Consider the following 55960-nt stretch of genomic DNA (forward strand, 5'->3'; position numbering starts at 1 on the left):
CGCTTCTCCGCCCGCACGGCGCAGAGGTGCGGCTTTCGCTTTCGACTGCGGCCCGGCTGCCGTGCGCGCGTCGCTCACTGTGACTCCTTGTTCGCTTCTCCGCCCGCACGGCGCAGAGGTGCGGCTTTCGCTTTCGACTGCGGCCCGGCTGCCGTGCGCGCGTCGCTCACTGTGACTCCTTGTTCGCCCCGGCGTGGGGACCCGTCGGGTGATGTGCGGCGCTCATGGCGCGATTCCGGTGACGGGGAGCCCCAGCTCCTCCGGGAGGCCGAGCGCGACGTTCATGCTCTGGACCGCGCCGCCGGCGGTGCCCTTGGTGAGGTTGTCGATGGCGCTGATGGCGATGACCCGGCCCGCCGCCGCGTCGTGGGCGACCTGGATCAGCGCGGCGTTCGACCCGTATACGGCGGCGGTGGACGGCCACTGTCCCTCGGGGAGGAGGTGGACGAACGGCTCGTCCTGGAGCGCCTTCTCGTACGCGGCGCGGACGGACTCGGCCGTCACCCCGGGCCGGGCCTTGGCGCTGCAGGTGGCGAGGATGCCGCGGGACATGGGGGCGAGGGTGGGGGTGAAGGAGACCGAGACCGGCTCGCCCGCCGCCGCCGAGAGGTTCTGGATCATCTCGGGGGTGTGCCGGTGGCCGCCGCCGACGCCGTACGGGCTCATGGCGCCCATGACCTCGCTGCCCAGCAGATGCGGTTTGGGCGCCTTGCCGGCGCCGGAGGTGCCGGAGGCGGCGACGATCACGGCCTCGGGCTCGACCAGCCCCGCCGCGTACGCCGGGAAGAGCGCGAGCGAGACGGCGGTCGGGTAGCAGCCTGGGACCGCGACGCGCTTGGACCCCTCCAGCGCATCGCGGGCCCCGGGCAGTTCGGGGAGGCCGTAGGGCCAGGTGCCCGCGTGCGGCGAGCCGTAGAACCTCTCCCAGTCCCCCGCGTCCTCGAGCCGGAAGTCGGCTCCGCAGTCGATGATCAGGACCTCGTCGCCGAGCTGCTGCGCGACGGCGGCGGACTGGCCGTGCGGCAGCGCGAGGAACACCACGTCGTGCCCGGTCAGGGCGTCGGCGTCGGTGGGCGCGAGGATCCGGTCGGCCAGCGGGAGGAGGTGTGGCTGCAGGGCTCCGAGGCGCTGGCCGGCGTTGGAGTTTCCGGTCAGGGTGCCTATCTCGACCTGGGGGTGGGCGAGCAGCAGGCGCAGCACCTCGCCGCCCGCGTATCCACTCGCTCCGGCCACCGCCGCACGTACCGCCATCGATACCTCCCTCTTGATGGCATGACTATACGGGCGGCCGAAGCTTTATGCAATGACGCTTTCGAGGGCCCATTCGAAGGGCCCACGAGTGGAGGGGGCCGATGACGAGATATCTTGATGTCGAGCAATGTTGCAGACGTGGAGCGGAGCACCCGGTGACTGACTCGACCATCATCTATACGCACACCGACGAGGCCCCGGCCCTGGCGACGTATTCGTTCCTGCCGGTGGTCCAGGCCTACGCGTCGACGGCCGGTGTCACTGTGGAAACCCGTGACATCTCGCTGGCCGGGCGTATCATCGCCGTCTTCCCCGAGTACCTGGAGGAGGGCCTGCGGATCCCCGACGCCCTCACCGAGCTCGGCGAGCTGGCCAGGACGCCCGAGGCCAACATCATCAAGCTGCCGAACATCTCGGCCTCGATCCCGCAGCTGAAGGCCGCGGTCGCCGAGCTGCAGCAGCAGGGCTACGCGCTGCCGGACTACCCGGACGACCCCAAGACCGACGAGGAGCGCGAGATCCGCGCCCGCTACGACAAGGTCAAGGGCTCCGCCGTCAACCCGGTGCTGCGCGAGGGCAACTCCGACCGCCGCGCCCCCGCGTCGGTCAAGAACTACGCCAAGACGCATCCGCACCGCATGGGCGCCTGGTCCTCCGACTCGAAGACCAACGTGGCCACCATGGGCGTCGACGACTTCCGCTCCACCGAGAAGTCCGCGGTGATCTCCGATGCCGGTTCGCTGCGCATCGAGCTGGCGGGCGACGACGGCTCGACCACCGTGCTGCGCGAGTCGGTACCCGTGCTGGCGGGCGAGGTCGTGGACGCGTCCGTGATGCGGGTGGCGGCGCTGCGTGAGTTCCTCACCGCGCAGGTGGCCCGCGCCAAGGCCGAGGACGTGCTGTTCTCGCTGCACCTGAAGGCCACGATGATGAAGGTCTCCGACCCGATCGTCTTCGGCCACGGGGTGCGGGCCTTCTTCCCGAAGACCTTCGCCGCGTACGGCGAGGTGTTCGCCGCGGCCGGGCTGACCCCCAACGACGGGCTCGGCGGCATCCTCAAGGGCGTGGAGTCGCTGCCCGAGGGCGCCAAGATCAAGGAGTCCTTCGAGGCCGAGCTGGCCGAGGGCCCCCGCCTGGCGATGGTCGACTCCGACCGCGGCATCACCAATCTGCACGTCCCCTCCGACGTCATCGTCGACGCCTCCATGCCGGCCATGATCCGCACCTCCGGCCACATGTGGGGCCCCGACGGCCAGGAGGCCGACACCCTCGCCGTCCTCCCCGACAGCAGCTACGCCGGTGTCTACCAGGCCGTCATCGACGACTGCCGGGCCAACGGCGCCCTGGACCCCGCCACCATCGGATCGGTCCCCAACGTCGGTCTGATGGCGCAGAAGGCCGAGGAGTACGGCAGCCACGACAAGACCTTCGAGATCCCCACCACGGGCACCGTCCGCGTCCTCGACGAGGCCGGCAACGTGGTCCTGGAGCAGGTCGTCGGCGCCGGTGACATCTTCCGGATGTGCCAGTCCAAGGACGCGCCGATCCGCGACTGGGTCAAGCTCGCCGTCACCCGCGCCCGCGCCACCGGCGACCCGGCGGTCTTCTGGCTCGACGAGAACCGCGCCCACGACGCCCAGCTGATCGAGAAGGTCAAGGCGTACCTGCCGGAGCACGACACCGAGGGCCTGCGGATCGAGATCATGGCCCCGGTCGAGGCGACCAAGTTCTCCCTGGAGCGGATCCGCCGCGGCGAGAACACCATCTCGGTCACCGGCAATGTGCTGCGCGACTACCTGACCGACCTGTTCCCGATCCTGGAGCTGGGCACCAGCGCCAAGATGCTGTCGGTCGTCCCGCTGATGGCGGGCGGCGGTCTGTTCGAGACGGGCGCCGGCGGCTCCGCGCCCAAGCACGTCCAGCAGCTGGTCAAGGAGAACTACCTGCGCTGGGACTCGCTGGGCGAGTTCTTCGCGCTGGTGCCGTCCCTCGAGCAGTACGCGAAGACCACCGGCAACGCGCGGGCCCAGGTGCTCGCCGACACCCTCGACCGGGCCACCGCCACCTTCCTCAACGAGGACAAGTCGCCCAGCCGCCGGGTCGGTGGCATCGACAACCGCGGCAGCCACTTCTATCTGTCGCTGTACTGGGCGCAGGAGCTGGCCAAGCAGACCGACGACGCGGACCTGGCCAAGGCATTCGCCCCGCTCGCCGAGACGCTGACCGCCCAGGAGCAGACGATCGTCGACGAGCTGATCGCGGTCCAGGGTGAGCCCGCCGACATCGGCGGCTACTACCAGCCCGACCCGGCCAAGGCCGCCGCCGTGATGCGTCCGTCGGCGACCTTCAACCAGGCCATCGCCACCCTCGGCTGATCCGGCGGCCCGCCGCCTCCGGCCCTATACCGCCCCGGTTGGACACCCGTCCGGCCGGGGCGGTCCCTTTTTCACGCTCCGTGCTTCTCCGGTCACCGAATTGGTCTTCAATAGCCGATCCCTCCAAAATCCCGATGCCGGGCTGCTGGGATCACAACATCTATCCGGGTGGAATCACCCTGACAGAGTGGCCGACAAGTCGATCTCCTCCCGCACTGTATGCGGGAGTTGTGTGTCCACTACACGGGGGTAGTTTCGATGCGCGCTGACACCGACCAGGTGGTGGTCACCGGTCTCGGGGCCACCACACCGCTCGGCGGGGATGTGGCCTCCACATGGTCCGGGATGCTGACGGGGAAATCCGGGATCAGCAGGATCGAGGAGGACTGGGCTCTCGACGCGCCCGTACGGATCGCGGGCCGGCTGGCGGTCGACCCGTCCGAGGTCCTGGACCGGGTGCAGGCCCGGAAGATGGACCGCTGCCAGCAGATCGCGCTGATCGCCGCCCGCGAGGCATGGGCCGACGCGGGCGCCCCCGAGGTAGAGCCGGAGCGGCTGGCCGTGGCCATCGGCACGGGCACCGGGGGCACGCTGACCATGCTCCGCCAGAACGACATCATGGACTCCTCCGGGATGCGGCGGATGTCCCCGCACTCCGTCCCCATGCTGATGGCGAACGGCCCCGCCGCCTTGATCAGCATCGAACTCGGCGCGCGCGGCGGCGCCCACGCCCCGGTCAGCGCCTGCGCCTCGGGAGCCGAGGCCATCGCGCTGGGCTTGGACCTGATCCGCCTCGGCCGGGCCGACGTGGTCGTCGCCGGCGGCACCGAGGCCTGCGTCAACCCCCTGGTGCTTGCCGGGTTCGCCCAGGCCAGGGCGCACTCTACGCGCAATGACGAACCCGAGCAGGCGTCCCGGCCCTTCGACGTCGACCGCGACGGCTTCGTCATCGGCGAGGGGGCGGCCATGGTCGTCCTGGAGCGCGCCGAGTTCGCCGCCGCCCGGGCGGCCCGCGCCCATGCGGCGCTCGCCGGGGCCGGGGTCACCTCGGACGCCCACCACATCACCGCAGCGAGCCCCGAGGGTCAAGTCCGCGCCATGCGTATGGCCTTGGCCGCCGCGGGGCTGACCCCGCTGGCGATCGAGCACATCCACGCCCATGCGACCTCCACGCCCATGGGCGATCTCGCCGAGGCCGAGTCGATCGCCGAGGCCATCGGCGTCCATCCGTCCGTGACCGCGACCAAGTCCATGACCGGCCACCTCTTCGGCGCGGCGGGGGCGGTGGGCGCGCTCGCCGCGATCCTCGCGGTGCGCGACGGGGTGATCCCCGCGACCCAGAACGTCGACGCCCTCGACCCACGGGTCAAGCTCGACGTGGTCACGGGGCAGCCCCGACGAGGCGCGGCGCCGGCCGCGGCGCTCACCAACTCCTTCGGCTTCGGCGGCCACAACACCTCGCTCGTGTTCACCACCGCACCCTGAACGGCCGTGTCCTTACGGGTTCTCGCGCAGCGTCAGCCCGTAGAAGTCCACCTGGTAGTCGTCCACGGTCTGGGCGTGGTCCGAAAGGCTCAGGTCCTTCGGCGACGGCACGCCCAGGCCGCGGAGGGTGTCGACGAGCAACCGGGCCAGCCGGGGGCCGTCGGTGTCATCCGGGCCGAAGACACCGGAGTGGTGCGTCCAGTCGATCCAGTGGGAGAGCCGCGCGGGCGTGGTGGCCTCCGGGATCCAGCCCAGGGAGGCCGGGTCGGTGCCGGAGCCCGCGCCGTCCAGCTCCTCCGTGCTGTAGACGATCTCCAACTGGTCGCCGCAGACGATATGGAAGACGACCGGCCCGTAGGTGCCCGGCACCAGCGCGTGGATGCCGAGGTCAAGACCGATGCCCAGAGCGCTGGTCTCGGCCGGGAGCGAGCCCAGGAACTCGCTCAGCGCGGTCGTGTACACGTCCCAGTCGTCCGTCTGCCAGTAACCGGGGAAGCCCAGACCCCCGTTGGCCGAGACCCGGCGGGAGCCGAAGAAGCCGCCGAGCGCGTGGGCCTCGCCGTGGCCCTGCCGCCAGAACCAGTTCTCCGCCGGGTCGGTCGGCTGGAGCAGCAGCTCCGGCCCCCGCTCCCCCGCGCGCAGCTCCAGAGTGTCGGGCTTTCCGCGCCACCGCAGAAACGGGCTCCCCCACACCGGCGTGGACTCGTAGAACGGCCCGAGGTCCCCGTACGCCCCCATGATGGACGCGCGCCCGAACGCCGCCGTCAGCGTCTCCGCCGCCCTGCGGAAGCTGTCCGCCCTGGCTGCGGCCCCGCCCGCCACCAGCTCGACCGGCACATGGAGCCCGACGAACTCCTCGCCGTCATGCACGAAGTCCGACTCGTGCCGCCCCGTCGGCCGCAGCCACGCCTCGCCCGCGTCCCCCGCGGCCTCGCGCCACTCCCATCCGAGCGACGAGACCAGCGCCCGCAGCGCGGGCTGCCGCCACCCTCCGGTGTCCGCGTCCCTGAGCCGCCGCGCCACCTCGGCCAGCCGCTCGCCCTCCAGCGTCACCGTCACGTCCGAACCCCCTGTTACGCAGTGCACTTGACGCCTTCGACGATGCCATACGGCACCGACAACGCGCCCGGCCCCCCTGGGTAGGGTCGGTGCCCATGACCTCGGAGCACCCCAACGCCTGGGCGGCGGACGCGGTCCGGCGCCTCCACGCGGAAGGCCGCGCGCACGGCCCGACCCCCCTCCGTCCGCTCCCGCTGCCCGCGCTGCGTGACATCAAGGTCTATCTCAAGGACGAGTCCGCGCACCCCACCGGCAGCGTGAAACACCGCCTGGTACGGGCCATGTTCTGCCGGGCGATCGCGAGCGGCCGGATCACGGCGGAGACCACGGTGGTCGCCGCCACCGGCGGCGCGGTCGCCGTCGCGGGGGCCCACTTCGCGCGGCTGCTCGGCCTTTCGTTCCGCGCCGTCGTACCCGCGAAGACCCCGGCGGACACCCTGGTCCGTATCGAGCGGGAGGGCGGCCGGTGGCAGCCGGCCGAACAGCCGCCGGCCGCGGCGCAGCAGGAGGCCCGCGCGCTGGCCGAGCGGCTGGGCGGACACTTCCTGGACCACTTCACCGACGCCGGACCGGCCCTGGCCGAATGCGGCGAGCCGACGATCGCCGACGAGATCTTCGAGCAGCTGCGCGCGGAGCCGCACCCGGTGCCCGCATGGATCGTGACGGGCGCCGGAACCGGCGCCACCTCGGCCTCGATCGGCCGCCATCTGCGGCACCATGGCCACCCCACCCGGCTGGCCGTGGTGGATCCGGAGAACTCCGCCTACTTCCCCGCATGGGCGAGCGACTGCCGCGACTACGCCACCGGCATGCCCTCCCGGATCCCCGGCATCGGCCGCCCCCGCACCGAGCCCGGCTTTCTGCCGAGCGTGATCGACCTGGTGATCCCGGTCCCGGACGGCGCGTCCATCGCGGCCCTGCGGTGGCTCCACGACACGGCCGGTGTCCCGGCCGGTCCGGCGGCCGGCACCGGTCTGTGGGGCGTATGCCACCTCGTGTCGCGGATGCGCGCGGCGGGGGCGCGGGGCAGCGTGGTCAGCCTCGTCGGCGACCACGCCGAGCCGTACCGGAACACCCATCTGGACCCGGAGTGGGTACGCGCGCGGGGGTTCGACCCCGGGCCGTACGCGGACGCCGTCGAGCGGTTCGCCACCACGGGGGAATTCGCTGCCAGGGGGGAACGGGACGCCGGTTAGGACGCGGCGGCGCGGTCCATGAGCGCATGAGCGACCTCGGCGATGGCCTCGCGCACCTCGGGGTCCGTGACGGTACCGGTCGCGGCGTCGACGGCGGTCCGGGGCACCGGCACCCGCGTACACGCCTCCTCGACCAGGCGCGCTCCCGTGTACCCGAGGACCGTGCGCAGGGCGCGGTGGGCGCCCTCGGCCCCGGTGGCGGACGAGGAGGCGTTGATCCAGCCCACCGGCTTGTCGACGATCTCCGTCCCGCCGACCGTCCAGTCCAGCAGGTTCTTGAACGAGCCGGGCAGATCCCCCGCGTATTCGGGTGTGCAGAACAACACCGCGTCGGCCTCGGCGACCACCTGGCGCAGCCGGGCCACCTCCGCGGGCAGCGGCTCGATGTCGTCGTCCGGGTTGAAGTGCGGCAGGGCCGCCATGCCGCGGTACTCCAGCGGGCGGGCCCGGTCGCCGAGCAGCCCGGACAGGGTGCGCACCACCGCCGTGTTGGTGGAGCCTTCGCGCAGGCTGCCGCTGATGAGTACGAGATTCGCCGTCCGGTTCATGGTCGAGATGCTACGAGCGGGACCCGGCGAGGTGCCGGGCGCGGTGCAGGCCGGCGATGACGTCGGCGAGTGTCGCGCAGGGGGCACCGCCCAGCGCTAGCTGGGGGACGGTGAGCGACGCCCCGGCGGGCAGCGGCAGGTCGGCGGGCGGGCGGCGGGCGGCGACCGCGTCGGCCAGGTCCGACAGGACGGCCCGCAGCCGGTCCGCCAGGTTCGCGTCCGGGGGCGGCGCACCGTGGTCCAGCCGGACCCCGCACGCCGTCGCCGCGTCCACGATCTCCTCGAGCGCCGCGACCACCGGGGCCCACGCCGCCAGGTCGCGCCCGAACGGCGGATGTTCGGCCCCGGCCACCTCCACCGCGCGGCGGGCATCGGCCAGGGCTCGGTACGCCTCGCGGCGCAGCCGCAGCCGTACCTCGTAGGGCGCGTCGGCCGCCAGCACCCGGTCCAGGTGGTCGCGGGTGGCGCGGACCGCGAGCGAGAGCCGTACGGACACCTGGGCGCGCGGGCCGCCGAGCCCCGGCAGCACCCCGGCCGCCAGCACCACCGCGCAGGCCAGCAGCGTGTCCGCGAGCCGTGCGTACTCCGCGCCACGGTCGCCGCCGAGGTACACCAGGGACAGCAGCAGGGGGGTGAGCACCGCCGTCTGCAGCGCGAAGTGGCGTACGGACACCGGGATCAGCGCCGAGCACACCGCGGCGACGGCCACCGGCCACACCTCGTCGTCCGCCTCCGCGAGCGGGCCGAGCAGCGCGGCGAGCCCGGCGAACACGGCCACGCCGACGGCGGTGCCGAACGCCCGGGAGACGGCCCGTGACACCAGGGGGCCCATGTCGGGCTTGACCAGGAAGGCGGCGGTGGCGGGGAGCCAGTACCAGTGCTCGCCCGGCAGCGACTTGGCCAGCGCGGTGGCGGCCCCCACGCACAGCGCCACCCGGGCCGCGTACTCCCGGCCCGCCGGGCCGAGCGCCCGGCGCAGCCGTTGCCGGGGGCCGGGCCCGACCGCGCCGACCGCGGGGGCGGGTTCGCCGTCGAAGACGCGGGCGGCGAGCAGCACCGCACGGTGTGCGGCCAGGCCGCCGGCGGTGTGCGGTGCGGGCGCGGGAAGCGGGCCGGGCGGGCGGCCGGTACGCGCCGAGCGGGCCAGCAGCGCGGGGGTCCGCGCCACTCGGGCGGGCAGTGGCTCGCCCTCCCACATCAGCGTCACCGCCGTTTCGCTCAGCGCCCCGGCCACCGCCAGCAGGTCGCGCAGCCGCCGCAGACCGGCGTCGGGGCGGAGGAGCGGGACCCGGTGTCCGTAGAGCGATTCGTAGGCGGCGTCGTACGCGGCGGTCAGCCGGCGCCGGGCCGCCTGGCCTCGCTCGGTGCCGACCGCCGCCATCAGGTCGGCGAGCGCGTCGTAGACGGCGGCCACCGCGCGCCGTTCGTCGGGCAGCCCTGCCCGGCGGCGAACCGAGCCGCAGAAACGGCCCATCAGCGGCAGCAGCCACGACATGACCAGCACCCACGCGGCGCCGGCGAGCAGTAGCCCGGCCCGGACCGGCGGGGGCTCAGGGGCGGGCATGCCCGCCCCGACCACGCACACCACCATCAACTGGACCCCGGCCGAGGAGCAGACCGGCCCGATCGCGCTGATCGCGCCGGACACCAGGCCGACCGCCGCCAGGGCGAGCGCGATCCAGGCGCCGAGTCCGAGGGTGCCCAGCCACGCCCCGGTGACCATGCCCACGGCCCCGGCCAGGGCGGGGAGGCCGATGCGCACCAGACGGGTTGCGCGGGTGGCGGGCCGGTCGTTGATGTGCGCGAACATCGCGCCGAGGCCCGCGGTCACCCCGGCGGAGGTCTGCCCCGCGGCTACCAGGGCCGCCAGCACCGGCCCCACACCGAGCGCGCCGCGCGCCACCGCCGCCCAGGGCACCGGTCCGCGCAGCCCCCGCGCACCGTGCAGGGGGTGGGTCAGCCAGTGGGGCGCCGGGGGTCGGGGATACGGTGCGCGCAACGGATGTCCTCCAGACGATCGGGTGGGGTGGATTCCCTCTTCGTCGAGGACGTGTACCTGGAACCTACGCGATCAATACCGACATTCCGTAACCGCGACGTTTCCGCTGTGTAGACCGCGCGGCGCGCCCTTGAAACGGCGCGTTTCTACAGCTGCGCTTCGCGGTCCACACACAGCCGCCACTTCCCGGCCCCGCCGGTCAGCGTGATGGTGGACAGCGGGAGTACGTCGACGTTCCAGTAGCAGTGCGGCGGCGCCTTCATCGCGTACGTCACGGCCGCCCGTATCACGCCGGGGTCGGCGACGGCGAGCATCCGGCCATCGCGCTCGACGGGCCGGGTGTCCATCCAGGCGCCCACACGGTTGATGAACGCGAACAGCGATTCGCCGCCGTGCGGTGCGCTGCCCGGGTCGGCGAGCCAGGCGTCGACCGCTCTGGGCTCGCGCATCATCACCTCCTCCAGGGTGCGGCCGCGCCAGCGGCCCATGTCGCAGTCGCGCAGGGCGGGCTGGGCGAGCGGCATGAAGCCGAGGATGTCGCCGGTCTCCCGGCTGCGCGCCGACGGCGAGCAGTAGCGCAGCTCCGCGGCGGCCAGCGGAAGCAGCGTGGGCGCCACGCGTTCGACCTCGCGCCAGCCCCCGGGGTCGAGCGGCCGGTCGTCGTCGAAGCGCTCGGCGAGCCGGGAGGTGCTGCGGGCGGAGGCGATCAGCGTGAGCCGGAAGTTCATCCGGGCATGCTAGATCGGCTGGAATTCGGTGGGCGGCCCCCGGTCGCCGTTCCGGGGTGTGGGATCTGTGGCGCGATGTGTGGGGTGTGTGTCGTTGCCGCCATCCGGGACAGACCGCAGGCTGGAGGGGTGACCCGACATGTCGTCTTCGTGATCTACGAGGGGTTCCAGTCGCTCGACCTGGCCGGTCCGCTCGAGGTGTTCCAGCACGCGGACCAGCTCGCGAACCAGCTCGCGGGCGGCTACTCCTGCCGGATCGTGGCTCCCCGCCCGGGCCCCGTACGGTCGTCCAGCGGGCTGCCGGTGCACGCCGCGCACGGGGTGGCCGATCTCGACCCCGGCGGGATCGACACCCTGGTGGTGGCGGGCGGCCGAGGGGTGGACCGGGCCCGTCACGATCCGGAGCTGATCGGCTGGATCGCGGCGGCCGCGGCCGGCGCCCGGCGGATCACCTCCGTGTGCAGCGGGGTGTTCCTGCTGGCCGCCGCCGGGCTCGTGGACGGGCTGCGGGTCACCACCCACTGGGGCCGCGAGGAGCAACTGGTCCGCGAACACCCGGAGGTGCGGGTCGACTGCGACCCCATCTTCGTCCGGGACGGCCGGGTGTGGACCTCGGCGGGCGTGACCGCCGGGATGGATCTCGCGCTCGCCCTGGTGGAGGCGGATCTGGGGCGGGAGGCGGCACACACCGTGGCCCGGGAGCTGGTGTTGTTCCTGCGCCGTCCCGGCAGCCAGTCCCAGTTCAGCGTGGGGCTGTGGGCGGCGCAGCCGGCCACCGACTCGATCCGCGCCGTGGTGTCGGCGATCCACGCCGACCCGGGCGCCCGGCACACGGTCGCGGATCTGGCCGGGTGTGCCGGGCTGAGCACACGCCATCTGCAGCGCAGGTTCACCGCCGAGCTCGGCACGCCGCCCGCGGTCTATGTGGAGCGGGTGCGGGTCGAGGCGGCGCAGCGCGCGCTCGTCGAGGGCGGGGACCCGGTCGAGGCCATCGCCCGGCGGTACGGCTTCGGCACCGCCGAGACCCTGCGCCGCGCCTTCCACCGCCATGCCGGGATCTCGCCGTCCGATTACCGGGAACGTTTCCGATCCACGAGGGAGTACGCATGACCACATACGGCCTGCTGGTGTTCGACGGGGCGGAGGAGCTCGACTTCGTCGGCCCCTGGGAGGTGTTCACCGTCTCGTCGATGCTGCGCGACCACGCCGACACCGCGGTGCTCATCGCCGAACGGCCCGACCCGGTCCGCTGCAACAAGGGCATGCGGGTGCTGCCGGACCACACGCTGGACGACCATCCGCCGCTGGACGTCCTGCTGGTGCCCGGGGGCATGGGCACCCGCCGCGAGGTGTCCAACCCCGCCGTCATCGACTGGATCCGCAAGACCTCGGCGCACGTCGGGTGGACCACCAGCGTGTGCACCGGGGCGCTGCTGCTGCACGAGGCCGGCCCGGCGCGCGGTCGCCGGGTGGCCACCCACCACGCTTTCGAGGACGCTCTGGAGTCCCGCGGCGAGGTCACGGTGGTGCGCGACGCGCGCTATGTGGTCGACGGCGATCTGGTCACCAGCCAGGGCGTTTCGGCCGGGATCGACATGGCGCTGTGGCTCGTCGGCCGCCTCCACGGCCGGGACCACGCGCGCACGGTCCGCCGCTATATCCAGTACGAACCGGCGCCGCCCTACCTCGCCGACGAGCCGCTTCCCGCGTAACGCACACCGCCTCAGGAGGGGGCGAGCGGCCGGGCCGCGTAGGTGATGCGTACGACGCCGTCGGCGTGGCGCTCCGCGGTGGCGGCCACGCCGAACACCTCACGGAGCAGATCGGGAGTGAGGGTGTCCGGCACCGGCCCCGCGGCGACCACCGCGCCACCGTGCAGCACCACCAGCCGGTCGCAGAGCCGTACGGCGAGGTCCAGATCGTGCAGGACGGCGAGGGTGGTCGTACCGGTGGCGCGGATCAGCTCCAGGAGTTCGAAGCGGGCCCGGATGTCGAGGTGGTTGGTGAGCTCGTCGAGCACCAGCAGCCCCGGGCGCTGGGCGAGGGCGCGGGCGAGCAGCACCCGCTGGCGTTCGCCGCCGGACAGGGAGGTGATGTCCCGGTCGGCCAGCGGCCGGGCCCCGCACCGGTCCAGTGCCTCGTCCACGGCCTGGTGGTCCTCGGGGCCGTCGCGGCCGAGCAGGCCGTGGTGCGGGGTGCGGCCCAGCGCCACCACCTCCCGTACGGACAGCCCGGCCGGGCCGCCGCCGGAGTCCTGGAGCACCGCGGCGGTGCGGCGGGCGGCGGTGCGGGCGGACAGGGCCCATACGTCGTCCCCGCCGACGTACACCGCGCCCCGGTCGGGGCGCAGTGAGCGGTAGACGGCGCGCAGCAGGGTGGACTTGCCGCTGCCGTTGGGCCCGACGAGGCCGACGACGTCGCCCGGGTGGGCCTTGAGGGTCACATCGCGCAGGATCGGTTGCCGGTCCAGGGCGATGTGCAGCCCGTCCACGGTGAGTTCCATATGCCGGTCCTGTCGTTCAGTCGAGGCTGGTGTTGCGGCGCAGCAGCCACAGGAAGAAGGGCGCGCCGAAGAGCGCGGTGAGGATGCCGAGGGGGAGTTCGTTGGGCCGGGTGAGGGTGCGCGAGAGCAGGTCGACCAGGACCATGTAGAGCGCGCCGGTCACCGCGGCCAGCGGCAGCAGCCTGCGGTGGTCGGCGCCGAAGGCGAGCCGTACGAGGTGGGGGATCATCAGGCCGACGAAGCCGATGCCCCCGGCGACGGCGATGACCGTACCGGTGAGCAGCGAGGCGAGGACCAGCAGCACGGCCCGCAGCCGGTGTACGTCGACGCCGAGCGCGGTGGCGGACTCGTCCCCGGCGAGCAGGGCGTTGAGCCGTCCGGCGAGCAGGGCGAGCGCGGCGGTGGTGGTGAGGACGACGGTGGCGACGACGGGCAGTTGGTCCCAGCGGGCACCGGCCACGCTGCCCAGCGTCCAGAACATCACGGCGCGCAACTCGGCGGGGGTGGCGCGCAGTTGCAGATAGCTGGTGGCGGCGAGCAGTACGTAGCCGACGGCGACGCCCGCCAGCACCAGCCGGGTGGGGGCCAGCCGCCCCGCGCGCCGACCGAGGACGAAGACCAGGGCCATCGCCGCGGCGGCGCCGAGGAAGGCCGCCGAGGACACGCCGAGCCCGCCGAGCGCGCCACCGGCCAGGGTGAAGGCGAGTACGGCGCCGAGCGAGGCGCCGGACGAGACGCCCAGGACGTACGGGTCGGCGAGCGGATTGGCGACCACGGCCTGGAGGACCACCCCGGACACGGCCAGGCCGGTGCCCACCAGGGCTGCCAGGACGACGCGCGGGGTGCGGAAGTTCCACACGATCTGGTCGAGGGCCAGGTCACCGGCCGCCACCTGGCCGTCCAGGAGCCGGCCGAGGACGATCCGCCAGACGTCGCCCAGCGGTACGTTGACGGCGCCGACGCTGATCGCGACCATCATGGCCAGGGCGAGCAGGGCGGTCATGGCGAGCAGGACCGCCGCGGTGCTCAGGCGGCGCTTCATCGGGCGGCCTGTCATCGGGTGGCCTGTCATCGGGCAGCCGGGAAGGCGTCGGGGTGGAGCATCCGGGCGATCCGGTCGACGGCGATGTCGTTGCTGGGCCCCAGGTACATGGAGTCCGACAGGACGATGAAGCGCCCTGCCTTGGCGGCCGGCCACTGCGGGAACTGCCGCAGCAGCTTGCGCGCGTATCCCTCCGGGTCATGGTCCTGGTAGCTGACGACGACGAGCGCGTCGACGGGCTCGGCGGCGACCTTCTCCTTACTGAGGTCCGCGAAGGTGTTCCGGGTGGCGGAGGAGAAGGCGTTGGAGCCGCCGGCCTTGGCCAGGATGTCGTTCCAGATGCCGTTGGCCGCGATGGCGCTGAAGTCGTTCGACCCCATGGACATGTTGGAGAACAGCACCATGACCCGGGGCCGTTTCCGGCCCTTCACCTTGGCCGCGACGGCGTCGATCTTCTGCCGGGAGGCCGCGATCAGCCGTCGCGCGCGGTCGTCCACGTGGAAGATCCGGCCCAGGTCGGTCAGCAGCCGGTAGCTGTCCGCGATCCGCATCCGGGAGGGGTCGTCGTCACAGCCCGCGGGGGAGATATAGGTGTTGGCGCCGGTCGAGGCGAGGTCGTCGCGGGTGGCGAAGCCGTTCTCCGCCCGGAAGCCGTACGAGGTGGTGGACAGCACGGCGTCGGGGCGCAGGCCGAGCATCGTCTCGCGCGGGATGTCGGTGGCACCCCCCTGGTCGATGCCGCGGGCCGGCAGCTGCGCGATCGCCCGCGCCCGGCCCTTGACCTCGGACATTCCGTAGGACTGTGCGTTGGCCACCACGCGGTCGCCGAGACCGAGGGCGAGCAGGGAGGACACCTCGGCCACCGAGGCGCCGTTCATCACGACCACCCGGCTGGGCGGCTCGCGGTAGGTGGTGGTCCGCCCGCAGTTCTCCAGGGTCACGGGGTAGCCGGCCCGGGCGCCGCCCGCCCCCGGGGAGGTGTCCGGGCCCTGGGCCGGGCCGCCGCAGGCCACGGCGGCCAGACAGAGGGCTCCCGCGAGTGCGGCGGCGGGCCGGGGCGTGCTGGGTCGTATCCGTGACATGCGGGTTCCTTGGGGTGGGGCGGGTGTCCGTCCCAGTAGTCGCGGCGGAGCCCGCCCGAGTTCCCCAAAGAAACACACGCCGGTGATGGCCGGCTCCAGCGCCGCGTAGTCGTACGGCAGGTCGGGAAGCGCGTACGTGCCCATCAGGCACAGCCCCTTTCGGGGTGTGGCCCGGATACGCGTCAAACAGTGCCTGGCCTTCGAGGGACTTCTCCCGGGTGTATCCGCGTTCGGACTCGGCCATGCCGGCGAAGAACGCGAACAGGGCGGCGCCGCGCCCGGATGACGTGCGGGCCGTCGGCGACGGTCAGGGGTTCGGCGCAGGTGCCTGCACCAGGTTGAGTGCTGCCTCGCTGAAGGCACGAACGCGGGCTGTCGCACCGTCGGCGGGCCATACCAGGCCCCAGTCCACTGGTGCGGCGTCCACGAAGGGCACGTAGACGACGTCGGGGCGGGCGAAGTAGCGCCTGGTGTGGGCGCCGACGGCGAAGACCCCCTCCCCGGCGCCCACGAGCGTCAGCGTCTCGTTGAACGTGATGGCCGACGGACCGAGTGCGATCGGTCTCCCAGCGGGGGTCCGGCACGGCGCGCGGTCCTCGCGCAGGGATTGCGGCAGCGTCTCGGGAATCTGCAGCACGGTCACGCGAGCCAGATCTTCGACGGAGACGGTTGCGCGGCGGGCGAACGGATGCCCTGTCGGCACGGCGAGCATGCGTGCCTCCCGCACCAGGACCGGCCCCATGACGATGCCCTCCTCGTGCATCGGATGGGAGGTCAGCGCGATGTCCACCTCGCCGCTGCGCAGCCACGGCAGGACTTCCGGCAGGTGCGCCTCTTTGATCTGGGCCTCGCAGTCGGGGTGCCGGGTGCGGAACGCCTGCGTGGCCCCGATCAGCAGCTGGCCCGCCGCCGGCCCGGTGAAAGCGACCCGCAGCAGCCCGGTCAGCCCCCGCCCCGCGTCGACGGCCCGCTCGAACGCGTCGGTGATCCGGGACCAGGCTGGGCGTGTCTCTTCATACAGTTGTCGTCCCACCAGGGACAGCTCCACCCGGCGGCTGGTGCGGTTGAACAACGGGACGCCGATTCGGCGCTCCAGTTTGGCGATGGTCTGGCTGACCCGGGCCGTTGAGACGTGCAGCCGCTCGGCGGTGCGGCCGAAGTGCAGCTCCTCGGCGAGCGTCAGGAACGCCTCCAGCTCGTGCCGCTCCAGCATCCCCGCACCCTCCCATCGTTAATCGAGGCTTCACGATCGTTGCGCAGGTGCGCATTGATGCCCTATCCGGACCGCAGCAGGATCAGAGGCGTTGAAAGGCCACCTCACCCGCACAGGAGAACATCATGTACGTCACCCGCGACCGCGCCCTGACCACCCCCGCGCACGACACCGCCGGGGCCGTCGCGGAACTCAGGGACCGGGCGGAGATCACCGATGCGCTCTACCGCTTCGGCCTGGGCCAGGACCTCAAGGACAAGGAGCTGTTCGCCTCGGCCTTCGCCGCCGACGCCGAGCTGGACTTCCGCCCCGCCGCCTCCAAGTGGGGAGCCAAGCCGCCGCTGATGTCCGGGCGCGACACCATCGTCACCACCATTCTCGCCATGTTCACCGGCCGGGTGGACACCACACACCAGATCACCAACACGCGGATCACGATCGATGGCGACACCGCCCGGTTCACCGCCCTGGTGGAAGCCCAGCACCTGCTCATCGCCGACCCCACCACACACGCGCTGCTGAAGAACCCCTACGACGTCGACCTGGTCCGCGACGGCGACCGCTGGGTCATCCGTCGGCTTCGCATCGACAACACCTGGTACACCGGCGAACCCACCGTGATCTTCGGTTGACACACACCCTGCACAACCGCACAAGGGCCTCCCTGATCCGGAGAGCTCAAGGCCCTCTCGACTTCCCACAGCTCCCCTACCCCCCGGAAAGGGCACGACATGAAGATCGCAGTGACCGGCGGGCGGCCGGTACTGACCCGTCACGCCGAGGCCGAGACCTGTGCCGACCCCAGCAGTGTGATGACGCTGCTCTCCGACTCGGACAGCACCACCGGCGGCTTCACCAGCTACCGGTCCACATTCGCCAAGGGAGCCGTGGGCGCGCCCGCCCACTTCCACACCAAGGCGACGGAACTGTTCTTCGTGATCAGCGGGTCCCTCCAGGTGCTGGTGGGTGAGGAGGTCACCGTCCTGGAGGCGGGCGACTTCCTGGCCGTGCCGCCCCACACCCCGCACGCCTTCGCCGCGGCGCCCGGCTGTGAGGCGGACGTGCTGTCCGTGTTCACGCCGGGCATGGGCCGGTTCGACTACCTGCGCCTGCTCGGCCGGGTGATGCGTGGCGAGGCCGACGCGAAGGAGATCGCCGCCTCCGCGGAGCGGTTCGACAACCACTACGTCGACAGCCCCGTCTGGCGGGCTGCCCTGGAGGTCTCAGCGTGATCGACTCCACCGTCCCAGTCCGGCTGGCCCGGCCCTCGCGGGACCTCGCCGCCGCCGAACGCTTCTACGTGGACGGCCTCGGCCTGGCCGTCCTGTGGCGCACCACCGAGCTCCTGCCGGGCGAGCACGACCTGCTGATGGTCGGCCCGCCCGGCGCCGCCTGGCATTTCGAGCTGACGCACGCCCCGGAGCGGCCGCTGGAGCCGACCCCGACGGTGGACGACCTGTTCGTCGTCTACCTCGGCAAGCCGGTGGACGAGTCCCTGATCGACCGCCTGGTCGCGGCCGGCGGTACCCGTGTTCCGGCACACAACCCGTACTGGGACGAGCACGGTGTGACGATCGCCGACCCGGACGGCTACCGCCTGGTGCTGTGCTCCCGCACCTGGGCCTGAGCCGCGTCAGGGCCCCGCTTGACCAGCCCTCTGACCCGGCCCATTACCAATTCTTTGCCATTCGATAGGGTGTGGGAGGACGTCACCGGCCGAACACCGGCCGCCGTACGTCCACCGGTAAGTGGCACATACGACGGAAGGATGGCCGTGGGCGCTCCGCGGATCAGCAGCACGCCGTTGCCCGGAATCGGTGTCCGTTACGACCTCACCACGCGAGAGCACCGCCGGCTGTCGGTGGTCGCGCATCGCGACGGCGGGCGGACCCTGAGCTCGTATCACGAGGACGATCCCGACGAGTGCGCCATGTCGGTGCGGCTGACGGCGAAGGAGGCAGAGGCGGTCATCGACGCGCTGATGCCCTCCCACCACAGCCCGGCGCTGCTGTCCACGACCGAGCTGGGGCTGGTGGCCGAGCGCGTCGAGCTGTCGTCGGTCTCGTACTGGAACGGGCGGGTGCTGGGCGAGACGCGGATGCGCACCGAGACCGGCGCCTCGATCGTGGCGGTGCTGCGCCGCGCGGAAGCGATCCCCTCCCCGACGCCGGACTTCCGGCTGGCCGGCGGCGACACCCTGATCGTGATCGGCACCCGCGAAGGCGTGGAGACGGCCGCGGCGATACTCGGGCGGGAGTGATCGATGCACTCCTCCGCTCTTTTCCTGATCGAGTTCGGTGCGGTCATCCTGGGCCTGGGGCTGCTGGGCCGGCTGGCCGGACGTTTTCAGTTCTCCCCGATCCCGCTGTATCTGCTGGCCGGTCTCGCCTTCGGCGAAGGCGGTCTGCTGCCGCTGGGGGCCAGTGAGGAGTTCGTGGCGATCGGCGCCGAGATCGGCGTGATCCTGCTGCTGCTCATGCTCGGGCTCGAGTACACCGCCAGCGATCTGGTCAGCAATCTCAAGACCCAGTACCCGGCCGGGCTGGTCGACGCCACGCTCAACGCCCTGCCCGGCGCCGCCATGGCGCTGCTGATGGGCTGGGGCCCGGTGGCCGCGGTGGTGCTGGCCGGGGTCACCTGGATCTCCTCGTCCGGCGTCATCGCCAAGGTCCTGGGCGACCTGGGCCGCCTCGGCAACCGCGAGACCCCGGTCATCCTGTCCATCCTGGTCCTCGAAGACCTGGCCATGGCCGTCTATCTGCCGATCATCACCGCCCTGCTGGCGGGGGTGAGCGTGGCGGCGGGCAGCCTCACGCTGGCCATCGCGCTCGGCGTGGCCGGTCTGGTCCTCTTCCTGGCCGTGCGCTACGGCCGGCTCATCTCGCGCTTCGTCTCCAGCGACGACCCGGAGAAGCTGCTGCTGGTGGTGCTGGGGCTGACCCTGCTGATCGCCGGGATCGCCCAGCAACTCCAGGTGTCGGCGGCCGTGGGCGCGTTCCTGGTCGGCATCGCGCTGTCCGGGGAGGCGGCCGAGGGCGCGCACAACCTGCTCAGCCCGCTACGGGATCTGTTCGCGGCCGTGTTCTTCGTCTTCTTCGGCCTGCACACCGACCCCGCGAGCATCCCGCCGGTCCTGCTGCCCGCCCTCGCGCTGGCCGCCGTCACCGCCTGTACGAAGGTCGCCACCGGCTACTGGGCGGCGAAGCGCGCCGGGATCTCCGTCAAGGGCCGCTGGCGCGCGGGCGGCACCCTGGTCGCCCGGGGCGAGTTCTCCATTGTCATCGCCGGACTCGCCGTCACGGCCGGTATCGAACCGGAGCTGGGGCCGCTGGCCACGGCGTACGTACTGATCCTGGTGATCCTCGGCCCGCTCACCGCCCGCTACACCCAGCCCCTCGCCATGCGGCTGACCGGCCGTCGCAAGCCCGCCGAGCCGCCCGCCCCAGCTGATGTCTCCGAGGGGCCGCGGGAGGCAGTGGAGGCAGTGGACCAGCGCAGCGGCCACTGACCGGCCCGCGGCCCGCCCGCGTCACCTTCCAGGCGCGTCCCCGCCGGGGAAGCGCAGGGCCATCCAGTGCTCCGGGTCGTCCAGGAGCGAGAAGCCGATCTTCTCGTAGACGCCGTGGGCGTCGAACGTGGCAAGCAGGATGCGCCGCAGCCCGAAGGGCTCCAGGTGATCGCGGACGGCCGTGACGAGCGTGGTGCCAAGGCCCGTCCCGCGCGCGGACCGGTCGACGTAGACATCGCACAGCCAGGCGAAGGTGGCGTGGTCGGTGACGACCCGGGCGTACGCGACCTGGGCGCCCGAGGCCGTGTCGTACGCGCCGAAGTTGAGCGAGCCGGCGATGGCGCGGTCCTGCTTCTCGCGGGTGCGGCCCAGCGCCCAGTAGGCGTCGGTGGACAGCCAGTGGTGGATACGGGCCGCGTCGAGGCGGGAGGGGTCGGTGGATATCTCGTAGCCGTCGGCGGCCGGTCGGCCGTTCGTATCACTCATGTCACTCATGTCGCTCATGGCGGGAGGCTCGCAGGTCAGAGGGGCGGCGTCGAGCGGTTTTCGGCACGTATCCGGCACGTGAGGGGTCCGGTGTGCCGTCAGCCGAGCACCTCGTCGCAGGCGGTACGGAGCCGGCGCAGCCCCTCCGCCAGCTCGCCCGCGCTCGCCGCCGAGGCGAAGCCCAGCCGCAGATGCGGGGCGGGCGGTTCGGCGCAGAAGTACGGGCGGCCGGGCGCGACGGCGACCCCGGCACGCTGGGCGGCGGCCGTCAGCGCGGCCTCGTCGGCGCCGTCGGGCAGTCGCAGCCACTGGTGGAAGCCGCCGGGCGGGACATGGCGCAGGGCGAGTTCGGGGAGGTCCCGCCGCACACCTGTGGCCAGGGCCTCGCGGCGGATGCGCAACTCGGCGGCGACGGTGCGCAGATGGCGGGTCCAGGCGGGCGAGCCGACGAGTTCGAGCGCCGCCTCCTGAAGCGGGCGCGGCACGAAGAAGCTGTCGACGACCTGGATGGCGCGCAGCCGCTCCAGCGCGGGGCCGCGGGCGGTGAGCGCGCCCACCCGCAGACTGGCCGAGGTGACCTTGGTGAGCGAGCAGACGTGGACGACGACTCCGTCGGGGTCGTCCGCGGCGAGGGTCGCGGGCAGCGGCCCCGCGTCCTCGTGGGCGAGGCGGCGCGCGAAGTCGTCCTCGATCACGAACGCGCCCGCCTCCCGGGCCACCCGCAGCACCTCCCGGCGCCGTTCGGCGGAGAGCACCGCGCCGGTCGGGTTCTGGAAGAGCGGCTGGCAGAGGAAGACCCGTGCCCCGCTCGTACGGAGGGCCTGTTCGAGCAGGTCGGTGCGGACCCCGTCGGCGTCCACGGGGACCGGGACCGGGCGCAGCCCGAAGGCGCGGGCGGCGGCGATCGCCCCGGGGTAGGTGGGGGACTCGACGAGCACGGGCGCACCGGGCGGCGCGAGGGCGCGCAGCGCGGTGGTCAGCGCGCTCTGGCCGCCCGCGGTGATCAGTACCTCGGAGGGGGCGAGGGCCCCGCCGCCGATCTCGGCCGCGAACCATGCGCGCAGCTCGGTCAGCCCCTCGATCGGCGGGCGGTCCCAGGCGCCGGGCCGCCGCCCGGCGCGGGCGAGGGCGGCGGCCAGCGCCCGCTCCGGCTGGAGCGAGGGGTGGAGATAGCCGCCGTGCAGTTCGAGGGCGCCGGGCGGCGGGACGGCCAGGGTCATCAGCACGCCGGAGGCGTCGACCGAGCGCGGGACCGACTCCCCGGACGTCTCGACGCTGAGGGCCACCTCCTGCCAGGAGGTGTCGCCCGGCCGCGGCGCCTCCTCGCCCGCCCGCGGCCGGGTGGCCCGGAAGGCCCCGGCGCCGGGGCGGGTGACCACAAGCCCCTCGGCGCGGAGTGCGGCGAGGGCGCGGGAGACGGTCACCGGGCTCACCCGGTAGCGGTCCACCAGGGACCGGCTGGACGGCAGCTTCTCACCTGGAGAGTAGCGGTTCAGCTCCGTACGGAGGATGCCCGCCAATTCCGCCACACTGCTACGCTCTTGCATGAGAGCCCAAGATAGCGCTACTGCGAGCGGAACGATAGCGGTGAGCGGTGGCGCCGAGCCGCGCCCCGCCGCCCGGCCCCCGCTCGTCCGCCCCCGCCCCGCACCGCCCCCTGTCCACCGCGGGGGCCTCCTCGGCACCGTCATGGCCGCGCTGGGTGTGGCCGCGTTCTCCCTGACGTTCCCCGCCACCGCCTGGGGTCTCGAGGGCCTGGGCCCCTGGTCGCTGGTCGGCTGCCGGCTCGCCCTGGCCGGGCTGGTCGCGGGCGGCGCGCTGGCCGCCCTGCGCGTCCCGCCGCCCGGCCGCCGCCACTGGCCCGGTCTGCTGGTGGTCGCCGGGGGCGTCGTCTTCGGCTTCCCGCTGCTGTCCACACTCGCGCTGCGGACCTCCACCACCTCGCACGCCGCCGTGGTCGTCGGCCTGCTGCCGCTGACCACGGCCGTCTACGCGGCGGTGCGCACCGGCTCCCGCCCCACCCCCCGGTTCTGGACCGCGGCCGTCGTCGGCGCGGCGGTGATCGTCGCCTTCGCGCTGCAGCAGAGCGGCGGCGCGCCGACCGCCGGGGATCTGTATCTGTTCGGCGCGCTGCTGGTGTGCGCGGCGGGCTACGGGGAGGGCGCCCGGCTGGCGGGCCATATGCCGGGCTGGCAGGTGATCGGCTGGGCGCTGGTGGCCTGTCTGCCGCTGTCGGTGGCGGGCGCGGTGGTCGCCATGACCACCGAGCCCGTACACCTCGGGGCGCACGCCGTCGCCGGGGCGCTGTGGCTGGCCCTGGGCTCCCAGTTCCTGGGTCTGGTGGTCTGGTACCGCGGGATGGCCGCCATCGGCGTGGCCAGGGCGAGCCAACTCCAGCTGGCCCAGCCCCTGCTCACCCTCGTGTGGTCCGTACTCCTCCTGGGCGAACACCTGACCTGGGCCGCGCCAGCCGCCGCCGTTGCCGTCCTGGTCTGCATCGGCGTCACGCAGCGGGCGTCGACCGGTGCGAAGCGGGTACCGGAAGGCGCGAAGCGGGTACCGGAAGGCGCGGACCCGGCAGGAGCAAACCCGGAGGAGCGGCCATAAACTGGCCTCAGGGACCGCAATACCCTCCGGGGCACCGGACAGGAGGTCACGCGTATGGAGGCGACCGTAGGCGACAAGCTGCTGGTACACGGCAGGGTTGTCGGAATTCACGACCGGACCGCGGAGATCATCGAGGTACTCGGGGATCACGGGACCCCCCCGTACCGCGTCCGCTACGAGGACGACGGCCACGAGTGCCTGGTCTCCCCCGGCCCGGATTCGGTCGTGCGTCACCTGCCCACCGGGCGCCCGCGGCCGTAGCACCGGCCAACGGGCGGCTCAGCGGGGCGGACGCACGCGATACGGGTAGTGGTCGGCGACCACGCGCGCCATGGCGCCGTTGCGGTCGGCGGCCACTTCCTTCGCGGAGAAGTACACATTGCCCCGCACCTGTGGATAGTCCCGGTCGAAGGTGAGGTGCCGGGACAGCTCCGCCGGGTCCTGCCAGGGCGCGGGCTGCGCCGGGTCCCCCGCCTTGTACAGCGCCTCGCCGATGTAGAGGTCCACGCCGGTGCCCCGCACCGTCTCCGCCCACCAGGGCACCAGCTTGGCGTAGTCGGCGGCGGCGAAGCCGATATGCCAATACACCTGCGGGACAATGTAATCAATCCATGCCTCGCGGACCCATTTCCGCGTGTCCGCGCACAGGTCGTCGTAGGTCTGCACCCCGGCCCGGGTGTCGGAGCCCTGCGGATCGGTGGCTTGGTTGCGCCAGACGGCGAAGGGGCTGATCCCGAACCGCACCCGCGGGTCGAGCCGCTTGATGCGCACGGCGGTCTCGTGCACCAGCCGGTCGATGTTGTCCCGCCGCCAGGCGGCCCGGTCCGGGAAGCCCGCGCCGTGGCGCTCGTACGCCGCGTCGTCGTCGAAGACCTGGCCCGCCACCGGATAGGGGTAGAAGTAGTCGTCCCAGTGGACGGCGTCGACGTCGTAGCGCGCCACCGCGTCCAGCATCGCGTCCTGGACGAAGCGGCGGACCTCGGGCAGACCCGGGTTGTAGTAGAGCTTGCCGCCGTACGGCACCACCCACTCCGGGTGCAGCCGCGCGGGGTGCGTGGGGGCCAGCCGGGTGGGGTCGGTGTGGTTGGCGACGCGGTACGGATTGAACCAGGCGTGCAGTTCGAGGCCGCGCCGGTGCGCCTCGCGCACGGCGGTGCCCAGCGGGTCCCAGCCCGGGTCGCGGCCCTGGACGCCGGTGAGGTATTCGGCCCACGGCTCGTACCGGGAGGGCCACAGCGCGTCGGCGGTGGGCCGGACCTGGAAGACCACCGCGTTCAGCCGGCGCTCGACCGCGGTGTCCAGGAAGGCGAGCAGTTCGGCGCGCTGCTCGGCGGCGGTCAGGCCGGGCTTGGAGGGCCAGTCCCGGTTGGCGACGCTGGCCAGCCACATCCCGCGGAACTGACGCCTGAGCTGCCCGCCACTCCCCCGCGCCTCCTCGCGCGCCTGCGCCGCCGTCGAACCGGTCGTGACGGTCGCGGCCAGCGCTCCGACGGCCGCGACCGTCAGTCCCCTGCGCGTGATCTGCCCCATCCTCGCTCCTCGCTCGCTCGCCTGTCGATCGTGGCTAACTCCCGCCGATGATGCGGGTCTTACAGCCACGCGGCAATCCTTCCCACTCTTCCGGACGACTTCTCGCCCAGTCATCCGGCCGCTAGCATCGGTGGTACGCACATATGGGAGCGCTCCCAAACCCGGACACGGACAGACCCGCACAGACCCGCCCCCGTACCGCCGCGGCCCGCGGCGGATGCCCGGAGAGGAAGTTCCCGTGCGTTTTCATGACATAACCGTCCGTTCGAACGGCAGAAGCAGACCACTCGGCGCGCTCATGGCCGCGCTGGCGCTCGTCGGCGGATTACTGACCGCGGCCGCCGCCCCGGCCGCCGCCCGCCCCGACGACGCCCCGAGCAAACCCTCCGCCGGCCTGGCCGCCGCCACCTGGAAGAACGTCCGCGTCGACGGCGGCGGCTTCGTCCCCGGCATCATCTTCAACCGCAAGGAGAAGAACCTCGCCTACGCCCGCACCGACATCGGCGGGGCGTACCGATGGGACCAGTCAGGTAAGCAGTGGGTGCCGCTGCTGGACTGGGTGGACTGGGACCGCTGGGGCTGGAGCGGGGTGGCGAGCCTGGCCAGCGACCCGGTCGAGCCGAACAAGGTGTACGCGGCCGTCGGCACGTACACCAACAGCTGGGACCCGACCAACGGCGCGATCCTGCGCTCCTCCGACCGCGGCGCCACCTGGCAGACCACCACCCTGCCCTTCAAGGTCGGCGGCAACATGCCCGGCCGCGGCATGGGCGAGCGGCTGGCGGTCGACCCGAACAAGAACAGCGTGCTGTACTTCGGCGCGCCGAGCGGCAACGGCCTGTGGCGCTCCACCGACTCCGGCGCCACCTGGTCGAAGGTGACGGCCTTCCCCAACGCGGGCAACTACGCCCAGGACCCCAGCGACTCCAGCGGCTATCTGAGCGACAACCAGGGCGTGGTGTGGGTGACCTTCGACGAGCGCACGGGCTCGTCGGGCAACGCGACCAAGACCATCTACGTCGGCGTGGCCGACAAGCAGAACACCGTCTACCGCTCGACCGACGCCGGCGCCACCTGGTCGCGGGTGGACGGACAGCCGACCGGCTACCTCTCCCACAAGGGCGTCCTGGACTCCAGATCCGGCTACCTCTACATCACCACGAGCGACAAGGGCGGCCCGTACGACGGGGAGAAGGGCCAGGTGTGGCGGTACGCCACGGCCACCGGTGAGTGGAAGAACATCAGCCCGATGACGGACGCCGACACCTACTTCGGCTACAGCGGGCTGACGGTGGACCGCCAGAAGCCCGGCACGCTGATGGTGACCGGCTACAGCTCCTGGTGGCCGGACACCCAGATCTTCCGCTCCACCGACTCCGGCGCCACCTGGACCCGCGCCTGGGACTTCACCAGCTACCCCAACCGCTCCTTCCGCTACACCCAGGACGTCTCGTCCGTCCCCTGGCTGACCTTCGGCACCAACCCGTCCCCGCCCGAGGTCACCCCGAAGCTGGGCTGGATGACCGAGGCCCTGGAGATCGACCCGTTCGACTCCAACCGGATGATGTACGGCACCGGCGCCACGGTCTACGGCACCGAAAACCTCTCCACCTGGGACTCCGGCGGCCAGATCAAGATCACGCCGATGGTCAGGGGCCTGGAGGAGACCGCGGTCAACGACCTGGCCAGCCCGCCCTCCGGCGCCCCGCTGCTCAGCGCCCTGGGCGACATCGGCGGCTTCCGCCACACCGACCTCGACGCGGTGCCTTCCAAGATGTTCAGCTCGCCCAGCTTCACCACGACCACCAGCCTGGACTACGCCGAGACCAACCCGAACACGGTGGTGCGGGTCGGCAACAACGACGCCGCGCCCCGGATCGCCTTCTCCACCGACAACGGTGCCAACTGGTGGCAGGGCAGCGAGCCCTCCGGCGTCACCGGCGGCGGCACGGTGGCCGCGGCGGCCGACGGCAGCGGCTTCGTCTGGAGCCCCGAGGGCACCTCCTCCGTCTACTACACCGTCGGCTTCGGCAACTCCTGGACCGCCTCCAGCTCCATCCCGGCCGGGGCGGTCGTCGAATCCGACCGCAAGAACCCGAAGAAGTTCTACGGCTTCAAGTCCGGCACGTTCTATGTGAGCACCGACGGCGGCGCCACCTTCACCGCCAAGGCCGCCACCGGTCTGCCCGCCGACGGCCCGGTGCGCTTCAAGGCCCTGCCGGGCACCGAGGGCGACATCTGGCTCGCCGGCGGCTCCACGAACGGGACGTACGGCCTGTGGCACTCCACCGACTCCGGCGCGACCTTCACCAAACTGTCGAACGTCCAGCAGGCCGACACCATCGGCTTCGGCAAGGCCGCCCCCGGCTCCTCGTACCAGACGCTGTACACCAGCGCCAAGATCGGCGGCACCCGCGGGATCTTCCGCTCCACGGACGCCGGGGCGAGCTGGGTGCGGATCAACGACAACGCACATCAATGGGCCTGGACCGGCGGCGCGATCACCGGCGACCCGCGGGTCTACGGGCGGGTGTACGTGAGCACGAACGGGCGCGGCATCCTGCGCGGCGACTCGGCCTGACCGCGGGCACCGTCCGCGCCACGCGAGCCCCCCGCCCGCCCACGTGAGATCCCGGGCGAGATCCCGAGCCGGGGCCGGGCCGCACGGGATGCTGTTGGCACATCCGGGGCCTGCCGGCACTCCGCCCCGCTGGATCCAGCGGGGCGGAATCACCCAACGGCTTCCACTAATAGGTTCCGGTGCAGTCGCCACTTCCGATCGTCGTGCAGGCGTAGGCGATCAGGCCGGCGTCGTTGACCATGCCGGTGTACGCGGAGGTGGAGCCATAGCGGACCCCCGCCCAGAACTGCGCTCCGGAGCTGCTGTGAATGGACACGTAGTCGCCGGGGACACCGTTGCTGATACGCCCCCACGCCGCTCGACAGGTTCGGCTGTAGCGCAGTTCGAGCGTCCTGCCTGAGACCTTCTTGCTCCTGGCGGTGATGGCATCGGCAGCACACCCGGTCTGCTGCGGATCTTCGCCCGTGCAGGAGGATGCGTAGCAGGTGGCCGCAAGCCTGCTGGGCAGTTGGCCGTCGTCCGCCGCAGACGCAGACGGAGTGACCGCCAATGCGGCCAAGGTCGCGCCGGCAAGCGTCAGAGCACCGAAGAGTCGACTCATCAGATTCCCCTTCACTCAGGTGGTGCGTCGGTGGTTGAGGTATATCGCTGCCGGTTCGGGACGGGTCCCGCCCCGCCCCGCTGGATCCAGCGGGGCGGAAGCAGCCAGCCGCATCCACACAGTTCCGGCCCCGGCCCACCCCCTGGAGCGGACCGGAGGGTAACGTCGGGGCGACCAGCGGATCAGCGGAAAGGCACGAGGTGACCGACATCGAACGCGTCGGAGTGGTGGGCTGCGGCCAGATGGGCGCGGGCATCGCGGAGGTATGCGCCCGTTCCGGCCTGGAGGTCAAGGTCGCGGAGACCACCGGCGAGGCCCTGGAGCTGGGCCGTACCCGGCTGACCAACTCCCTCGGCAAGGCCGCCGAGCGCGGCAAGATCACCGAGGCGGAGCGCGATGCCACGCTGGGCCGGCTCAGCTTCACCACCGACCTCGGCGAGTTCGCCGACCGCGATCTGGTCATCGAGGCGGTCGTGGAGAACGAGCAGGTCAAGACGGAGATCTTCCAGGTCCTCGACCAGGTCGTGACCCGCCCCGACGCCATCCTGGCCTCGAACACCTCCTCCATCCCCCTGGTCAAACTGGCCGTCGCCACCTCCCGCCCCGACCAGGTCATCGGCATCCACTTCTTCAACCCGGCCCCGGTCCAGCAGCTCGTCGAGCTGATCCCGGCCCTCACCACGGGCGACCAGACCATCAAGCGCGCCGAGGCCCTGGTCCACGACATCCTCGGCAAACACGCCATCCGCGCCCAGGACCGCTCCGGCTTCGTCGTCAACGCGCTGCTGATCCCGTATCTGCTCTCCGCCATCCGTATGTTCGAATCCGGCATCGCAAGCCGCGAGGACATCGACAACGGCATGGAACTCGGCTGCGCCCACCCCATGGGCCCGCTCAAGCTCTCCGACCTGATCGGCCTGGACACGATCGCGGCGATCGCCGACTCGATGTACGCCGAGTACAAGGAGCCCCTGTACGCCCCGCCGCCGCTGCTGCTGCGCATGGTCGACGCGGGGCGTCTCGGCCGCAAGACAGGGTCGGGCTTCTACGAGTACGCCTGACCCGCTACCGATCGCGCCAGCGGGCGCCGATGTGGCCGTCTGGGCGGATGAGCAGCGCTCCGTGTGGGCCGATCTCACAGAGGTCGGTGAGTTCACGGGGCAGGGGCTCGATGCGCAGCGGCCACGGTGCGGTGAGGTGTCCCTCCCAGTGGACGGGGTCCGGGGTGAGCAGGGTGAACCATTCGCCCACCGCGTCGAGCGTGGAGCGGTCAGGTGTGAGCCAGAAGTGTGGCATGCGATGGCCCGGCTGTGGGGTGGGGAGATAGTCCGGGCCCGGAGCGGACGGCTCGGGCGAGGTGTCGGTGTCGGTGTCGGTGTCGGTGTCGGAGTGGTACGTGGTGCCGAGTACGAGACCGAGTTGTCCGAAGTACCGCTCCGACCAGGGCAGTTCGACCTGGGCCGACACCCCCTCACCCGTTCGGAGCTGATCGCGGCGCCGGTTCTGCACGTCGAGCATGAGCTTGGTGTTGGCCACCGCTTGGCGGAGCGTCCGGTGGGCGACGGGTTGTCGTTCCGTCTCGTAGGTGTCCAACAGGCTTGGTTCGGCCCACCCGTGGAGCACACCCGCCAGTTTCCAGCAGAGGTTGTGCACATCGGCGATGCCGGTGTTCATGCCCAGGCCGCCAACGATGGGGATCGCGTGCGCCGCATCGCCGGTCAGCAGGGTCCGGCCGTGGCGGAAGCGTTCGGCGACGAACGCGTTCATCACCCAGTGCTGAACCCGTGACACGTCGGCTCGTACGTCGGCGCCGGGGCTGAGGGCGCGCGAGACGAGCTCGGGCCAGTCGGTGCGCGCGGCGTCCTCGGGGGTGGGGACGAACCAGGCCCACCCTCCTTCGGGGTAGAGCGGGGCGAACAGTCCATGCGCGGTGAAGTAGACCCCGGCGGGCTGGTGGGCGCACCAGCGGCTGAGGTCGGCGTCGAACACGACGGTGGTGAAACCCCCCATCGCTCCGGGGCCTGTGGTGTCGATTCCCAGCCGTTGCCGGACGGTGGAGTTCGCCCCGTCGGCGGCGAGTACATAACGGGCACGGACCCGAGTCTCCTCACCGCGTCGGTGGTCGACGAGCAGCGCCACGACGCACTCGGCTTCCTCGGACAGCTCGATGAGCTCGACCCCGAACCGCACGGGTGCGTCCGCCGCGGCGAGCAGGGTGGGTTCCAACCGGTCCTGCGAGGTGACCACGCCGATCACGGGGCTTTCGGGCACCGGCGCGTTGACCCCGATCATCGCCGCGGTGGCGAAGTCGCGGTCGTGGATGGTGTCACGGAAGCGGATACGGCCGAACTCCGGTGCGAACGCATCGGCCGTGATCTTGGCAGCGAGCCCGAGATGGCGGTAGATCTCCATCGAGCGCACATTGACCAGCCGGGCCCGGGGAAAGGGCGACAGCTCACCGTGGATCTCGACCAGCAGTGTCCGCACGCCCCAGCGCTCCAGTAGCGCCCGTGCGGTGAGCCCGACCGGCCCACTACCGACGATCAATACCGGCACCTCGGCGTGTGCTGCGGGCATGCCCACCTCCCGGACCGCGGATCGGTCGGACGGGCTGAGAACGCCGCAGGTATCCCGCGGTTACGTCACCGGCGCGCAGAGCACTCCAAGGAGGGAGACCATCTGACGGCGCGCGGTCACGAGTGGGCCGGTTCGGGGCTGCCTCGGTGGGCAGGTCTGGTGGGGCGGGTGGCGGTGGGACGGGGCGGGGTGGCCGTCTGGAGGCGGACGACGGCGTCGAGGCCGCCGTCGGGGGCGGGGCGCAGGGCGGTGTCGCCACCGCTGGCGTGGGTGAGCCGCTGCACCAGGGAGAGGCCCAGGCCGGTGCCGCCCTTGGGCGCGTCGGGGGCGCGCCAGAAGCGGTCGAAGGCGCGGTGGCGCTGTTCGGCGGTCATGCCGGGGCCTTGGTCGATGATGTGCAGTTCGACCCGGGCGGGGCGCGGGGTGCGGTGGTGGCGACGGTCAGCGGGGGCGGAGCGGAGTTCGAGGGTGACGGTGCCTGCCAGTGGCGATGCGCGCAGGGCGTTGGAGAGCAGGTTGTCCACGATCTGCTCGACGGCCCCGGGCACCGCGAGCACCTGGCCGACGAACTCGCCCCGCCGCACCAGCCGGACGCCGTGCTGTTCGAACAGCGGGGTCCAGGCGCGTTTCCGCTCGGCGCACACCCGGTCCAGGTCGACCGGTTCGCGGGTGCCGGCGCTCTCCTCCATCCGGGCCATCGCCAGCAGGCCCTCGACCATACGGGCCAGCCGGTCGGTCTCGGTCATGGCGGCGGTGAGGCCCGCGCGGGAGTGCCCGGCGACATCGGGCTCCAGGTTGTCCAGCCGCAGCCGCAGGGCGGCGAGAGGGGTCTTGAGCTGGTGCGATGCCTCTCCGGCGAAGGCGCGCTGCGAGGCCAGGAGGTGTTCGAGGCGGGCCGCGGTCTGGTTGAAGGTGGCGGCGAGGCTGCGTACTTCGGGTGGTCCTTCGGTGGTGGGGACGGGGGTGGCCAGGCTGCCCTCGGCCAGGCGGCGGGCGGCCCGCTCGAGGTGGAGGATGGGGCGGCTGATCCAGCGGGCGAGCGCGAAGGCCACCGCGGCGAGGGCGGTGAGGACCGCGAGCCCGGCGAGGGCCAGCAGCAGCCAGACGCGGTGGACACGCGCGGACACCGCCTCCGTGGGCACGATGATGCGCACAGCACCCTGCAGTTCGGCGCCGTGGGTGACGGGGGCGGCGACGGACAGGGACCGCACTCCGCCGATGGTGGAGGTGCGTACGTCGGCGGTGGACCGACCGCCCAGCGCGGCCGCGATCTCGGGGCGCGCCGCCAGGTCCCGGGACTCGCGGGCGGACAGCTCGTGGGAGGTGGCGAGGGGACGGCCACGGCCGTCGACGACCAGGACCTTCCCGCCGATGCGCTCCGCGCACATGAGGACGCGGGGGTGCAGTTCACGTTCCGCGCGCCCGGCCGAGATGGAGAGCGAGGCGTACGCGGACACCGAGTCGGCCTCCTCCTTGGCGGCGGTGACCACTCGTTCCCGTTCGCCCCGGCTGTAGACGAAGCCCAGCGGGATCTCCAGGCACAGCAGCACCAGCGCGGCGAGGCTCAGATAGCTGAGCAGCAGTCGGCGCCTCATGCGGTGTCGAAGGCGGGGGCGGCGAACCACGAGTCGGCGGCCGGTGCCGGTGCAGGTCGGGGCTCGGGGGTGCGTTCCGCGGTGCGTACGGCCAGCCGGAATCCCACCCCGCGCAGCGTCTGGATCCAGGCCGGGTCGCCCAGCTTGCGGCGCAGCGCCGCGATATGCACATCGAGCGTCTTGGTCGGGCCGTGGAAGTGCGGGTCCCACACCTGGTCGAGGATCTGCTGGCGGGAGTACACCGCCCCGGGGTCCTCGGTGAGCAGGGCGAGCAGTTCGAACTCCTTGGGGGTGAGGGAGATCAGTGCCTCCCCCACCCACACCTGCCGGGTGCGCCGGTCCACGACCAGGGGCGGGGTGGGCGGCGGCCCGTCCACGACGGGCTGGGGGGAGGCGGCGAAGGCCGCCGGCTCAGGGGCGGGGAAAGGGACAGGGGCGGGGAACGGGGCGGGGAAAGGGACGGCGGAGGGGGCGGGGCGGTCGGCCGGGGTCGGCTCCGCCCGCCCGGTGCGGCGGGTGACCGCGCGGATCCGGGCGATGAGCTCCCGGATGGAGAACGGCTTCGCCAGATAGTCGTCCGCGCCGAGCTCCAACCCCAGCACCCGGTCGGCCTCCTCGCCGCGCGCGGTGAGCATGATGATCGGTACGTCGGAGATCTGCCGGATACCGCGGCAGACGTCGATGCCGTCCATGTCCGGCAGCCCCAGGTCGAGCAGGACGATATCGTCGTAAGGCCCCGCCAGCCCGGCCGCGCCGGTGGTCACATGATGGATCGTCAGTCCATAGCGCGCCAACCCCTCGGCAAGTGGTTCGGCGATCGTCTCGTCGTCCTCGATGAGCAGCGCTCGTACGGTCATGGGTCCTGTCTCTTCCGTGAATACGGACAACATGAATCCCCCGGTCGGAGCCGACACGCTACAAGAGGGTCATTGGCCGGTCCCGAGTTTTGTGATGTTGCGAGCAAAAACCGGACTTGGACGAGTTCTGGTCGGGCGCTGGCCTTCGCTTAACCTTCCGCTGGCCCAGACCTGCTTACGGTGCATGACACCTGGTCCAGCCAGCTGTCAGGAGGCACGATGAAATCCTTGGTCGAGCACGCCCGCGCTTTTCGGTACCGAGCCGATTTCGCGAGCGACGAGTACCGGAAACTGGCCGAAGGACAATTCCCCGAAGCGCTGTTCATTACCTGTTCGGACTCCCGGGTCATACCGGCTCTCATCACCGGTGCCCGGCCCGGGGAGATTTTCGAGCTGCGCAACGCGGGCAACATAGTTCCACCGCACGGAATCCATCTGGTCTCCGGTGAGGCCGCCACCGTCGAATACGCCTTGGAAGTGCTCGGGGTGCGGGACGTCGTCGTCTGCGGCCATTCCCACTGCGGCGCCATGGGCGCGCTGGAGTCCGGCGCGGACCTGTCGACACTGCCCGGGGTGAGCGCCTGGCTGGAGCTCGCCCGGCCCGGGCTGGCCCCGGAGATCACCGGTGGCTGCGAGGACCCGTCGCTGAGGGGGCTGGCGCAGCTCAATGTGCGCAACCAGCTCTCGGCGCTGAGGGATTATCCAGCGGCCCGCCGGCGGCTGGACGAGGGCCGGCTGCGGCTGCACGGCTGGTACTACCAGGTCGACACCGGCGAGTTGTGGGAGCTCGATCAGGACGGCCGCTTCCGGGAGCATCCGTGCTGACCGGGCAGGGCTCGCCCCGGCGCGCCCGGGGCCGCCATGCGGCGGGGCCGCCGGTCACGTACGGGAGCGCCCCGTCGTACGGGGGCGCTGACGCGCCATATGAGCCCGCCGCCCCGCCATACGGGGCCGCCGACGCGCCGTACGAGCCCGCCGCCCCGGCATACGGGCCGGCCGACGCGGCATACGGAGCCGCGCCACCCCCGCCGCCCACGCCGCCCGCCGCTCCGCCCGGCCGCGGCCCCACGGGGCGCCGCGCCCGGGCGGCCCGCGGTGGCAAGCCCCGCGCGGGCGGTGCCGGCTCCGGTAGCGCCACCAGCGGTTTCGACCTGGGCACCGAGATCACCGCCTCGTTCGTCGTCTTCCTCGTCGCCCTGCCCCTGTGCATCGGCGTCGCCGTCGCCTCCGGCACACCGCCCGAGCTGGGCATCATCTCGGGCGTCGTCGGCGGTCTCGTGGTGGGCGTGGCCCGGGGCAGCTCCTTGCAGGTGAGCGGGCCCGCGGCGGGCCTGACCGCGCTGGTCCTGGAGACGGTGACGGAGCACGGCCTCGCCATGCTCGGGGTGATCGTGCTGGCCTCCGGGGTGCTCCAGATCGTGCTGGGGCTGATCCGCCTCGGCCGGCTGTTCCAGGCGATCTCGGTCGCCGTGGTCCAGGGCATGCTCGCGGGGATAGGCCTGCCGCTGATGTTCAGCCAGTCGTATCCGCTGGCCGACGCCCGGGCCCCGGGCTCGCCCCTGGAGAACATGGCGGGGTTCCCCGGGCTGGTCGCCGACACCCTGCGGGACCCGCAGACGATGATCGCGGCCGGGCTCGGCATCGCCACGGTCGCCCTCAGCTTCCTGTGGAAGAAGGTGCCGGGGCCGGTCGGCAAGGTCCCCGCGGCGCTGGTCGCGGTGGGGGTCGGCATCGCCGTCGCCGCGCTGCCCGGGGTCGAGGTGAAGACGCTGGAGGTGGGCGATCTGTTCGCCTCCGTGCAACTGCCGGGGGCGGCTGAGTTCGCGGGGCTGGCGGACGCCGCGATCCTGGGCGCCGTGCTCACCTTCACCATCATCGCGTCGGCGGAGAGCCTGTTCACCGCCGCCGCGGTCGACCGCATGCACGACGGCGCGCGCACCCGCTACAACTCCGAACTGGTCGCCCAGGGCGTCGGGAACACGGTGTGCGGGTTCCTCGGCGCGCTCCCGGTGACCGCGGTCGTGGCCCGCAGCTCGGCGAACGTCCAGGCGGGCGCCAGGACCCGGCTCTCCCGTACGCTGCACGGCCTGTGGCTGCTGGGCTTCGCGCTGCTGCTGCCGAACGTGCTCGCCCTCGTCCCGATCTCGGTCCTCGCGGGCGTCCTGGTCCACAGCGGCTGGAAGCTGCTCGCCCCGCAGGAGTTTCCGAAGATGTGGCGTCAGGACCGCGGCGAATTCGTCGTCATGGCCCTCACCACGGTCGCCATCGTCGCCACCGCGCTGCTCGAAGGCGTGCTGATCGGTCTCGCCGCCGGGGTGGTGCTGGCGGCGCTGCGCATGTCGCGCACCCACGTCAAGGAGCACACCGAGGGCGATACGGCCCATCTCACCATGGCCGGCAGCGCCACCTTCCTGCGCCTTCCCCAGGTGATCGAGGCACTGGAGGCCATCACCGCGTCCGGCAAGCCGCGGATCCGGCTGGACCTGACGGCAGTGACCCACCTGGACCACGCCTGCCGCAGCCAGATCGAGGAATTCGTCGCCCAGCAACGCGCGTCGGACGCCGTGGCGGTGGAGCTGCTGATGCCCGGGGACACGGCGCTCCGGGCCGCGGAACCCGCCCCGGACGCCGGGCCGGGTCCGGCTCCGTCCCCGGTTCCTGTCCCGGGTCCGACGGCGGAGTGGTTCTATCTGGACACCCGCCCGACGGAGGAGGCCCGGGCACCCGGCGCTGCATTTGCCCGGGGCATGCGGTATTGAGGGTAAATCGACCGCGCGATCTCACGCAGCGTGATCGCTCTCGGCTCCGGATATGGCCGACCACACAACTCGGTCACACGGTTTTCACACGGGGTGTGCGCCGGTGACCCGCGTCCGTCCTGCGCACACTCTCCCGCACCACCCTGCGACACGGTTGACTCAGACTGTCGAAAGTGCACGAAAGCACATTCCGGAAGGGGAACAGTCCGTGACCACCGAGCCCGAGCACGCCGCGTTAGCCGTGGAGCTCGCGGAAATCCGCCGCAGGGTCGATGTCAGTCTGGCCCGTGTCGACGGACAACTCGCCCTGCTCGACCACCGCGGGGAACAGTCCGAGGAGGATGTGGAACAACTGACGGTACGCGTACGCCATTTGGAGCACGGCCGCTGGCCGCTGCCGTCCATCGCCGCGCTCACGGGGGTATGCGCGCTGGTGCTGGCGCTGTGGCAGGCCGCCGTCCGCTGACGCCCGGCCGGGGGGGGACGCGGTCGGCAGGCCGCCGGCGGGGGCGACGCCGGCGGTCAGCCGAGGCGGATGTGGTGGAGCAGCAGCAGCGCGGCCGCCATGTTCGCGGCGGGCACCTCGCCGCGCGCCACCATGTCCGGGACGGACTTGAGCGGTACCCAGGCGCGCCGGTCGGATTCGAAGTCGTCCTCCGGCGGCCCGACGTACGCGGCTTCCTCCGCCCAGTAGATGTGGTGCCGGGCATCGGTGAGCCCGTTGGACGGCTCGACGGAGAGCAGATGGCGCAGCGGGCCGGGGCGCCACCCGGTCTCCTCCTCCATCTCGCGGGCCGCGGCGACCTCGATGTCCTCGCCGTCCTCGACGACGCCGGCCGCCAGCTCCCAGCCCCAGGCGTCGGTGATGAAGCGGTGCCGCCACAGCAGAAGTACCTCGTTGGCCGCGTTGACGACGGTGGCCACGGCCACGGGGCGCAGCCGGATCAGATAGTGGTCCAGGTGGCGGCCGTCGGGGAGTCTGACATCGGCGAGGTTCACCGAGAACCACCGGTTCTCGTACACGGTCCGCTCCCTGAGGTTCTTCCATCGCACTGTCAGCCACCTTCCGCCGCACAGTTGGCAAGGCTGTCGACGAGGGCGCGGACCGGACTCAGAGAGGCACGCGCAGCGCCCCGTCGATGAGTTCGGCGGCCTTGGCAGTCGCCACGCTCCCGCTCTCGGCGAGGTGCTCCCGCACGGCGCGGAGCCGGTCGCGTAACCGCCTGGACTCCATACCGCGGGCCCGCTCGGTCATTTCCACCGCCGTGGCCACCGCCCGGTCCGCGTCGCCCTGTCTCAGCGCGATATGGGTGAGCATGGCGAGCCGGTGCACCCGGCCGCGGTCGTGCGCGGGGGTGCCGACCGCGGCGGCGGCGTTCTCCAGAGCGCCGCCGAGGTCGCCCAGGCTCAGCAGCGCCTCCGCGACCTGGACGTTGACCAGGCCGGGCTGGACGTAGCCGGTCTCGTCGGGCTCCTGGCCGGGGCGGATCCGGTCGGCGGCGGTCTCGGCGCGCCGGATGCAGGCCAGCGCCCCGGCGCCGTCGCCCAGCCGCGCGTACGCCTTGGCCTGCATGGCGTACAGGTCGGAGGCGAGCGCGGGGGTGATATGCGAACCGGACGCGCGCAGCGCCGATTCGGCGAAGGCGACCGCCTGTCGGTACTCCTTCATGAACAGGGACTGGTTGACCAGCAGCGCGATGACATACGCGCCGAGTCCGCGGTCACCACTGGCCTTGGCCAGCCGCAGCGCCTGGTGGAAGTAGCGCTGGGCCAGGCCGTGGGCGTCCGAGTCGTAGGCGCAGATACCGGCGATGGCCACCAGGCCTCCGGTCGCCCGGTGCAGCTGGCGGCCGGTGGCGTCGGGGTAGCTGCCGCGCAGCAGCGGCGCGGCCTCGGCGTTGAGGAAGCCCACGACGCGGGCTCTGGTCGCCACGCCGCCGGCCTTGCGGTACATCTGCTCGTAGTGGGCGCGGGCGGCGCGCAGCATGTCGATGTCGGACATGCTGACGCGGGTGAGGCCGCGGCGGGAGACGTCCGAGTCCTCCGGTGGGTTCTCCCACTCCCACACCGGGATGACGGCGGGGGTGCCGGTGACCGCGGGAGCGGCCACGACATGGGGCCGCTGCTGCTCGTCGGAGCGCCACAGCGCGGTGGCGCGCTCGACGAAGCCGGACAGCGGGGTGGCGGGGGCGCGCGGGGAGCCGGGGGTGCCGAGGCCGATGTCGTCGAGGGTGAGCGCGCGGTGCAGCCGCTCGCCGAGCACTTCGCAGATGAGGTCGGGCACTTGGCCGCGGGGGCGCTGGCCCTTCAGCCAGCGGGCGACCGCGGTGTGTTCGTACCGCAGCTTCATGCCGCGGGCCCGGCCCGCCTCGTTGATGTGTGCGGCGAGCCCGGCATGGGAGATCCCGGCCTCGTCGAGTACGGAGTCGAGCAGTGTGTTGGGCTCCATGACCCCCTCCTGATACGCCCCAGCCACGTGCCCCGCATGGCCAGCGTAGTGGAGGTCGATTCGCACGGGGTGTGAACTGACCCGGGATGTGAACTGGCCCGGGGTCTGAGGTGACCGGGCTCAGCCGGTCTTCGTCTCGTTGCGCAGCGCCAGCAGGGCGACGTCGTCGGCGAGTCGGCCGCCGGTGTGCCGCAGCACCGCCGACCGCACCCTGTCGACGACCGCCGCGGGGACGATCGGGCCGGTGCCCGCGGCCTTGACCAGGGCGGGTCCGAGCTCGAAGAAGGTCCCGTGCGCGTCGCGGGCGTCCTCGGCCCCGTCGGTGTGCAGGACGAGCGTGGCGCCGGGCTGCAGCGGGGCGCCGCGGGCGGCGGAGAGGTGGTCGGGCAGCGCGAAGGGGCCGAGCGGGGGGAGCACTTCGCCCAGGTCCAGCCGGTGCGCCCGCGGCCCGCCGGTCGCCTCCTCGGACAGCAGATACGGCCAGGGGTGGCCGCAGTTGAGGGCGGCGAGCTCGCCGTCGGCGCCGACTTCGAGCAGGAGTACGGTGACGAACTCCTCCGCGACCGGGGTCCTCGGCTCCTCGCCGGCCGGGGGATCGCCCAGGGCGCGCTCGTGCAGATGGCGCTGCAGGGCGCGGTCCAGGCGGCGCATGACGTCGGTGAGTTCGGGCTCGTCGTGGGCGGCCTCGCGGAAGCTGCCGAGCACGGCGGCGACGGTGCCGATGGCGCCGAGGCCGTGGCCGCGGGCGTCTCCGATGATCACGCGGACGCCGTGCGCGGTGGCCAGCACCTCGTACAGATCGCCGCCGACCGCGGCGCCCCGGCTGGCCGACAGATAGCCGGCCGCCATCTCGATGCCGTCCAGGCGGGCCGGCAGCGGCCGCAGCACCGCGTCCTGAGCGGCGGCGGCCACCGCCCGCAGCTGCTCCAGTTCGCGGACCAGCCGCAATCTGCGGCCGTTGGTGAGATAGCTGGCGACGACCACGGCGAGGATGGCGCCGCAGCTGACCAGGCTCGCGTGTGGTTCCTCCACATCGCCGTCGGGCTCCAGGGTGCTCGGCGGGCCGAGGGCGAACAGCATGCTCGCGCCGCCGAGCAGCAGGATGCATCGGCGGCGGCCGCTGCTGGCGCAGGCGATGGCGGGCGCCGCGGCGAGGAGCGGGACCACTTCGGTGTCATGCGGGGTCAGCAGCTCCCAGCAGAGGGCGCCGAGCACCCAGAGGCAGGGGATGACCGTGGTGAAGGCCCGTCGGCCCCGTGCACCCGGTACGAACGCACCGCCGACTGCCCATGTCCCGATCATGTGTCGTCCCCCAACGCCGGCCAATGAGGCGGTTGGCCGGGCCCTGGTGGTCGGTGCTGCGCGGGCCGTGCGACCGGGACGATTCTTTCGACAGCTTCTGTCAAAATGAGTAGTCGGACTCCGATTCTCACCTGATCGGGTGAGATGTTCTTCGTCGTGTTGCCGAACGCCACGCCGAAGCAGCGACAAACGGCCCCCCAATGCGGTGGGGGCGCACCCCGCGTACGGGATGCGCCCCCACCAGCACTCAGGCGAAGAACACTCAGGCGAAGCCCTCAGGCGCCGCGCAGCACCGCCCCGGTGCGCTCGACCGCCGCCGCGATCGCCGCGTCACGGGCCGCCGAGGCATCCTCGGCCGTCAGCGTGCGGTCGGGGGCGCGGAAGCGGAGGGCGTAGGCCAGGGACTTCTTGCCCTCGCCCAGCTGCTCGCCGGTGAAGACGTCGAACAGCCGCAGCGATTCGAGGAGTTCACCCGCGCCGGCCCGCAGCGCCGCCTCGACATCGGCCGCGGCGACCGACGCGTCGACGACGAGCGCGACGTCCTGGGTGGCCACCGGGAAGGTGGACACATGCGGGGCCTGGACCGGGCCCGGAGCCGCCCGCTCCAGGCGGTCGAGCTCGATCTCCATGGCGCAGGTGCGCTCGGGCAGGCCGAGGGCCTTGGTGACCCGGGGGTGCAGCTCACCGGCGTTGCCCACAAGGATCTCCTGGCCGTCGACGACGGCCAGCAGCGCGGCACACCGGCCGGGGTGCCAGGGGTCCTGCTGGTCCTGGCGGACGATCAGCTCAACCCCCGCCGCACGGGCCACGATCCGCCCCGCCTCGACCGCGTCGGCCCAGCTCACCGGGGTGTCCTTGCCCCACCAGCCGGACTGCTCACGGGCGCCCGCCAGGACGACGGCGGCGCGCCGCGGCTGGCTGGGCAGCGCCGCGTTCAGCTCGGCGATCTCCTCGTCCGACGGACGGTGGTCGACGGGCAGGCTGATCGCCGGGGGCTCGTCGCCGGTGGCGCGGAAGACCAGACCCGTCTCGAACAGCGCGAGGTCACGCGTCCCGCGGCCGTCGTTGCGCCGCAGCGCGGCGAGCAGCCCCGGCAGCATGGTGGTGCGCAGCGCCGGCTCGGCATCGGAGAGCGGGTTGACCAGGCGGACCATGTCGCGCCGCGGGTCGTCCGCGGCCAGGCCCAGCTGGTCGAGCACTTCCTCGCCGATGAACGGGTAGTTCAGGGCCTCCACATAGCCGGCGCCGGCCAGCGCCCGGCCGACCCGGCGGTGCAGCCGCTGGCGCTCGGTCAGCCCGCGGCCGGCCGGCGGCCGGGGCAGGGTCGAGGGCAGGTTCTCATAGCCCTCCAGCCGGATGACCTCCTCGGCGAGGTCGTTGGGGTCCCGCAGATCGGGCCGCCAGCTGGGGACGGTCACGGTGAGGGTGTCGGCGCCGTAGACGTCGCAGCCGACCTGCTGGAGCCGGCGCACCACGGTCTCCCGGCCGTAGGCGAGGCCCGCGACCTTGTCCGGGTGGTCGGCGGCCACCGTGATCGTATGGGGCGCGCTGGGCGCGACGATCTCGGTGACGCCCGCCTCGGCGGTGCCGCCCGCCAGCAGCACCAGCAGGTCCACGGTGCGCTGGGCGGCGGCCGAGGCGGCCTCGGGGTCGACCCCGCGCTCGAAGCGCCGGGACGCCTCGGAGGACAGCTTGTGGCGGCGCGCCGTGCGGGCGATGGAGACCGCGTCGAAGTGCGCGGCCTCGACGACCACCTCCGTGGTGCCCTGGACGGCGCCGGTCTCGGGGTCGGCCTGGGCGTCGGCGATCTCGGTGTTGGCCCCGCCCATGACGCCGGCGAGCCCGATCGGGCCGTTGTCGTCGGTGATCACCAGGTCCTCGGCGTCCAGGACGCGCTTGGTGCCGTCGAGGGTGGTGAACTTCTCGCCCGGCTCGGCGCGGCGCACACCGATCGTGCCGCTGACCCGCGACCGGTCGTAGGCGTGCAGCGGCTGCCCGAGCTCGAGCATCACGTAGTTGGTGATGTCGACGGCGAGCGAGACCGGCCGCATCCCTGCCTTCTGCAGCCGGCGCTGCAGCCAGATCGGGGAGTGCGCCTCGGGGTCGAGCCCGGTGACCGTACGCGCGGTGAAGCGGTCGCAGCCGATCCGGTCGGCGACCTGGACCGGGTAGCCGTGCGCGTTGGGCGCGGGCACGTCCAGCAGGGCCGGGTCGCGCAGCGGCAGCCCGTACGCGGTGGCGACCTCGCGGGCGATACCGCGCAGCGACAGGCAGTAGCCGCGGTCCGGGGTGACGGCGATGTCCAGGACCTCGTCGACGAGCTCGAGCGGCTCGATCGCGTCGGTGCCCACCTCGTACTCCGGGGGCAGCACGATGATGCCCTCGTGGTCGTCGGACATGCCGAGCTCGGCGGCCGAGCAGATCATGCCCTCGGAGACCTTGCCGTACGTCTTGCGCGCCGAGATCGCGAAGCCGCCGGGCAGCACCGCGCCTGGCAGGGAGACGACGACCTTGTCGCCGACCGCGAAGTTGATCGCGCCACAGATGATGTTCTGCGGCTCGCCGGTGCCGTTCGCCTGTCCGACGTCGACCTGGCAGTAGCGGATGGGCTTCTTGAAGCCCTCCAGCGTCTCGATCGCCAGCACCCGGCCGACCACCAGGGGGCCCTTGAGCCCGGCGCCGAGCTGCTCGACGGTCTCGACCTCGAGCCCGGCCGAGACGAGTTTGGCCTGCACGTCGCGGCCGGTCTCACCGGCCGGCAGGTCGACGTACTCCCGCAGCCAAGAAAGCGGGACCCGCATCAGATCTCCATCCCGAAGGGCCGGGTGAAGCGCACATCACCCTCGACCATGTCTCGCATGTCTTCCACGTTGTGCCGGAACATCAGCATCCGCTCGATGCCGAACCCGAAGGCGAACCCGCTGTACTGCTCCGGGTCGATGCCGCAGGCGATCAGCACCCGCGGGTTGACCATGCCGCAGCCGCCGAGTTCGATCCAGCCCTCGCTGGAGCAGGTGCGGCAGGGCCGGTCGGGGTTGCCGACCGAGGCGCCGCGGCACACATAGCACTGCATGTCCATCTCGGCGGACGGCTCGGTGAACGGGAAGAAGTTCGGCCGCAGCCGGGTGGACATGCCCTCCCCGAACAGCGCCCTGACCATGTGGTCCAGGGTGCCCTTGAGGTCGGCCATGGTCAGGCCCTCGTCGACGGCCAGCAGCTCGACCTGGTGGAAGACCGGGGTGTGCGTGGCGTCCAACTCGTCGGTACGGAACGTCCGGCCGGGGCAGATCACATAGATGGGCGGCTTCCGGTCGAGCATCGACCGGATCTGCACGGGCGAGGTGTGGGTGCGCAGCACCACCCCGGACTCGCCGCCCTCCTGCCCCTTCGCACCCTTCGCGCCCTGTACGAAGAAGGTGTCCTGCATCTCGCGGGCCGGGTGGTCCGGCGGGAAGTTGAGCGCGTCGAAGTTGAACCACTCCGCCTCGACCTCGGGCCCCTCGGCGACCTCGTAGCCCATGGCCACGAAGACGTCCTCGATGCGCTCCGAGAGCGTGGTGATGGGGTGGCGGGCGCCGGCCGGGATCCGGTCGTACGGCAGCGTGACGTCCACCGCCTCCTCGACCAGCACCCGGGCGTCCCGCTCCGCTTCCAGCTCCGTCTGCCGGGCCGCCAGCGCCTTGTTCACCGCCCCGCGCGCCTGGCCGACGCGCTTGCCCGCGTCCGCCTTCGCATGCGGCGGCAGCGCGCCGATCTCGCGGTTGGCCAGCGCCAGCGGCGAGCGGTCGCCGCTGTGCGCGACCTTCACCTCGCGCAGCGCCTCGAGATCACCGGCCGCGGCGACGGCGGCCAGCGCCTCGTCCCGCATCCGGGCGACCTCTTCTGGTTTCAATGCCTCGACCTCGACAGGGTCGTACGACTTATTCGGTGCCGACATCTCTTCCCGTGCTTCCGATTGGCTGGGCGCGGCCCGCCTCGACCACTGGTGCGCCAAAGGTGCCAAAAGCCGAGTCTAAAGGGCGCTGGACCGCGCTGTTCCGGGGGACGCCCCGGGCCCCGGTCGAGTGTGGGCCCGTGGGCTCCTCAGGCCAGGTAGGCCGGGGTACCCACGGGCAGGGTAAATCGGAACTCCGCGCCGCCGCCGGGGGCCCGGCCGACGGTGATCGTCCCGCCGTGTGCCTCGACGATGCCCTTGACGATGTACAGGCCCAGGCCGGTGCCGCCGCGCTTGCTGCCCCGCCAGAAGCGGGTGAAGACGCGGCTCATCGACTCCTCGGGGATCCCGGGGCCCTCATCGCTCACGGTGACGGCGGTCCTTTCGACAGTGGGGCCTTCCGCGGCCGGCTTGACCAGCTCGGGGGCCACCTCAATGGTGACGGCTCCCTCGCCGTGGCGCACCGCGTTTTCCAGGAGGTTGCCCAGCACCTGGTCGACCTTGTCCGGATCGGCCCACAGGCCCGGCAGCGGCTCCCTGACCTTGATGAGAAAGCGCTCGGAGGAGTGACCCGAGGCGGTCAGCGCCTGGACGTGGCGCCGGACCGCGGCCGCGATGTCGACCGGCTGGCGGCGCACCTCAAGACGGCCGGAGTCGATCCGCGATATGTCGAGCAGCTCGGCGATCAGGCGGGTGACGCGGTTGGCGTCGGCGTCGACGGTCTCCAGCATCAGCCGCTTCTGGTCGTCGGTGAAGCGCTCCCATTTCGCCAGCAGCGTCGCCGTGAACCCCTTCACCGAGGTCAGCGGGGAGCGCAGCTCATGGGCGACGGTGGCGATCAGCTCGGCGTGGCTGCGCTCGGTGCGGCGGCGCGCCTCGGTGCCGCGCAGCGAGACCACGACCCGGCGCACCGGCCCCATCGGCCGCTCGCGCACATACCGGGCGGAGACCAGCACCTCACGGCCGCCGGGCAGCAGGAGGTTGCGCTCGGGCTGGCCGACGCGGGTGGCCAGGCCCCCGTACGGATCGGTCAGCGCCCACCAGCGGCGCCCCTCCAGGTCCTCTAACGGGAGCGCGCGCTCCAGCTTCCGTCCCAGGGCGTCGGCCTGGCGGGTCGCGGTGATCCGGGCCGCCGCGGCGTTGAAGCAGGTGACGCGGCCGGTCTCATCGGCGATGACCAGGCCGTCGGGCAGGTCGTCCGGGTGCACGCCGAGGCCCGCCGCCGCCTCGTCCGGCTCCCACCGCGCGTACTCGGCGGGCAGGCGCGCTCCGGGCGCACAGGCATCACTCGACCTGGCGCCGGAGGTCCTGACGTCCATCCCCGCACCCCCTCCGCTCGCGGCCGGACGCCCCCTTTGACGACAGACCCTGGGCCCCCAGAGGGGGCAACCCTACTAGGTCGATGTGACGGAGCGGCACCCTCCGGGAGCGCGCTGCGCACGAGCGGAGGCGTAGAGGCACACAGCGGCGGCCGTGGCGAGGTTGAGGCTCTCGGCCCTGCCGTGGATCGGAACGCGCACCACGTCGTCCGCGAGTGCGCGGGTCGCCTCCGGCAGTCCCCACGCCTCGTTGCCGAAGATCCAGGCGGTGGGCGCGCCGAGGACCCCCTCGTCGAGCTCGGTGTCCAGGTCCCGCTCCCCCGCCCCGTCGGCGGCCACCACCCGCGCCCCGGCCTCCCGCAGCCCGCTCACGGCGCGCTCCACGGGCACCCCGACGGCGACGGGCAGATGGAAGAGGGAGCCCACGGAGGCCCGTACGGACTTGGGGTTGTACAGGTCGACGGAGGCGTCGGTGAGCACCACGGCGTCCGCCCCGGCGGCGTCCGCGCAGCGCAGCACGGTGCCGGCGTTACCGGGGTCGCGGACATGCGCCAGCACCGCGACCAGCCGGGGGCGGGCGCGCAGTATCTCCTCGAACGGCGTGTCCAGGAAGCGGCACAGCCCGACGATGCCCTGCGGGGTGACGGTGTCCGACATCTCGGCGACGACCTCGTCGGTCGCGGTGAGCACGGGGGCGCCCGCGGCGCGGGCTGCGGCGACGATGTCCGCGTGGCGCGCGGCGGCCTCCGGGGTCACGTACACCTCCACGAGGTGCGCCATCGCCTCCCGGACGGCCTGCGGCCCCTCGACGAGGAACCTGCGCTCCTTACCGCGGAAGCTGCGCTTGGCGAGCCGTCTCGCCGCGGTGACGCGCGGCGATCTAAGGGAGGTCAGCTCGGGGGTCGCCATGGGGGTGCTCTCAGTTCTGTTGTCCGGTGCCTACCGACACGCACGGACCCGCAGGTGACGGGTCACCTGCGGGTCCGTAGCCGTACAGCTCAGCGCAGCGCTTACGCGGCCTTCGGCGCGTTCACGTCGCTCGGCAGCGCCTTCTGCGCGGCCTCGACCAGCGCGGCGAAGGCGTTCGCGTCGTTGACCGCCAGGTCGGCCAGGATCTTGCGGTCCACCTCGATGTTGGCGGCCTTCAGACCCTGGATGAAGCGGTTGTACGTGATGCCGTTGGCGCGGGCAGCGGCGTTGATGCGCTGGATCCACAGCTGACGGAAGTCGCCCTTGCGCTTCTTGCGGTCGTTGTAGTTGTAGACCAGGGAGTGGGTGACCTGCTCCTTGGCCTTGCGGTACAGGCGGGAGCGCTGGCCCCGGTAACCGCTGGCCTGCTCGAGGATCGCCCGGCGCTTCTTGTGGGCGTTGACTGCCCGCTTGACGCGTGCCACTTGTTTAACTCCTTGTACGGGGCCGCGGCTGACTCACGCGGCCCGGAAACGAATAGGTCCCGGTCGGCTCGGTGCGCGCCCCGCCGTAGCGGGGCGGGGCGTCACTTGCCGAGAAGCTTCTTGATCTTCTTGGCGTCGGCCGGGGCCATCTCGGTCGTGCCGGCCAGGCGGCGCGTCAACGTGGACGGCTTGTGCTCGAGGTAGTGGCGGCGACCGGCGCGCTGACGCACCACCTTGCCGGAGCCGGTGAGCTTGAAGCGCTTGCTGGCACCACTGTGCGTCTTGTTCTTCGGCATGTCGCCGTTCTCTCCTCGTCGGGACGCCGTCCGGCCGCTGTGTGCACGGTGAAGCGTCGGGATGTTTCGGGTTGTGTCCGGGGCGCGCGGCCCCGGGGTGAGGCTCGCGCCTCGAATCACGCCTCGGCGGGCTCCTCGGCGGGCTCCTCCGCGGGGCTGTGGCCCTGCTGGCGCTCCGCCTTGCGGGCGGCCTGCGCCTCGCGGGCCTCGGCCATCGCCTCGGTCTTCTTCTTGTGCGGACCGAGAACCATGATCATGTTTCGGCCGTCCTGCTTCGGGTTGGACTCCACGAAGCCCAGCTCCTGGACGTCCTCGGCCAACCGCTGCAGCAGCCGGTAGCCGAGTTCCGGCCGGGACTGCTCACGGCCACGGAACATGATCGTGATCTTGACCTTGTCGCCCTGCTTGAGGAACCGGACGACGTGACCCTTCTTGGTGTCATAGTCGTGCGGGTCGATCTTCGGCCGGAGCTTCATCTCCTTGATGACCGTGTGCGCCTGGTTCTTGCGCGCCTCACGGGCCTTCATGGCCGACTCGTACTTGAACTTTCCGTAGTCCATGAGCTTGCAGACCGGCGGGCGAGCGTTCGCCGCCACCTCGACGAGGTCGAGGTCGTACTCCTGCGCAAGCTCCAGGGCCTTGGCAAGCGGCACGATGCCGACCTGCTCGCCACTGGGACCGACGAGTCGCACCTCGGGGACGCGAATCCGGTCGTTGATGCGGGGCTCGGCGCTGATGGGGCCTCCTCGGTTGCACCACGCGACCGTCTGGCGGACTGCCGCGTAACGTCTGTTCTTGTCGGACCACCGCGCCGTGACGTGAAAAACGCCCCGGACGGTACGCAGGCGGGGCTCCTCATAGACCGGGAGCACCGCCGCGATATCACCGCGGGGCGCAGCCTGACCGATGACCTGCCGACCGGGGGTCGGTTCAGGTGGGAGTTCGGAGCCTCCACTTGCGGGCCGGGCACACCAGTGACCGGCCGGTCGTTTCCCTACGATACCAGGACTGGCCGAGAATGCTCACCACGGAGGATGCCCACCGCCCGCCCGGCCGCCCGCCCCCGCGCCCCGCCCGGCGGAACGGGCCCGCGGCGCGCCGCCTAGGCTGGGTCGCACCATCCACCAGGAAGTGAGCCTCGAGCACCATGAGCGACGCCAACGCCGGTCAGCCCGCACCCGCGCCCGACTTCGATCAGATGACCCGCGACATCGCGGACGTACCCGCGGTCGAGGTGATCACGACGGTCGCGGTGCACCTGATGAGCGCGGCGGCGGTCAATCTGGGGCTGGCCGAGGAGGGCCCGCAGCACAAGGACCTGGACGAGGCGCGGAAGCTGATCAACGCGCTGGCCGGGCTGGTCACGGCCGGCGCCACGGAGATCAGCTCCTTCCACGCCGCGCCGCTGCGCGATGGTCTGAAGTCGCTGCAGCTGGCCTTCCGCGAGGCGTCGGTGGTGCCGGACGAGCCGGGGCAGGGGCCGGGCGAGAAGTTCACCGGGCCGGTCTTCGGAAGCTGAGCGGGGCCGAGCGACAGCGGGCCGCACGCCTTCCCGTCCTGCGGGCGAGGCGGCGGGCGGCTTACGCGGCTTCCGGCCCCTTGGCCTCCGGTTCGCCCGTCGCGGGGCCCCTGCCGCCGAGCCGTCTGCCCCAGAGCGTATGCGGCCGGGGGCCGGTCACCTGCTCCTCCTCGACGACCGGCTGCCCGGGGTGGGTGAGCATGTGCAGACCCGCCGCGAGCACTCCGCCGATCATCGGCGCGATCAGGAACAGCCACAGCTGCGAGAGCGCCCCGCCGCCCGCGAACAGCGCCGGGCCCAGGCTGCGCGCCGGGTTCACGGAGGTCCACGTCAGCGGGATGCCGACCAGGTTGACCGCCGTGAGGGCCAGACCCACCGGCAACGGCTCCGTGCCGACCAAAGCGACCTTGCTGGTCACCGTGAGGAAGATGAAGACCAGCAGGAACGTCAGCAGCACCTCGGCGAGGAAGGCCCCGCCGCCGCCGATGCCCACCGGCGACCGGCCCCCGTAGCCATTGCTGCCGAACGCGTCGCTGGTCACCAGCCTCGGCACCTGCTTGGCCAGCAGGAAGAGCACCGCCGCGCCCACGATCCCGCCGACCAGCTGCGCCACCCAGTACTCGACGGCCGTACGGATGTCGATGCGCTTGGCCAGCAGCACGCCCAGGGTGATCGCCGGGTTGACATGGCAGCCGGAGATACGGCCGAAGGCGTAAGCGATCGCGATCAAGGTGAAGCCGAAGGCGAACGAGATGCCGACGGCGTTGATGTAGTCGCCCGCGAGGACCAGGGAACCGACACCGAAGAAGACCAGCAGCGCGGTTCCGACGAATTCGGCCACGACCGTTCTCGTGTCTGTCGTTCGCGTCTCCGCTGTATCCGCCGTACTCGTAACCATTGGCGCGCTCCTCATCGGATCGCCAGTTGTCGTCCTTGCATTGTGGGACGAAAGAGGAGATTTCGCCTGTCGGAGATCGCGAAGCCGCAGGGCCTCGCAGAGCGGCGGGGCTCAGCGGCTGAACATCGGCTCCCCCGGCACCGGCGTCCCCGGCGGCAGCAGCGCCAGGTCGAGACCGCGCACCAGCCGGGCCCGCAGCGTCTCGTCCGCGGCCAGGGCCTCCGCGACCCGCCGCACCGCCTCCGGCGCGGGAGCGCCCGGGTCCAGGGTGAGCGCGAGGATGCCGTCCGAGTCCGCGGCGGGCGTCAGATGGGCGCGGAGCACACCGGGCTCGGCGGCCAGCACCGTACGCAGCGCCTCCGCGACCGCCGGGTCGGCGAGCGGATCGGCGCTGGTCCGGCCCTCGGCGAGGGCGAGCAGGGCGGGCCCGGTCAGCTGGTACGGCACCGGCCCGGCCAGATCGAGCACCACGGTGTCCGCCTTCTCGTGCGCGGCGGCCTCCAGCGCCTGGCGCAGCGGTACGGCCACCGGCCGGGCGTCGGCGCGCCAGCGGGCCAGCGTCTCCAGGGAGGTGAAGGCGGGCAGGGCGCGCCGGCCGTCGGGCGCCTGAAGCGTGGGCACGGCCATATCGCTGGTCTTCTCCCGGCGCAACCCGTCGGGGCCTTCCTCGACCTCGCCGAGGAGCGCGACCACCGGCACCAGCAGCCGCGCCCCGGTGAGCGCGCCGAGCACTTCGGGCTCGGCGGAGGGGTCGTCGGCCCAGGCGGCGAGCGCCGCGGTCAGGCGAGGGTCGGCGGAGCCGTCGTCGCCGGAGAAGCCGGGGTCGGGGATGTTCTTGAGCGCCACCCGATGAGAGTATCGGGGGCCGCCGAAATGATTTCTCACGGGCTCTTAACCTGCCTCTTAACTGAGAACCAGAACCTCCGCTTAGCGTCGCCCGTCATGGAATCCGGGACTCCAGGGGAAAGAGACAGCGGCGGCGCACACCGTTCCACCACGCGCCGCCCCGCTCTGTACGCGGCCGTCACGGCGGTGGCACTGTTGATCGGTGCGGTCGCCGTCGGGACGCATGTACGGCCTCAGGACCAGCCGCGGAATGCCGCCCCCCGCGCCACGACCACCCCGGCCGCCGCCTCGCCGCCGGCCACGTCGAGCGGCGGCGGGACCAGGGGAGGAAGCGGCATGGAGCGAGTGGGCAGGCAGAAGACGCAGGCACCGGCATCGTCGTCACCGCCGCCGTCGGGCGCCGCGCTGACCGCGGCCCTGACCGACGCGCTGGACGCCGTGGCGGATGGCACCGACGGACAGTTCTCGGCCGCGGTCCTGGACACCGGCTCGGCGGCGGGCGCGGTGTACGGCGACGGGGCGTACGACACCGCGAGCATCGTGAAGGTGGACATCCTCGCCGCGCTGCTGCTCCAGGCCCAGGACGCGGGGCGGCAGCTCACGGCCCAGGAGCGCTCGTACGCCACCGTGATGATCCAGAAGAGCGACAACGACGCGGCGACCGCGCTGTGGCAGGAGATCGGCGGCGCGGCGGGCCTCGACGCCGCCAACAAGCGGCTCGGCCTGACCGAGACACACGGCGGCCAGTCGGGCCGGTGGGGGCTCACCCAGACCACCGCCGCCGATCAGCTCACGCTGCTGCGGGCGGTCTTCGCGACCGGCGCGGAGGGCGACAAGGCGGTGCTCAGCGAGCCGTCCCGGGCGTACGTCCAACGGCTCATGGGGCAGATAGCCGAGGACCAGGCCTGGGGTGTCTCGGCCGCCGCCGACGACGCGGCCGGCACCCGGCTCAAGAACGGCTGGCTGCCGCGCAGCGCCACCGGCCTGTGGGTCGTCAACAGCATCGGCCGGGTCACGGCGCAGGGGCATACGTACCTTGTGGCCGTGCTCTCCAACGGGCACAAGGACATGGACACCGGTGTCGCCCTGGTGGAGTCCGCGGCCCGCGCGGCCGTGGGCGTTTTTTAGAACTTTGTAAGGCTCGGAGCCTCAGCCGCCGGGCCGCCGGCCCACGCTCCGCCGCCACCGTGCGAACCCCGCCCCCGGGCCGCGCAGCGGCCCCGACCCGCGCCACAGCGCCACCGCGGCGGCCAGCAGGCCCGCCCCGGCCACTCCGGCGGTGAGCGCGAGGCGGTTCGGGCCGCCCTCGTCGCTCTCCGTACGGGCGTGGTCCGGGCCCGAGCCGAAGTAGCGCTGGGGAGAGGCCCCCACGACCGGCCGCTGCGCCTGGGGCTTGAGCTTCGCCCCCGCCTTGATCGCCGCCGCCGGGTCCACCAGGCCCGCGCCGAGCTCGTCGTTGCGGCCGCCCTTGGGGCGGTCCTGGGCGGTGTCGATGAGCAGCTGTCTGATCTGCCGGGGGCTCAGCTCGGGGTGGGCGGCGCGGACGAGGGCGGCCGAGCCGGAGACGAACGCGGCGGCGGCGCTGGTCCCCCAGCCCTCGTAGTAGCGCCGGTCGGGGTCGGCGATGACCACGTCGTCGCCGGGCGCGCAGACCGCGGCGTACCAGCGGCGGGTGGAGAAGACGGCGCGCAAGCCGTAACGGTCCACGGCGGTCACCGCGATCACCCCGGGGTACGCGGCCGGATAGGAGGCCCGGTCGCCGTCCTCGCCGCCGTTGCCCGCCGAGGCCACCACGACCACGCCCTTGCGCAGCGCGTACTGTACGGCGGCGTCCTCGGCGGGCTCGGGGTGCGCGGACTTGCTGTCGTCGCCCAGCGACAGGTTGATCACATCGGCTCCGTGGTCGACCGCCCAGCGGATCCCGTTCGCCAGCGCGCCGCCGCGCTGCGTACGGGCCTTCTTGCGGGCCGGGTCGGCCTCCTCCAGGATCACGCGCACCGGCAGGATCTTGGCCTCGGGGGCCACGCCCTTCACGCCGTCGCTGCCGGAAGCGCCGTGACCGTGCCCCGCGATGATCCCGGCCATGGCGGTCCCGTGCCGCGCCCAGGCGCGGTCGCCGCGCCCGGCTCCGAAGCCGACCATGTCCTTGCCCGTGAGGACCTGGCCCGCGAGGTCCGGGTGCTGGTCGTCCACACCGGTGTCGAGCACCGCGACCGTCACGCCCGCGCCCTTGGTCGTCTGCCAGGCGGTCGGCACGTGAATGGCGTCCAGTGCCCACTCCCGCGCCTGTATCGCGTCCGCCCGGGCGGGCACGGCGGGCAGCAGCAGCGCCAGCCCGGCCGAGGCCAGCCCCGCGCCCACGGCCCGACCCAGCCGCCGCCAGCGGGTCATCGCGGGACCTCCGTCATCGCGGGTCCTCCGTCTTGGACAGGGCGCGGCGGAAGGCGCGCTCGATCTCGTCGGCGATGCCGCGCGCATCGTGGCCGAGGCCCGACTGGGCCGGGGCCGTCGTCGCGCCGCCGCGGGTGGCCTCGCCGGCCGGCTGCGGGTCGGTGACCTTACGGCCGTCGGCGAAGCCGGACACGGTGTACACGACGGCCGGGGCGTCCGGCAGGATCCGGATCCGCCAGCTGGCGCGCTGGGCGTCGCCGAAGCCGGCGGCGGCGGTGCCCTTCGCCGCGTACGGGCGGGGCATGAGGTCGGCACGCTCGCCCAGCCCCTCGGCCTGGAACCGCTCGCTGAGTTTGCGCATGGCCCCCGACTCGGCCTTCGTCACCAGCAGGCCGACGGTGGTCACACCGGTGCTGGTGGCGTCCGTGTAGGTGGCGCGCAGCAGCCGCTTGCAGCCGACCGGGGCCAGGGCCTTCTCGAGCAGCGGGTCGAAGGCGCCGCCGCAACTGCTGTCCGGGGCGACCGCGATCCGCGTCCAGTCGCGGTCGGCGCCGCCGGGACCGGCCCCGCGCAGGGTGCGGGGGAAGAGCTCGTCGACGGGGACGCTGTGCCAGGCGCTGCGGGCCCGTGCGTAGCTGTCGCCGTCGGCCGACCGGGACCCGGAGTCGCCGGTCAGCCAGGATCCGGCCGCCGCGCCGCCGAACAGCCCGAGGCCGAGGACGAGACTGGCGGCGGCGGCCGCGACCCTGCCGCGGGTGCGGCGGCCGGCCGGCCGGTCCGGGGCGGCGCCGCCGTACGGGGAGTCGAGCGTGGACCGGTCGGGGCGGCGCCATGGGGCGAAGGCGGCTGGCCGGGGAGCGAAGGGGGGCGCGGCGGGCGGGGGCGCGGAGGTGGGGCGTGGAGGGAGGCCGGTGGGGCGTGGAGGGAGGCCGGTGGGGCGCGGCGGGCTGTCGGCCGACCGCGCCCGCGGTATGCCCGTGCCGCTGCCCGCGGCTGTGCTCCCCGCTGTGTTCCCGCCCGTACTCGCGCCCGCGTTTCCGCCCCGGTTCGGGCGCGGGGTGCGCAGCGGCACGCCCAGGATCGGGGTGTCCGGGTCGCCCACCGGCCCGGCTCCCGGGGTGGCGCCCGGCGGGGGCGCGGTGTGCGGAGGGTGGGCGGGGCGGGGTGGTGGGATGCGGTGTGGGCTGCGTGCCTGTTCCGCTTCGGTGCTCACCTGCACCCCTCTCGCACCCTCGAAAGACTTCGAAAGACGTGTTGTGTGCGCGACACTCTACGGTGCGCCGGGCGCCATTCGCACCGGTCGCCCTCTACCCGGTGGTAACGACCGTCTGGCAAGCTTCGGCCATGTCCGCGCTCCCCGCTGATCTCTCCGCTGATCTTCCTGCCCAGCGTGCCCGTTACGACCGGGCCACCGCTCATCTCGAGGCACCGCTGGCGATCGTCGATCTGCGGGCCTTCGACGACAACGCCCGGGATCTGGTGCGGCGGGCGCACGGCAAGCCGGTCCGGGTGGCGAGCAAGTCGGTGCGGTGCCGCGCGCTGCTCGACCGGGCGCTGGCCAAGGACGGCTTCGCGGGCATCATGAGCTTCACGCTCGCGGAGTCGCTGTGGCTGGCGCGCGAGGGGTACGAGGACGTCCTGCTCGCCTATCCGTCGACCGACCGGGACGGGTTCGCCGCGCTGACCGGCGATCCCAAGCTCGCCGCCGCCGTGACGGTGATGGTGGACGATATGAGCCACCTCGACCTGATCGAGAGTGTGCGCTCCGGGACCGAAGAGGTCCGGGTCTGCCTGGAGTTGGACACCTCGCTGCGGCTGCTGGGCGGCCGGGTACGGATCGGCGCGCTGCGCTCGCCACTGCGCGACCCGGCCCGGCTGGCCGAGCTGGCGGAGGCGATCCAGCGCCGCCCGGGGTTCCGCGTCGTCGGGCTGATGGGGTACGAGGGGCATGTGGCGGGCGTGGGCGACGCGCTGGCCGGACGCCCGCTGCGGTCCCGTGCCATCCGGCTGATGCAGTCCGCCGCGCGCCGTGAGCTGGCCGAGCGGCGCGGGGCCGTGGTGCGCGCCGTTCGGGCGGTGGCGGATCTGGAGTTCGTGAACGGGGGCGGCACGGGCAGCGTGCAGCACACCGCCGCGGAGGGCGCGGTGACGGAGATCGCCGCCGGATCCGGGCTCTACCAGCCTCGGCTGTTCGACAACTACACCTCCTTCCGCGGCCGCCCGGCGGCCCTCTTCGCCCAGCCGGTGGTGCGCCGGCCGGGCGTGGGTGTGGTGACGGTGCTCGGCGGCGGCTACCCGGCCTCGGGCGCGGCGGGCCGGGACCGGCTGCCGGTGCCGTATCTGCCGGAGGGGCTGGCCTACGACCCGATGGAGGGGCCCGGCGAGGTGCAGACCCCGCTCCTGGGGACGCCCGCCGACGATCTGCTGATCGGCGACAAGGTGTGGTTCCGGCATGCCAAGGCCGGGGAGCTGTGCGAGCGCTTCGAGGTGCTGCACCTGGTCGACGGGGACCGGGTGGTGGACACGGTGCCCACGTACCGGGGCGAGGGCCGCACCTACCTGTGACGGCGGATGCCCGGATGCCCCGGACGGAGACCGGTGACCGGGGTCAGACGGACTCGCCGTTGCCGCTGTCGCCCAGCGCCCTGATGCCCTTGACGATCTTGTCCATGACGGACAGCGACGGCGCCTTGTCGCTGACGTCGAATCCGAAGCGCACCAGGACCATGGTGTCGGGCAGGAGAGGTGAGGGGAAGGCGACGGTCTGGACGTAGCCGTCCTCGCCCTTCTTCGTGATCACCTTCCAGCGCACCAGGTAGCCCTTCTGCCCGGCGACCGTGACCGCCTCGGACTTGAGCTGCTTGTGCGAGGTGATCCCGCCGTACGACTCCTTGCCGTTCTGCGGGTTCTTGCCGTAGGAGCTCTCCGCGGCCTGCTTGATGTCCTCCTTGGCGATGCCCTCCGCGGACTTGGCCTTGAACCCCGTGGCCGGCATGGAGAAGACGCCGCCGCGCAGGCAGTTGCTCTTCGCGTCGTTCGGGCAGGGGTAGGTGTCCTTCGTGGTGACGCCCGCGCCGCCCGCGCTGCTGCGGCCTTCCTTCCAGCCGTCCAGGACCGGAAGGCTGATGCCGTTCAGGGCGTCCTCGGCGATGCTCGGATCGTCGCTGGGCGCGGGGGCGGTGGGGGTGTCGGTGGGGCCGCCCGGGCCCCCTCCGTCGTCGCCGCCGGAGGTGCCCCCCTTGCTGTCCCCGCCGCTGCTGCCGTCCGGGGCGGGCGCGGATGTGGTGGCGGTCGGCCCGGGCTTGGCCCCGCCGCGGTCGTCGGACCCTCCGTCGTCGTCGCCCAGCAGCGCGACGCCGCCCGCGATGGCGGCGGCCACGACGGCCGCCACCACGACGGCCGCCGCGATCTTCGGGCCGCGGCCCCGCGCGGGGGTGCCGGTCTCTCCTGGCGTATAGACGGGCACGGGCGGGCCGAACGTCTGGCTCGTCGGTCCCGGGGCCTCGCGGGTGTGCTCGGTCCAGCCGAACCCGTCCCACCAGCGTTCGGGGGCGGGGCCGAGGCCGGTGTAGCCGGGGTCCGGGTACCAGCCCGGGGGTGTCGTCATGCTCACGCCGTCACCTTATGGCCACGCGTCCACTCCGTACACCGGACCGTCCCAACCCCCCTTTTTTGAGGCTCGGTTCGCCTCCGGGGCGCTACAGCCCCTGTCGACGGTCGACCGTGCTCGCCCCTTCGTACCTCAGGGCCTCCGCGCGCTCTCCCTCTCGACAGCGACCGCGCCCCTTCGGCTCACTCGCCCGGCTCACACCGGGGTGACGTACGCCCCCGCGATGCCGCCGTCGACCAGGAACTCCGCGGCGTTGACGAACGAGGAGTCGTCGCTGGCGAGGAACGCGACCGCGGCGGCGATCTCCTCCGGTTCGGCGAAGCGCCCCACCGGGATGTGCACCAGGCGGCGCGCGGCGCGCTCGGGGTCCTTGGCGAACAGCTCCTTCAGCAGCGGGGTGTTGACCGGACCGGGGCACAG

52 protein-coding genes (1 of these 52 running past the window's edge) are annotated in these 55960 nt (G+C 72.5%); 20 read left to right on the forward strand and 32 right to left on the reverse strand.

Translation table 11 applies throughout. From position 1 onward, the window contains the following. Window positions 1-222: 222 nt before the first annotated feature. Window positions 223-1251, reverse strand: coding sequence for an N-acetyl-gamma-glutamyl-phosphate reductase (gene argC, locus ACFV2X_RS35200; RefSeq protein WP_385624536.1), 1029 nt, complete (start codon window positions 1249-1251; stop codon window positions 223-225). Between the two features lie 155 nt (window positions 1252-1406). Here argC and ACFV2X_RS35205 point away from each other — a divergent pair, with 155 nt between their 5' ends. Beyond that, entirely contained in the window at window positions 1407-3626 is a 2220-nt protein-coding gene (locus tag ACFV2X_RS35205; RefSeq protein ID WP_385624538.1) for an NADP-dependent isocitrate dehydrogenase, read from the forward strand. 258 nt (window positions 3627-3884) lie between these two features. After that, on the forward strand, window positions 3885-5111 hold the full coding sequence (locus ACFV2X_RS35210) for a beta-ketoacyl-[acyl-carrier-protein] synthase family protein (RefSeq protein ID WP_385624540.1): 1227 nt from the start codon (window positions 3885-3887) through the stop codon (window positions 5109-5111). 12 nt (window positions 5112-5123) lie between these two features. On the opposite strand, the gene ACFV2X_RS35215 is transcribed toward ACFV2X_RS35210, so the two are convergent. Then, window positions 5124-6170 carry a hypothetical protein gene (locus ACFV2X_RS35215; protein ID WP_385624542.1) on the reverse strand — a complete coding sequence of 349 codons (1047 nt, stop codon included), beginning with the start codon at window positions 6168-6170 and terminating at the stop codon, window positions 5124-5126. A gap of 95 nt (window positions 6171-6265) precedes the next feature. Here ACFV2X_RS35215 and ACFV2X_RS35220 point away from each other — a divergent pair, with 95 nt between their 5' ends. Continuing rightward, a complete protein-coding gene (locus tag ACFV2X_RS35220; protein ID WP_385624545.1) occupies window positions 6266-7366 on the forward strand; it encodes a pyridoxal-phosphate dependent enzyme in 1101 nt (366 codons plus the stop codon). Here ACFV2X_RS35220 and ACFV2X_RS35225 read toward each other — a convergent pair. The 3 genes from ACFV2X_RS35225 to ACFV2X_RS35235 all read right to left on the reverse strand — a co-directional run bounded on the left by ACFV2X_RS35225 (window position 7363) and on the right by ACFV2X_RS35235 (window position 10641). Beyond that, window positions 7363-7914, reverse strand: coding sequence for an NADPH-dependent FMN reductase (locus ACFV2X_RS35225; protein WP_385624548.1), 552 nt, complete (start codon window positions 7912-7914; stop codon window positions 7363-7365). The genes ACFV2X_RS35220 and ACFV2X_RS35225 overlap by 4 nt on opposite strands. A 10-nt stretch (window positions 7915-7924) precedes the next feature. Next, window positions 7925-9913, reverse strand: a complete 1989-nt coding sequence (locus tag ACFV2X_RS35230) for an FUSC family protein (protein WP_385624551.1) — start codon at window positions 9911-9913, stop codon at window positions 7925-7927. 146 nt (window positions 9914-10059) lie between these two features. Continuing rightward, a complete protein-coding gene (locus ACFV2X_RS35235) occupies window positions 10060-10641 on the reverse strand; it encodes a histidine phosphatase family protein (protein ID WP_385624554.1) in 582 nt (193 codons plus the stop codon). 75 nt (window positions 10642-10716) lie between these two features. Between ACFV2X_RS35235 and ACFV2X_RS35240 the strand changes: the two genes are divergently transcribed. Both ACFV2X_RS35240 and ACFV2X_RS35245 read left to right on the forward strand, forming a co-directional pair. Next, the gene (locus ACFV2X_RS35240; protein ID WP_385624556.1) at window positions 10717-11751 is read left to right on the forward strand and encodes a GlxA family transcriptional regulator; all 1035 of its coding nucleotides are present in this window, start codon (window positions 10717-10719) and stop codon (window positions 11749-11751) included. Next, window positions 11748-12353, forward strand: coding sequence for a DJ-1/PfpI family protein (locus ACFV2X_RS35245; RefSeq protein WP_385624558.1), 606 nt, complete (start codon window positions 11748-11750; stop codon window positions 12351-12353). The genes ACFV2X_RS35240 and ACFV2X_RS35245 overlap by 4 nt, the downstream gene beginning before the upstream one ends. Before the next feature lie 11 nt (window positions 12354-12364). Here the strand turns inward: ACFV2X_RS35245 and ACFV2X_RS35250 are convergent, their stop codons facing one another. From ACFV2X_RS35250 to ACFV2X_RS35265, 4 genes are all read right to left on the reverse strand, one after another. Then, a complete protein-coding gene (locus ACFV2X_RS35250; protein ID WP_385624561.1) occupies window positions 12365-13144 on the reverse strand; it encodes an ABC transporter ATP-binding protein in 780 nt (259 codons plus the stop codon). A gap of 16 nt (window positions 13145-13160) precedes the next feature. Next, window positions 13161-14123 carry a FecCD family ABC transporter permease gene (locus tag ACFV2X_RS35255; RefSeq protein WP_385624667.1) on the reverse strand — a complete coding sequence of 321 codons (963 nt, stop codon included), beginning with the start codon at window positions 14121-14123 and terminating at the stop codon, window positions 13161-13163. Between the two features lie 89 nt (window positions 14124-14212). Next, window positions 14213-15268 carry an ABC transporter substrate-binding protein gene (locus ACFV2X_RS35260; RefSeq protein WP_385624564.1) on the reverse strand — a complete coding sequence of 352 codons (1056 nt, stop codon included), beginning with the start codon at window positions 15266-15268 and terminating at the stop codon, window positions 14213-14215. 307 nt (window positions 15269-15575) lie between these two features. Further along, entirely contained in the window at window positions 15576-16481 is a 906-nt protein-coding gene (locus tag ACFV2X_RS35265) for a LysR family transcriptional regulator (RefSeq protein ID WP_385624567.1), read from the reverse strand. A 125-nt stretch (window positions 16482-16606) separates the two neighbouring features. Here ACFV2X_RS35265 and ACFV2X_RS35270 point away from each other — a divergent pair, with 125 nt between their 5' ends. The 5 genes from ACFV2X_RS35270 (at window position 16607) to ACFV2X_RS35290 (ending at window position 19989) form a co-directional block, all read left to right on the forward strand. Beyond that, on the forward strand, window positions 16607-17113 hold the full coding sequence (locus ACFV2X_RS35270) for a nuclear transport factor 2 family protein (RefSeq protein WP_385624569.1): 507 nt from the start codon (window positions 16607-16609) through the stop codon (window positions 17111-17113). Window positions 17114-17212: 99 nt separating this feature from the next. After that, window positions 17213-17713: a cupin domain-containing protein gene (locus ACFV2X_RS35275; protein WP_385624571.1), complete on the forward strand. Its 501-nt coding sequence runs from the start codon at window positions 17213-17215 to the stop codon at window positions 17711-17713. Beyond that, entirely contained in the window at window positions 17710-18108 is a 399-nt protein-coding gene (locus tag ACFV2X_RS35280; RefSeq protein ID WP_385624574.1) for a VOC family protein, read from the forward strand. Before ACFV2X_RS35275 ends, ACFV2X_RS35280 begins: the two co-directional genes overlap by 4 nt. Before the next feature lie 141 nt (window positions 18109-18249). Then, window positions 18250-18741, forward strand: a complete 492-nt coding sequence (locus ACFV2X_RS35285) for a cation:proton antiporter regulatory subunit (RefSeq protein ID WP_014175103.1) — start codon at window positions 18250-18252, stop codon at window positions 18739-18741. A 3-nt stretch (window positions 18742-18744) separates the two neighbouring features. Continuing rightward, window positions 18745-19989 carry a cation:proton antiporter gene (locus ACFV2X_RS35290; protein WP_385624576.1) on the forward strand — a complete coding sequence of 415 codons (1245 nt, stop codon included), beginning with the start codon at window positions 18745-18747 and terminating at the stop codon, window positions 19987-19989. Between the two features lie 21 nt (window positions 19990-20010). Here ACFV2X_RS35290 and ACFV2X_RS35295 read toward each other — a convergent pair whose 3' ends face one another. Both ACFV2X_RS35295 and ACFV2X_RS35300 read right to left on the reverse strand, forming a co-directional pair. After that, a complete protein-coding gene (locus ACFV2X_RS35295) occupies window positions 20011-20484 on the reverse strand; it encodes a GNAT family N-acetyltransferase (RefSeq protein WP_385624670.1) in 474 nt (157 codons plus the stop codon). 89 nt (window positions 20485-20573) lie between these two features. Next, the gene (locus ACFV2X_RS35300; RefSeq protein WP_385624578.1) at window positions 20574-22022 is read right to left on the reverse strand and encodes a PLP-dependent aminotransferase family protein; all 1449 of its coding nucleotides are present in this window, start codon (window positions 22020-22022) and stop codon (window positions 20574-20576) included. Here ACFV2X_RS35300 and ACFV2X_RS35305 point away from each other — a divergent pair. Both ACFV2X_RS35305 and ACFV2X_RS35310 read left to right on the forward strand, forming a co-directional pair. After that, complete coding sequence (locus ACFV2X_RS35305; RefSeq protein WP_385624580.1) at window positions 22021-23082, forward strand: DMT family transporter; 1062 nt, start codon at window positions 22021-22023, stop codon at window positions 23080-23082. The two genes, ACFV2X_RS35300 and ACFV2X_RS35305, sit on opposite strands and share 2 nt — an antisense overlap. 54 nt (window positions 23083-23136) lie before the next feature. After that, entirely contained in the window at window positions 23137-23343 is a 207-nt protein-coding gene (locus ACFV2X_RS35310; RefSeq protein ID WP_014175108.1) for a DUF1918 domain-containing protein, read from the forward strand. An 18-nt stretch (window positions 23344-23361) separates the two neighbouring features. Here the strand turns inward: ACFV2X_RS35310 and ACFV2X_RS35315 are convergent, their stop codons facing one another. Beyond that, window positions 23362-24612, reverse strand: coding sequence for a glycoside hydrolase family 10 protein (locus ACFV2X_RS35315; protein WP_385624583.1), 1251 nt, complete (start codon window positions 24610-24612; stop codon window positions 23362-23364). 298 nt (window positions 24613-24910) lie between these two features. Between ACFV2X_RS35315 and ACFV2X_RS35320 the strand changes: the two genes are divergently transcribed. After that, the gene (locus tag ACFV2X_RS35320; protein ID WP_385624673.1) at window positions 24911-27193 is read left to right on the forward strand and encodes a xyloglucanase; all 2283 of its coding nucleotides are present in this window, start codon (window positions 24911-24913) and stop codon (window positions 27191-27193) included. A gap of 166 nt (window positions 27194-27359) precedes the next feature. Here the strand turns inward: ACFV2X_RS35320 and ACFV2X_RS35325 are convergent, their stop codons facing one another. Beyond that, complete coding sequence (locus ACFV2X_RS35325) at window positions 27360-27794, reverse strand: DUF2690 domain-containing protein (protein ID WP_385624585.1); 435 nt, start codon at window positions 27792-27794, stop codon at window positions 27360-27362. A gap of 200 nt (window positions 27795-27994) precedes the next feature. On the opposite strand from ACFV2X_RS35325, the gene ACFV2X_RS35330 reads away from it, so the two are divergent. After that, window positions 27995-28855 carry a 3-hydroxybutyryl-CoA dehydrogenase gene (locus ACFV2X_RS35330; protein WP_385624588.1) on the forward strand — a complete coding sequence of 287 codons (861 nt, stop codon included), beginning with the start codon at window positions 27995-27997 and terminating at the stop codon, window positions 28853-28855. 4 nt (window positions 28856-28859) lie between these two features. Here the strand turns inward: ACFV2X_RS35330 and ACFV2X_RS35335 are convergent, their stop codons facing one another. The 3 genes from ACFV2X_RS35335 to ACFV2X_RS35345 all read right to left on the reverse strand — a co-directional run bounded on the left by ACFV2X_RS35335 (window position 28860) and on the right by ACFV2X_RS35345 (window position 32823). Then, the gene (locus tag ACFV2X_RS35335) at window positions 28860-30371 is read right to left on the reverse strand and encodes an FAD-dependent monooxygenase (protein ID WP_385624590.1); all 1512 of its coding nucleotides are present in this window, start codon (window positions 30369-30371) and stop codon (window positions 28860-28862) included. A gap of 116 nt (window positions 30372-30487) precedes the next feature. Then, on the reverse strand, window positions 30488-31966 hold the full coding sequence (locus ACFV2X_RS35340; RefSeq protein WP_385624593.1) for an ATP-binding protein: 1479 nt from the start codon (window positions 31964-31966) through the stop codon (window positions 30488-30490). Beyond that, entirely contained in the window at window positions 31963-32823 is an 861-nt protein-coding gene (locus ACFV2X_RS35345; RefSeq protein ID WP_385624596.1) for a response regulator transcription factor, read from the reverse strand. The genes ACFV2X_RS35340 and ACFV2X_RS35345 overlap by 4 nt, the downstream gene beginning before the upstream one ends. Window positions 32824-33042: 219 nt before the next feature. Here ACFV2X_RS35345 and ACFV2X_RS35350 point away from each other — a divergent pair, with 219 nt between their 5' ends. The 3 genes from ACFV2X_RS35350 (at window position 33043) to ACFV2X_RS35360 (ending at window position 36048) form a co-directional block, all read left to right on the forward strand. Beyond that, on the forward strand, window positions 33043-33648 hold the full coding sequence (locus ACFV2X_RS35350) for a carbonic anhydrase (protein ID WP_385624598.1): 606 nt from the start codon (window positions 33043-33045) through the stop codon (window positions 33646-33648). After that, window positions 33642-35582, forward strand: a complete 1941-nt coding sequence (locus ACFV2X_RS35355; RefSeq protein WP_385624601.1) for a SulP family inorganic anion transporter — start codon at window positions 33642-33644, stop codon at window positions 35580-35582. The genes ACFV2X_RS35350 and ACFV2X_RS35355 overlap by 7 nt, the downstream gene beginning before the upstream one ends. A 208-nt stretch (window positions 35583-35790) precedes the next feature. Beyond that, window positions 35791-36048 carry a hypothetical protein gene (locus tag ACFV2X_RS35360; RefSeq protein WP_385624603.1) on the forward strand — a complete coding sequence of 86 codons (258 nt, stop codon included), beginning with the start codon at window positions 35791-35793 and terminating at the stop codon, window positions 36046-36048. Window positions 36049-36104: 56 nt separating this feature from the next. Here ACFV2X_RS35360 and ACFV2X_RS35365 read toward each other — a convergent pair whose 3' ends face one another. The 10 genes from ACFV2X_RS35365 to infC form a co-directional block, all read right to left on the reverse strand. Beyond that, window positions 36105-36635, reverse strand: a complete 531-nt coding sequence (locus ACFV2X_RS35365) for an NUDIX hydrolase (RefSeq protein WP_014175134.1) — start codon at window positions 36633-36635, stop codon at window positions 36105-36107. A gap of 58 nt (window positions 36636-36693) precedes the next feature. Beyond that, on the reverse strand, window positions 36694-38031 hold the full coding sequence (locus ACFV2X_RS35370) for a transcriptional regulator (RefSeq protein WP_385624606.1): 1338 nt from the start codon (window positions 38029-38031) through the stop codon (window positions 36694-36696). A gap of 120 nt (window positions 38032-38151) precedes the next feature. Further along, window positions 38152-39333, reverse strand: coding sequence for a PP2C family protein-serine/threonine phosphatase (locus tag ACFV2X_RS35375; protein ID WP_385624608.1), 1182 nt, complete (start codon window positions 39331-39333; stop codon window positions 38152-38154). Window positions 39334-39608: 275 nt separating this feature from the next. Beyond that, a complete protein-coding gene (pheT, locus tag ACFV2X_RS35380) occupies window positions 39609-42134 on the reverse strand; it encodes a phenylalanine--tRNA ligase subunit beta (RefSeq protein ID WP_385624611.1) in 2526 nt (841 codons plus the stop codon). Then, window positions 42134-43270 (reverse strand): phenylalanine--tRNA ligase subunit alpha, encoded by a 1137-nt coding sequence (gene pheS, locus ACFV2X_RS35385; RefSeq protein WP_385624613.1) that lies wholly within the window; start codon window positions 43268-43270, stop codon window positions 42134-42136. The genes pheT and pheS overlap by 1 nt, the downstream gene beginning before the upstream one ends. A 146-nt stretch (window positions 43271-43416) precedes the next feature. Beyond that, window positions 43417-44586 (reverse strand): sensor histidine kinase, encoded by a 1170-nt coding sequence (locus ACFV2X_RS35390; protein WP_385624616.1) that lies wholly within the window; start codon window positions 44584-44586, stop codon window positions 43417-43419. Window positions 44587-44661: 75 nt separating this feature from the next. Next, on the reverse strand, window positions 44662-45495 hold the full coding sequence (locus ACFV2X_RS35395) for a TrmH family RNA methyltransferase (RefSeq protein ID WP_385624619.1): 834 nt from the start codon (window positions 45493-45495) through the stop codon (window positions 44662-44664). A gap of 101 nt (window positions 45496-45596) precedes the next feature. Continuing rightward, window positions 45597-45980 (reverse strand): 50S ribosomal protein L20, encoded by a 384-nt coding sequence (gene rplT / locus ACFV2X_RS35400; RefSeq protein ID WP_014175141.1) that lies wholly within the window; start codon window positions 45978-45980, stop codon window positions 45597-45599. A 101-nt stretch (window positions 45981-46081) separates the two neighbouring features. Then, window positions 46082-46276: a 50S ribosomal protein L35 gene (rpmI, locus tag ACFV2X_RS35405; protein WP_319691807.1), complete on the reverse strand. Its 195-nt coding sequence runs from the start codon at window positions 46274-46276 to the stop codon at window positions 46082-46084. A 116-nt stretch (window positions 46277-46392) separates the two neighbouring features. After that, complete coding sequence (gene infC, locus ACFV2X_RS35410) at window positions 46393-47013, reverse strand: translation initiation factor IF-3 (protein ID WP_385624675.1); 621 nt, start codon at window positions 47011-47013, stop codon at window positions 46393-46395. A 410-nt stretch (window positions 47014-47423) separates the two neighbouring features. Between infC and ACFV2X_RS35415 the strand changes: the two genes are divergently transcribed. Continuing rightward, window positions 47424-47795, forward strand: a complete 372-nt coding sequence (locus ACFV2X_RS35415) for a DUF1844 domain-containing protein (RefSeq protein ID WP_385624622.1) — start codon at window positions 47424-47426, stop codon at window positions 47793-47795. Between the two features lie 61 nt (window positions 47796-47856). On the opposite strand, the gene ACFV2X_RS35420 is transcribed toward ACFV2X_RS35415, so the two are convergent. Then, the gene (locus ACFV2X_RS35420; protein ID WP_385624625.1) at window positions 47857-48693 is read right to left on the reverse strand and encodes an aquaporin; all 837 of its coding nucleotides are present in this window, start codon (window positions 48691-48693) and stop codon (window positions 47857-47859) included. 111 nt (window positions 48694-48804) lie between these two features. Beyond that, a complete protein-coding gene (locus ACFV2X_RS35425) occupies window positions 48805-49539 on the reverse strand; it encodes an SseB family protein (RefSeq protein WP_385624628.1) in 735 nt (244 codons plus the stop codon). Between the two features lie 336 nt (window positions 49540-49875). Between ACFV2X_RS35425 and ACFV2X_RS35430 the strand changes: the two genes are divergently transcribed. Further along, window positions 49876-50667, forward strand: a complete 792-nt coding sequence (locus tag ACFV2X_RS35430; protein ID WP_385624631.1) for a serine hydrolase — start codon at window positions 49876-49878, stop codon at window positions 50665-50667. A 21-nt stretch (window positions 50668-50688) separates the two neighbouring features. On the opposite strand, the gene mycP is transcribed toward ACFV2X_RS35430, so the two are convergent. Both mycP and ACFV2X_RS35440 read right to left on the reverse strand, forming a co-directional pair. Continuing rightward, window positions 50689-51930, reverse strand: a complete 1242-nt coding sequence (gene mycP / locus ACFV2X_RS35435; RefSeq protein WP_385624633.1) for a type VII secretion-associated serine protease mycosin — start codon at window positions 51928-51930, stop codon at window positions 50689-50691. A gap of 13 nt (window positions 51931-51943) precedes the next feature. After that, window positions 51944-53143 (reverse strand): hypothetical protein, encoded by a 1200-nt coding sequence (locus tag ACFV2X_RS35440; RefSeq protein ID WP_385624635.1) that lies wholly within the window; start codon window positions 53141-53143, stop codon window positions 51944-51946. A gap of 131 nt (window positions 53144-53274) precedes the next feature. Between ACFV2X_RS35440 and ACFV2X_RS35445 the strand changes: the two genes are divergently transcribed. Then, window positions 53275-54495 carry an amino acid deaminase/aldolase gene (locus ACFV2X_RS35445; RefSeq protein ID WP_385624637.1) on the forward strand — a complete coding sequence of 407 codons (1221 nt, stop codon included), beginning with the start codon at window positions 53275-53277 and terminating at the stop codon, window positions 54493-54495. Between the two features lie 43 nt (window positions 54496-54538). On the opposite strand, the gene ACFV2X_RS35450 is transcribed toward ACFV2X_RS35445, so the two are convergent. Next, window positions 54539-55537: a DUF2510 domain-containing protein gene (locus ACFV2X_RS35450; RefSeq protein ID WP_385624639.1), complete on the reverse strand. Its 999-nt coding sequence runs from the start codon at window positions 55535-55537 to the stop codon at window positions 54539-54541. Between the two features lie 198 nt (window positions 55538-55735). Continuing rightward, window positions 55736-55960: the 3' end of a 3-oxoacyl-ACP reductase gene (locus ACFV2X_RS35455; RefSeq protein ID WP_385624641.1), read on the reverse strand. It continues 585 nt past the right edge of the window; 225 of the gene's 810 nt are visible here — the last part of the coding sequence; the start codon falls outside the window, past its right edge — the gene reads right to left on this strand; it ends in the stop codon at window positions 55736-55738.

Source organism: Streptomyces sp. NPDC059679, assembly GCF_042734105.1.
Taxonomy (GTDB): Bacteria; Actinomycetota; Actinomycetes; order Streptomycetales; family Streptomycetaceae; genus Streptomyces.

Coding starts and splice junctions, on each gene's coding strand:
- ACFV2X_RS35415 (WP_385624622.1), top strand. CDS start 47,424: ATGAGCGACGCCAACGCCGGTCAGCCCGCACCCGCGCCCGACTTCGAT.
- ACFV2X_RS35450 (WP_385624639.1), bottom strand. CDS start 55,537: ATGACGACACCCCCGGGCTGGTACCCGGACCCCGGCTACACCGGCCTC.
- ACFV2X_RS35305 (WP_385624580.1), top strand. CDS start 22,021: ATGAGAGCCCAAGATAGCGCTACTGCGAGCGGAACGATAGCGGTGAGC.
- ACFV2X_RS35285 (WP_014175103.1), top strand. CDS start 18,250: ATGGCCGTGGGCGCTCCGCGGATCAGCAGCACGCCGTTGCCCGGAATC.
- ACFV2X_RS35430 (WP_385624631.1), top strand. CDS start 49,876: ATGGAGCGAGTGGGCAGGCAGAAGACGCAGGCACCGGCATCGTCGTCA.
- ACFV2X_RS35290 (WP_385624576.1), top strand. CDS start 18,745: ATGCACTCCTCCGCTCTTTTCCTGATCGAGTTCGGTGCGGTCATCCTG.
- argC (WP_385624536.1), bottom strand. CDS start 1,251: ATGGCGGTACGTGCGGCGGTGGCCGGAGCGAGTGGATACGCGGGCGGC.
- ACFV2X_RS35370 (WP_385624606.1), bottom strand. CDS start 38,031: ATGGAGCCCAACACACTGCTCGACTCCGTACTCGACGAGGCCGGGATC.
- ACFV2X_RS35320 (WP_385624673.1), top strand. CDS start 24,911: ATGGCCGCGCTGGCGCTCGTCGGCGGATTACTGACCGCGGCCGCCGCC.
- mycP (WP_385624633.1), bottom strand. CDS start 51,930: ATGACCCGCTGGCGGCGGCTGGGTCGGGCCGTGGGCGCGGGGCTGGCC.
- ACFV2X_RS35240 (WP_385624556.1), top strand. CDS start 10,717: ATGTGTGGGGTGTGTGTCGTTGCCGCCATCCGGGACAGACCGCAGGCT.
- ACFV2X_RS35390 (WP_385624616.1), bottom strand. CDS start 44,586: ATGGACGTCAGGACCTCCGGCGCCAGGTCGAGTGATGCCTGTGCGCCC.
- pheT (WP_385624611.1), bottom strand. CDS start 42,134: ATGCGGGTCCCGCTTTCTTGGCTGCGGGAGTACGTCGACCTGCCGGCC.
- ACFV2X_RS35395 (WP_385624619.1), bottom strand. CDS start 45,495: ATGGCGACCCCCGAGCTGACCTCCCTTAGATCGCCGCGCGTCACCGCG.
- ACFV2X_RS35375 (WP_385624608.1), bottom strand. CDS start 39,333: ATGATCGGGACATGGGCAGTCGGCGGTGCGTTCGTACCGGGTGCACGG.
- ACFV2X_RS35260 (WP_385624564.1), bottom strand. CDS start 15,268: ATGTCACGGATACGACCCAGCACGCCCCGGCCCGCCGCCGCACTCGCG.
- ACFV2X_RS35445 (WP_385624637.1), top strand. CDS start 53,275: ATGTCCGCGCTCCCCGCTGATCTCTCCGCTGATCTTCCTGCCCAGCGT.
- ACFV2X_RS35210 (WP_385624540.1), top strand. CDS start 3,885: ATGCGCGCTGACACCGACCAGGTGGTGGTCACCGGTCTCGGGGCCACC.
- ACFV2X_RS35420 (WP_385624625.1), bottom strand. CDS start 48,693: ATGGTTACGAGTACGGCGGATACAGCGGAGACGCGAACGACAGACACG.
- ACFV2X_RS35235 (WP_385624554.1), bottom strand. CDS start 10,641: ATGAACTTCCGGCTCACGCTGATCGCCTCCGCCCGCAGCACCTCCCGG.
- rpmI (WP_319691807.1), bottom strand. CDS start 46,276: ATGCCGAAGAACAAGACGCACAGTGGTGCCAGCAAGCGCTTCAAGCTC.
- ACFV2X_RS35250 (WP_385624561.1), bottom strand. CDS start 13,144: ATGGAACTCACCGTGGACGGGCTGCACATCGCCCTGGACCGGCAACCG.
- ACFV2X_RS35345 (WP_385624596.1), bottom strand. CDS start 32,823: ATGACCGTACGAGCGCTGCTCATCGAGGACGACGAGACGATCGCCGAA.
- ACFV2X_RS35340 (WP_385624593.1), bottom strand. CDS start 31,966: ATGAGGCGCCGACTGCTGCTCAGCTATCTGAGCCTCGCCGCGCTGGTG.
- ACFV2X_RS35300 (WP_385624578.1), bottom strand. CDS start 22,022: ATGCAAGAGCGTAGCAGTGTGGCGGAATTGGCGGGCATCCTCCGTACG.
- ACFV2X_RS35245 (WP_385624558.1), top strand. CDS start 11,748: ATGACCACATACGGCCTGCTGGTGTTCGACGGGGCGGAGGAGCTCGAC.
- ACFV2X_RS35275 (WP_385624571.1), top strand. CDS start 17,213: ATGAAGATCGCAGTGACCGGCGGGCGGCCGGTACTGACCCGTCACGCC.
- ACFV2X_RS35220 (WP_385624545.1), top strand. CDS start 6,266: ATGACCTCGGAGCACCCCAACGCCTGGGCGGCGGACGCGGTCCGGCGC.
- ACFV2X_RS35270 (WP_385624569.1), top strand. CDS start 16,607: ATGTACGTCACCCGCGACCGCGCCCTGACCACCCCCGCGCACGACACC.
- pheS (WP_385624613.1), bottom strand. CDS start 43,270: ATGTCGGCACCGAATAAGTCGTACGACCCTGTCGAGGTCGAGGCATTG.
- ACFV2X_RS35265 (WP_385624567.1), bottom strand. CDS start 16,481: ATGCTGGAGCGGCACGAGCTGGAGGCGTTCCTGACGCTCGCCGAGGAG.
- ACFV2X_RS35335 (WP_385624590.1), bottom strand. CDS start 30,371: ATGCCCGCAGCACACGCCGAGGTGCCGGTATTGATCGTCGGTAGTGGG.
- ACFV2X_RS35295 (WP_385624670.1), bottom strand. CDS start 20,484: ATGAGTGACATGAGTGATACGAACGGCCGACCGGCCGCCGACGGCTAC.
- ACFV2X_RS35310 (WP_014175108.1), top strand. CDS start 23,137: ATGGAGGCGACCGTAGGCGACAAGCTGCTGGTACACGGCAGGGTTGTC.
- ACFV2X_RS35325 (WP_385624585.1), bottom strand. CDS start 27,794: ATGAGTCGACTCTTCGGTGCTCTGACGCTTGCCGGCGCGACCTTGGCC.
- ACFV2X_RS35225 (WP_385624548.1), bottom strand. CDS start 7,914: ATGAACCGGACGGCGAATCTCGTACTCATCAGCGGCAGCCTGCGCGAA.
- ACFV2X_RS35255 (WP_385624667.1), bottom strand. CDS start 14,123: ATGATGGTCGCGATCAGCGTCGGCGCCGTCAACGTACCGCTGGGCGAC.
- ACFV2X_RS35315 (WP_385624583.1), bottom strand. CDS start 24,612: ATGGGGCAGATCACGCGCAGGGGACTGACGGTCGCGGCCGTCGGAGCG.
- ACFV2X_RS35350 (WP_385624598.1), top strand. CDS start 33,043: ATGAAATCCTTGGTCGAGCACGCCCGCGCTTTTCGGTACCGAGCCGAT.